General features: G+C 59.9%; 47 protein-coding genes, 1 tRNA gene and 3 pseudogenes (1 of these 51 running past the window's edge). 14 read left to right on the top strand and 37 right to left on the bottom strand.

Annotated features, from left to right (window positions below):
- The 6 genes from cysW to V5B39_RS08295 form a co-directional block, all read right to left on the bottom strand.
- Positions 1-544, bottom strand: the 5' portion of a protein-coding gene (gene cysW, locus V5B39_RS08320) for a sulfate ABC transporter permease subunit CysW (protein ID WP_332342429.1). The gene continues 326 nt to the left of window position 1, outside the view; only the first 544 of its 870 coding nucleotides appear in the window; its start codon is at positions 542-544; its stop codon lies beyond the left edge, outside the window.
- Positions 541-1395 carry a sulfate ABC transporter permease subunit CysT gene (gene cysT, locus V5B39_RS08315; RefSeq protein WP_434735671.1) on the bottom strand — a complete coding sequence of 285 codons (855 nt, stop codon included), beginning with the start codon at positions 1393-1395 and terminating at the stop codon, positions 541-543. The genes cysW and cysT overlap by 4 nt, the downstream gene beginning before the upstream one ends.
- A 34-nt stretch (positions 1396-1429) precedes the next feature.
- Positions 1430-2434 (bottom strand): sulfate ABC transporter substrate-binding protein, encoded by a 1005-nt coding sequence (locus tag V5B39_RS08310; RefSeq protein WP_332342427.1) that lies wholly within the window; start codon positions 2432-2434, stop codon positions 1430-1432.
- A gap of 153 nt (positions 2435-2587) precedes the next feature.
- The gene (pbpG, locus tag V5B39_RS08305; RefSeq protein WP_332342426.1) at positions 2588-3817 is read right to left on the bottom strand and encodes a D-alanyl-D-alanine endopeptidase; all 1230 of its coding nucleotides are present in this window, start codon (positions 3815-3817) and stop codon (positions 2588-2590) included.
- A 119-nt stretch (positions 3818-3936) separates the two neighbouring features.
- A complete protein-coding gene (locus V5B39_RS08300; protein ID WP_332342425.1) occupies positions 3937-5064 on the bottom strand; it encodes a patatin-like phospholipase family protein in 1128 nt (375 codons plus the stop codon).
- A gap of 114 nt (positions 5065-5178) precedes the next feature.
- Positions 5179-7479, bottom strand: a complete 2301-nt coding sequence (locus V5B39_RS08295; protein ID WP_332342424.1) for an NADP-dependent malic enzyme — start codon at positions 7477-7479, stop codon at positions 5179-5181.
- A 347-nt stretch (positions 7480-7826) separates the two neighbouring features.
- On the opposite strand from V5B39_RS08295, the gene V5B39_RS08290 reads away from it, so the two are divergent.
- Complete coding sequence (locus V5B39_RS08290) at positions 7827-9665, top strand: phosphoenolpyruvate carboxykinase (GTP) (RefSeq protein ID WP_332342423.1); 1839 nt, start codon at positions 7827-7829, stop codon at positions 9663-9665.
- A 100-nt stretch (positions 9666-9765) separates the two neighbouring features.
- A complete protein-coding gene (locus V5B39_RS08285; RefSeq protein ID WP_332342422.1) occupies positions 9766-10926 on the top strand; it encodes a pyridoxal phosphate-dependent aminotransferase in 1161 nt (386 codons plus the stop codon).
- A gap of 66 nt (positions 10927-10992) precedes the next feature.
- Here V5B39_RS08285 and ampD read toward each other — a convergent pair whose 3' ends face one another.
- The 9 genes from ampD to V5B39_RS08240 form a co-directional block, all read right to left on the bottom strand.
- Positions 10993-11577, bottom strand: coding sequence for a 1,6-anhydro-N-acetylmuramyl-L-alanine amidase AmpD (ampD, locus tag V5B39_RS08280; RefSeq protein ID WP_434735669.1), 585 nt, complete (start codon positions 11575-11577; stop codon positions 10993-10995).
- A complete protein-coding gene (locus tag V5B39_RS08275) occupies positions 11574-12944 on the bottom strand; it encodes a sigma-54-dependent transcriptional regulator (RefSeq protein ID WP_332342421.1) in 1371 nt (456 codons plus the stop codon). Before V5B39_RS08275 ends, ampD begins: the two co-directional genes overlap by 4 nt.
- Positions 12938-14524: a sensor histidine kinase gene (locus V5B39_RS08270; RefSeq protein ID WP_332342420.1), complete on the bottom strand. Its 1587-nt coding sequence runs from the start codon at positions 14522-14524 to the stop codon at positions 12938-12940. The genes V5B39_RS08275 and V5B39_RS08270 overlap by 7 nt, the downstream gene beginning before the upstream one ends.
- Positions 14525-14530: 6 nt before the next feature.
- The gene (locus V5B39_RS08265) at positions 14531-14764 is read right to left on the bottom strand and encodes a PP0621 family protein (protein WP_332342419.1); all 234 of its coding nucleotides are present in this window, start codon (positions 14762-14764) and stop codon (positions 14531-14533) included.
- A 154-nt stretch (positions 14765-14918) separates the two neighbouring features.
- Positions 14919-14995: transfer RNA gene (locus tag V5B39_RS08260), tRNA-Pro, on the bottom strand.
- An 18-nt stretch (positions 14996-15013) separates the two neighbouring features.
- Positions 15014-15982 (bottom strand): polyprenyl synthetase family protein, encoded by a 969-nt coding sequence (locus V5B39_RS08255; RefSeq protein WP_332342418.1) that lies wholly within the window; start codon positions 15980-15982, stop codon positions 15014-15016.
- Between the two features lie 55 nt (positions 15983-16037).
- Positions 16038-17216 (bottom strand): THUMP domain-containing class I SAM-dependent RNA methyltransferase, encoded by a 1179-nt coding sequence (locus V5B39_RS08250; RefSeq protein ID WP_332342417.1) that lies wholly within the window; start codon positions 17214-17216, stop codon positions 16038-16040.
- A 25-nt stretch (positions 17217-17241) separates the two neighbouring features.
- Positions 17242-17658 (bottom strand): CopD family protein, encoded by a 417-nt coding sequence (locus V5B39_RS08245; protein ID WP_332342416.1) that lies wholly within the window; start codon positions 17656-17658, stop codon positions 17242-17244.
- On the bottom strand, positions 17658-18557 hold the full coding sequence (locus V5B39_RS08240; protein ID WP_332342415.1) for an SDR family oxidoreductase: 900 nt from the start codon (positions 18555-18557) through the stop codon (positions 17658-17660). The genes V5B39_RS08245 and V5B39_RS08240 overlap by 1 nt, the downstream gene beginning before the upstream one ends.
- A gap of 39 nt (positions 18558-18596) precedes the next feature.
- Here V5B39_RS08240 and V5B39_RS08235 point away from each other — a divergent pair, with 39 nt between their 5' ends.
- Entirely contained in the window at positions 18597-19688 is a 1092-nt protein-coding gene (locus V5B39_RS08235; RefSeq protein ID WP_332342414.1) for a CDP-6-deoxy-delta-3,4-glucoseen reductase, read from the top strand.
- Positions 19689-19695: 7 nt separating this feature from the next.
- The gene (locus tag V5B39_RS08230; protein ID WP_332342413.1) at positions 19696-20853 is read left to right on the top strand and encodes an EAL and HDOD domain-containing protein; all 1158 of its coding nucleotides are present in this window, start codon (positions 19696-19698) and stop codon (positions 20851-20853) included.
- 27 nt (positions 20854-20880) lie between these two features.
- On the opposite strand, the gene V5B39_RS08225 is transcribed toward V5B39_RS08230, so the two are convergent.
- The 7 genes from V5B39_RS08225 to ilvD all read right to left on the bottom strand — a co-directional run bounded on the left by V5B39_RS08225 (position 20881) and on the right by ilvD (position 28307).
- Positions 20881-21585 (bottom strand): ABC transporter ATP-binding protein, encoded by a 705-nt coding sequence (locus tag V5B39_RS08225; protein ID WP_332342412.1) that lies wholly within the window; start codon positions 21583-21585, stop codon positions 20881-20883.
- A 15-nt stretch (positions 21586-21600) separates the two neighbouring features.
- Positions 21601-22383 carry an ABC transporter ATP-binding protein gene (locus V5B39_RS08220; RefSeq protein ID WP_332342411.1) on the bottom strand — a complete coding sequence of 261 codons (783 nt, stop codon included), beginning with the start codon at positions 22381-22383 and terminating at the stop codon, positions 21601-21603.
- A gap of 2 nt (positions 22384-22385) precedes the next feature.
- Positions 22386-23471 (bottom strand): ABC transporter permease subunit, encoded by a 1086-nt coding sequence (locus V5B39_RS08215; RefSeq protein WP_332342410.1) that lies wholly within the window; start codon positions 23469-23471, stop codon positions 22386-22388.
- On the bottom strand, positions 23468-24391 hold the full coding sequence (locus tag V5B39_RS08210) for a branched-chain amino acid ABC transporter permease (RefSeq protein WP_332342409.1): 924 nt from the start codon (positions 24389-24391) through the stop codon (positions 23468-23470). The genes V5B39_RS08215 and V5B39_RS08210 overlap by 4 nt, the downstream gene beginning before the upstream one ends.
- Before the next feature lie 173 nt (positions 24392-24564).
- Positions 24565-25785, bottom strand: a complete 1221-nt coding sequence (locus tag V5B39_RS08205) for a branched-chain amino acid ABC transporter substrate-binding protein (RefSeq protein WP_332342408.1) — start codon at positions 25783-25785, stop codon at positions 24565-24567.
- A 181-nt stretch (positions 25786-25966) separates the two neighbouring features.
- Positions 25967-26278 (bottom strand): c-type cytochrome, encoded by a 312-nt coding sequence (locus tag V5B39_RS08200; protein WP_332342407.1) that lies wholly within the window; start codon positions 26276-26278, stop codon positions 25967-25969.
- 172 nt (positions 26279-26450) lie between these two features.
- Entirely contained in the window at positions 26451-28307 is a 1857-nt protein-coding gene (gene ilvD / locus V5B39_RS08195; protein WP_332342406.1) for a dihydroxy-acid dehydratase, read from the bottom strand.
- Between the two features lie 83 nt (positions 28308-28390).
- Between ilvD and lgt the strand changes: the two genes are divergently transcribed.
- The 4 genes from lgt (at position 28391) to ppk2 (ending at position 32784) form a co-directional block, all read left to right on the top strand.
- Positions 28391-29188: a prolipoprotein diacylglyceryl transferase gene (gene lgt / locus V5B39_RS08190; protein WP_332342430.1), complete on the top strand. Its 798-nt coding sequence runs from the start codon at positions 28391-28393 to the stop codon at positions 29186-29188.
- Positions 29189-29226: 38 nt separating this feature from the next.
- Positions 29227-30612, top strand: a complete 1386-nt coding sequence (locus tag V5B39_RS08185) for a malonyl-CoA decarboxylase (protein WP_332342405.1) — start codon at positions 29227-29229, stop codon at positions 30610-30612.
- A gap of 72 nt (positions 30613-30684) precedes the next feature.
- Positions 30685-31158 (top strand): VOC family protein, encoded by a 474-nt coding sequence (locus V5B39_RS08180; protein WP_332342404.1) that lies wholly within the window; start codon positions 30685-30687, stop codon positions 31156-31158.
- Positions 31159-31989: 831 nt separating this feature from the next.
- Positions 31990-32784: a polyphosphate kinase 2 gene (gene ppk2 / locus V5B39_RS08175; RefSeq protein ID WP_434735670.1), complete on the top strand. Its 795-nt coding sequence runs from the start codon at positions 31990-31992 to the stop codon at positions 32782-32784.
- Between the two features lie 113 nt (positions 32785-32897).
- Here ppk2 and V5B39_RS08170 read toward each other — a convergent pair whose 3' ends face one another.
- Positions 32898-33341 carry a cache domain-containing protein gene (locus V5B39_RS08170; protein ID WP_332342403.1) on the bottom strand — a complete coding sequence of 148 codons (444 nt, stop codon included), beginning with the start codon at positions 33339-33341 and terminating at the stop codon, positions 32898-32900.
- 433 nt (positions 33342-33774) lie between these two features.
- Between V5B39_RS08170 and V5B39_RS08165 the strand changes: the two genes are divergently transcribed.
- Positions 33775-38298: an EAL domain-containing protein gene (locus V5B39_RS08165; RefSeq protein ID WP_332342402.1), complete on the top strand. Its 4524-nt coding sequence runs from the start codon at positions 33775-33777 to the stop codon at positions 38296-38298.
- Between the two features lie 115 nt (positions 38299-38413).
- Here the strand turns inward: V5B39_RS08165 and V5B39_RS08160 are convergent, their stop codons facing one another.
- The 10 genes from V5B39_RS08160 to ndk all read right to left on the bottom strand — a co-directional run bounded on the left by V5B39_RS08160 (position 38414) and on the right by ndk (position 48291).
- Positions 38414-38944 carry a low molecular weight protein-tyrosine-phosphatase gene (locus V5B39_RS08160; protein ID WP_332342401.1) on the bottom strand — a complete coding sequence of 177 codons (531 nt, stop codon included), beginning with the start codon at positions 38942-38944 and terminating at the stop codon, positions 38414-38416.
- 274 nt (positions 38945-39218) lie between these two features.
- Positions 39219-40655: a ribosome biogenesis GTPase Der gene (gene der / locus V5B39_RS08155; RefSeq protein ID WP_332342400.1), complete on the bottom strand. Its 1437-nt coding sequence runs from the start codon at positions 40653-40655 to the stop codon at positions 39219-39221.
- Positions 40652-41797 carry an outer membrane protein assembly factor BamB gene (bamB, locus tag V5B39_RS08150; protein ID WP_332342399.1) on the bottom strand — a complete coding sequence of 382 codons (1146 nt, stop codon included), beginning with the start codon at positions 41795-41797 and terminating at the stop codon, positions 40652-40654. The genes der and bamB overlap by 4 nt, the downstream gene beginning before the upstream one ends.
- The gene (locus tag V5B39_RS08145; protein WP_332342398.1) at positions 41797-42474 is read right to left on the bottom strand and encodes a YfgM family protein; all 678 of its coding nucleotides are present in this window, start codon (positions 42472-42474) and stop codon (positions 41797-41799) included. The genes bamB and V5B39_RS08145 overlap by 1 nt, the downstream gene beginning before the upstream one ends.
- An 11-nt stretch (positions 42475-42485) precedes the next feature.
- On the bottom strand, positions 42486-43769 hold the full coding sequence (gene hisS, locus V5B39_RS08140; RefSeq protein ID WP_332342397.1) for a histidine--tRNA ligase: 1284 nt from the start codon (positions 43767-43769) through the stop codon (positions 42486-42488).
- On the bottom strand, positions 43769-45013 hold the full coding sequence (ispG, locus tag V5B39_RS08135; RefSeq protein WP_332342396.1) for a flavodoxin-dependent (E)-4-hydroxy-3-methylbut-2-enyl-diphosphate synthase: 1245 nt from the start codon (positions 45011-45013) through the stop codon (positions 43769-43771). The genes hisS and ispG overlap by 1 nt, the downstream gene beginning before the upstream one ends.
- 25 nt (positions 45014-45038) lie before the next feature.
- Positions 45039-45914, bottom strand: coding sequence for a helix-turn-helix domain-containing protein (locus tag V5B39_RS08130; RefSeq protein WP_332342395.1), 876 nt, complete (start codon positions 45912-45914; stop codon positions 45039-45041).
- Between the two features lie 7 nt (positions 45915-45921).
- Entirely contained in the window at positions 45922-46728 is an 807-nt protein-coding gene (gene pilW / locus V5B39_RS08125) for a type IV pilus biogenesis/stability protein PilW (RefSeq protein WP_332342394.1), read from the bottom strand.
- Positions 46725-47843 (bottom strand): 23S rRNA (adenine(2503)-C(2))-methyltransferase RlmN, encoded by a 1119-nt coding sequence (gene rlmN, locus V5B39_RS08120; RefSeq protein ID WP_332342393.1) that lies wholly within the window; start codon positions 47841-47843, stop codon positions 46725-46727. The genes pilW and rlmN overlap by 4 nt, the downstream gene beginning before the upstream one ends.
- Before the next feature lie 19 nt (positions 47844-47862).
- Positions 47863-48291: a nucleoside-diphosphate kinase gene (gene ndk, locus V5B39_RS08115; RefSeq protein ID WP_332342392.1), complete on the bottom strand. Its 429-nt coding sequence runs from the start codon at positions 48289-48291 to the stop codon at positions 47863-47865.
- A 369-nt stretch (positions 48292-48660) separates the two neighbouring features.
- Between ndk and acuI the strand changes: the two genes are divergently transcribed.
- On the top strand, positions 48661-49644 hold the full coding sequence (gene acuI, locus V5B39_RS08110) for an acrylyl-CoA reductase (NADPH) (RefSeq protein WP_332342391.1): 984 nt from the start codon (positions 48661-48663) through the stop codon (positions 49642-49644).
- 108 nt (positions 49645-49752) lie between these two features.
- On the opposite strand, the gene V5B39_RS08105 is transcribed toward acuI, so the two are convergent.
- Together V5B39_RS08105 and V5B39_RS08100 are read right to left on the bottom strand one after the other, a co-directional pair.
- Positions 49753-50184: a hypothetical protein gene (locus V5B39_RS08105; protein ID WP_332342390.1), complete on the bottom strand. Its 432-nt coding sequence runs from the start codon at positions 50182-50184 to the stop codon at positions 49753-49755.
- A 180-nt stretch (positions 50185-50364) separates the two neighbouring features.
- The gene (locus tag V5B39_RS08100) at positions 50365-50643 is read right to left on the bottom strand and encodes a hypothetical protein (RefSeq protein ID WP_034950138.1); all 279 of its coding nucleotides are present in this window, start codon (positions 50641-50643) and stop codon (positions 50365-50367) included.
- Positions 50644-51099: 456 nt separating this feature from the next.
- Here V5B39_RS08100 and V5B39_RS08095 point away from each other — a divergent pair, with 456 nt between their 5' ends.
- Positions 51100-53868 (top strand): M16 family metallopeptidase, encoded by a 2769-nt coding sequence (locus tag V5B39_RS08095; RefSeq protein ID WP_332342389.1) that lies wholly within the window; start codon positions 51100-51102, stop codon positions 53866-53868.
- Between the two features lie 66 nt (positions 53869-53934).
- Here the strand turns inward: V5B39_RS08095 and mscL are convergent, their stop codons facing one another.
- Together mscL and V5B39_RS08085 are read right to left on the bottom strand one after the other, a co-directional pair.
- Entirely contained in the window at positions 53935-54369 is a 435-nt protein-coding gene (mscL, locus tag V5B39_RS08090; RefSeq protein ID WP_332342388.1) for a large conductance mechanosensitive channel protein MscL, read from the bottom strand.
- Positions 54370-54474: 105 nt separating this feature from the next.
- Positions 54475-55632 carry a pyridoxal phosphate-dependent aminotransferase gene (locus V5B39_RS08085; RefSeq protein WP_332342387.1) on the bottom strand — a complete coding sequence of 386 codons (1158 nt, stop codon included), beginning with the start codon at positions 55630-55632 and terminating at the stop codon, positions 54475-54477.
- A gap of 84 nt (positions 55633-55716) precedes the next feature.
- On the opposite strand from V5B39_RS08085, the pseudogene V5B39_RS22160 reads away from it, so the two are divergent.
- The 3 pseudogenes from V5B39_RS22160 to V5B39_RS22155 form a co-directional block, all read left to right on the top strand.
- Positions 55717-55953 (top strand): annotated as a pseudogene (locus tag V5B39_RS22160) (transposase); the annotation flags it as partial.
- Between the two features lie 25 nt (positions 55954-55978).
- Positions 55979-57055: pseudogene (locus V5B39_RS08080) on the top strand (peptidase domain-containing ABC transporter); the annotation flags it as partial.
- Between the two features lie 132 nt (positions 57056-57187).
- Positions 57188-57551 (top strand): annotated as a pseudogene (locus V5B39_RS22155) (IS66 family transposase); the annotation flags it as partial.
- Positions 57552-57671: the final 120 nt, after the last annotated feature.

Raw genomic sequence — 57671 nt, 5'->3', positions numbered from 1 at the left:
CACCGAGCGAGAGGGCAGCCTCCTCTTCTTCCTTCCCTTGCGATTGCATCAGCGGGATCAACTCGCGGGCGACGAACGGCGAGGTAATGAACAGGGTGACTATAATGATCCCTGGCAGCGCAAACACCACCTTGATCTCATGGGCCGCCAACCATGGCCCGAAAAGCCCCTGGGCGCCGAAGATCAGCAGAAAGACCAGACCCACGACCACCGGCGATACGGCAAACGGCAGATCGATCAAAGTAATCAGCAAGCTCTTGCCCCTGAAATCGAACCTGGCAATCGCCCACGCCGCAGCGACACCAAAAACGACGTTGAACGGTAGTACGAAGAGTGCCACAAGGAGTGTCAGGCCAATCGCAGAACGGGTTTCGGGATCGTTCAAGGCGCCGGCGTAGGCGCTCCAACCTGCAGCAAAAGCCTCTACAAAAACCGCCAGCAAAGGCAAGGCGAGAAAAAAGAAGAGGAATCCGAGCCCGACACCCAGCAGCAGGGCACGCAACCAGCGCGGCTCGGCGTTCACCCGCCGCAAGCGCTCGCTCACTGGCGCGCTCCCAAACTTGGCGAACACCCCGTGTGCCGATTCGCCACCCACCACTGCAAGGCGTTGACGGCGAGCAGCAACACAAAGGAAATGATCAGCATGACCATCGCCAAAGCGGTCGCGCCAACAACATCATACTGTTCGAGCTTGGAAATGATCAGCAAGGGTGTGATTTCCGAGATCAGGGGGATATTTCCGGCAATGAAAATGACCGATCCGTACTCTCCGACTGAACGTGAAAAGGCCAGCGTGAAGCCGGTGAGTAGCGCGGGGAAAATGGCTGGAAAGAGGACACGGATAAAGGTCTGCCAGCGCGAAGCGCCCAGTGATGCGGCCGCCTCCTCGACTTCCGGCTCGATATCCTCGATCACCGGTTGTAGCGTGCGAACGACAAAAGGCAGGCCGATAAAAGTCAGGGCAACGACGATGCCAAACGGCGTAAACGCCACCTTGACGCCTAGCGGCTCAAGGTATCGGCCAATCCAGCCATTGTCCGCATAAAGGGTAGCCAGGGTAATTCCGGCCACCGCCGTCGGCAATGCAAAAGGTAGATCGACCAAGGCATCAATGGCACGTTTGCCTGGAAACGAGTAACGCACGAGAATCCAGGCGACGATCAGACCAAAGAAGGCGTTGATCGTTGCAGCCAGCAAAGAGGCACCGAAGGTCACGCGATACGAGGCCAGTGCACGTTCGCCCGTGGCGATCGCCCAGAGCTCGGCCGGACCCAGGTGACTGGCCCGGAACGCCAGACCGGAAAGCGGCAGCAGGATCAGCAATGACAGGTAAGCCAGGGTACAAGCCAGCGACAGGCCGAAACCGGGCAGAATCTGTCGGCGAGCCGGCGTCAAACAGGACGATGACCAGGCAGCCACGGCAAGGCACCTACTTCTGCTGATAGATCTGGTCGAAAGTCCCGCCATCCCGGAAGTGCGTCGGATAGGCCCTGGCCCAGCCGCCGACAACCTCGTCGACGCTGAAAGTCTTGATCGGGGGAAACTGGGCGACGTACTTTTTCAGGATCTCCTGGTTTCGCGGCCGCAAATAGTTCTGAGCGGCGTTTTCCTGGCCCATCGGCGACCACAGGAAATCGAGATAAGCCTGCGCCGCCTTGCGCGTACCTTTCTTGTCGACCACCTTGTCAATGATGGCAACAGGAAATTCGGTGAGGATCGACAACGAAGGGTACACCACTTCGAACTCGCCCTTGCCGAACTCACGGGCAATCAGTTCGGCCTCACTCTCGAAGGAAATCAGCACATCACCGATCTTCCGCTGCATGAAAGTGGTGGTCGCATCGCGACCTCCGGCGGCGAACAAAGGGACGTTCTTCAGCAGCCGGCCAACGAAATCCTGCGCTGCCCGGTCGTTGGCACCGGCCTGACTGAGTGCGTAGCCCCACGCGGCAAGATAGGTGTAACGGCCATTGCCGGTGTTCTTGGGATGCGGCAGGATCACCTGGACTCCCGGTTTGACAAGATCGTTCCAGTCCTTCAAGCCTTTCGGGTTACCCTTGCGAACGATGAACACCATCGTCGACGTGTAGGGCGACGCGTTGTTTGGAAATTTCTTCGCGTAATCCCTGGCCACCAGCCCCTTCTCGGCAAGAAAGTCGACATCGGACGCCTGATTCATGGTCACCACATCGGCTTCCAGACCGTCGGCGACGGCCCGCACCTGCTTGCTTGATCCCGCGTGCGACTGTTTCAACTCGATCGGCTCACCGGAAAGCGTTTTCCAGTGTTTCTGGAACATCGGGTTGTAGTCCTTGTAAAAATCCCGGGCAACGTCGTACGAGACGTTAAGCAGGCTGCTGCCTTCGGCAAAAGCCCAAGTGACAGAGAAAGTTAACGTCAAGGCCAGGAACAACCGGCGAATCACTCGTAACATATCCGACTCCAGAAAAGTATTGCCACTATAGCCAAGGGTTTTAGAACCACAAAGCCTCAATGCTTATTTATTTATACCCAAGAGAGCTATGATGCCTCGAAACCGCCAAAAAAAAGCCACGGCGTACCGTGGCTTGTCATTTGGAAAACCGGGTCAAACGCGTGTCGGCAGCTTACCCGTTACTGATGCACTTTCCATCCAGCGCTTGATGCGATTGGCGTCGCCAATGCGGGTCTGCTTGCCGGCTGAGTCAAGCAGCACGATCACGACTGGCTTGTCCGCAACACGCGCCTGCATGACCAGACACTTGCCGGCTTCCTGAATGTAGCCAGTTTTCGACAACCCGATCTCCCAGGTCGGACTACTGACCAACTGATTGGTGTTGTGAAAATCAAGCTCGCGGCCCTTGACTTCGGTACGTACCCCGGGGGTTGTCGAAAACTCGCGAATCAAGGGATAGTGATGTGCCGCCGCAACCATTCGTGCCAAGTCGTGTGCCGTGGAGACATTGTTGCTATTGAGACCGGTGGGATCCTCAAAATGCGAACTGCTCATCCCGAGCGACGCCGCCTTACGATTCATCGCCGCGACAAAAGCCGGCAAGCCACCCGGGTAATGGCGTCCGAGGGCATTGGCTGCGCGGTTCTCGGAAGACATCAACGCCAGCAGCAGGGCCGTTTCACGGGTGATCACCGAACCTACTCCGAGGCGTGAACGGCTGCCGCGCAGATAGTCGACATCCTCATCGCTGATCGTGATCGGCGACTGAAGATTGGGCATGCTGTCAAGTACGACCATCGCCGTCATCAGTTTGGTGATCGACGCGACCGGCACAATGGCGTTGGCGTTCTTTTCGTACAGCGGCTCACCACTATCCTGGGCGATCACCAGCGCGGATCCCGACTGGACGGCCAAACGGCCCGGATCCTGCCAAAGATCGACATGACCGGCGAGAACTCTGGTCAGATTCTTTTTCTGAAACGAATGCGTCAATCCGCCGCTTGCCTCTGGCGAAGCGTATTTTCCGATCCGCGCGACGCGTGCGGACTTGGCTGTTACCCGAACTCCTGACTTGTCCTTATGAGCCAAAGGTGCAGCCATCCCGTGCCGGGTTGGCGATAATGCCTTGTCCTTGCCGGCGATTGGTTCGACCTTGCCCTTGCTCCTCGAGGAACGGGAAGAATTCGTCCTCGCCACCGACTCGACCTTGTCCTTTTGGGCAGCCGCTTTCCCTTTGCCTTTTTGTATGACTGGCAAGGCCTTGCTCTTCTGTGACTCAGTCTTGCCTTTGCCCTTCTCCAGTGCATGGGCCTCTTCGATCGGCAGCGTCACCGTTCCCACCATGGCGCCCAGCAGTAATGCTGCTCTTAATGTCATACGCATTGCAAACCTCCCACATGATTCGATTTCCTGACCATTCTACAACAGACTATTGTCTGATCACTATAGATCATAAAAAGAAAGGGATAGACAAATAAGATGACAAACTACATCAAGCGTATTCAGGATTCAAGAAAAGCCGTGACTTCTTCGCGACGCGCCATCGTGTCCTTGTAGCCGAGGTCGATCAACGCCCGTGTATAGGGTTGTTCGAAGAGAAGGTAGCTGGTCAAGGCCCCGCCGCGCCGATTCATCGCCCCCAGGCCGCGCAGCAACGTTCTCACCGTCAGGGGCAGCGCACTGGCATGGCGTGTGGCAAGGTAGTCAATACGCTCGGACGGAGTGATGGTCAGGGACTGCACCGACCGCAGCCCAATATCGCCGCTGGCCAGCAAATCCTCCGGGATTTTCGAGAGGGTCTGGTTGATTCGCTCCATCCGCTCCACGTCAACAGCCAGACTATCCAGAAAGATCGATGACAGCACATGCCCGGCAATCTGTGCCAGGGTCGGATAGCTCTGGGAACTCTGCCGCCCTGTCGTATCGTTTATTTGCGCGACGCCGATGATCAGGACCTTCTCTGCGCCGAGGTGGATCGCGGGCGAGATCGGGGCCAGTTGGCGCATCGACCCATCGCCAAAATACTCGCGATTGAGGTACACCGCGGGAAAGATGAAGGGGAGCGCACTCGATGCCATCAGATGTTCAACCGACAGATGTGCGCGACAGCCAACGCGCTGCGTGCGCCGCCACCTCTCCACCTCTGGATGCGCCTGAAAGAAACTGACGCCATGACCCGTCGTGTAGCCCGATGCAGTAATGCTGACAGCGTAGAGGGCGCCACTGGAGATGCAGCGATCGATGTTGCCGAAATTCAACCGCTGTTCGAGAAGCTTGCGCAACGGCTGGTTATCCAGCAACGAACGCGGACTGCGCTGAATCACCCAGCCCAGCAACAAGGCACTCAGCCAGCGGACCCCGGCAATCCCCATGCCAAGCGGATCAGACCGATAGATCTGTCCGGCGTGCATGTTGCGCCAGACATCCGCCAGCGCTTCAACGGCAGCGCTGAAGTTGTTGGCATAACACGCCAGGGTAGCCGCGTTGACGGCACCGGCAGAGGTGCCGCAAAGAATCGGAAACGGATTGATCGTCGGGTCGCCGAGCAATTCACGAATGGCCAGCAGGGCACCCACCTGATACGCGGCCCGCGCGCCTCCACCACCAAGAACCAGAGCCGTCTTTACCATCGTCAGCTTATCGATGTCCGTTTGCCGGATCAGAGGCCGTCGTAATCGTCACGGGTGCACTGGCAGCGATTCCGAAAGTTAGAGTCGCTGCCGGGCGCAGAGTAGGATGGGGACTCAGCGCTCATTCATCAGCTTGTCGACCACCGTCAGTGCGGTCATGTTGACAATCCGTCGAACCGTCGCCGTCGAAGTCAGGATATGCACCGGGTGTGCGGCTCCGAGCAGGATCGGTCCAATCGTCAGGTTGTCGCCGGATGCAATCTTCAGCAGGTTGAATGAAATATTGGCTGCATCGAGCGTCGGCATGATCAGCAGGTTGGCGGTTCCCTTGAGGCGCGCATCGCTGGGGAATACCCGCTGCCGGATGTGCTCGTCAAGCGCCGCATCCCCGTGCATTTCGCCTTCAAGCTCAAGGCGCGGCGCGCGTTCCTTCAATAGCTGAAGGGCGGCGCGCATCTTCAGCGCAGTGGGCGTGTTCGCCGAACCGAAGGACGAATGCGACAGCAGTGCAACACGCGGGGTCACGCCGAAGCGGCGAACCTCGTCGGCAGCCAATAGTGTCATATCCACCAACTGCTCCGCCGACGGATCGTAGCTGATGTAGGTATCGGCAATGAACAGCGTACGATCCGGCAAGACCAGGAGACTCATCGCGTAGAGGTTGCGGACCCCCGGCGCCAGGCCGATGACATTTTCCACATACTCGCGATGCACGTCATGGCGACCGAAAGTGCCGCAGATGAGGCCGTCGGCGTCGCCCATGCGCACCATCATCGCGCCGAACAGCGAAGCGCGACGCCGTACCTCGCGCCTGGCAAATTCGGCCGAAACGCCTTTGCGCTCCATCAAACGCCGGTATTCCCGCCAGTAGGTTTCGAAGTGTTCGTCGAAGAATTCGTTGTTGTCGGCGTAGACGACGTCGAAGTCAACTCCGGGAGACACGCGCAGGTTCAGCGCCTCAAGCTTACGAGTGATGTCTTTCAAGTCGCCGATCAGAATCGGTTTCGCGATCCCTTCGTCAACGATCACCTGCACGGCGCGCAGCACTCGATCATCTTCCCCTTCCGCAAAAACGATGCGTCTGGGGGCTTGCTTGGCCTGAGAAAAGACCGGTTTCATGATCAGGCCGAAGTGATAAACGAACTCGTCCAGACTTTCCCGGTAGGCTTCGAGATCCTTGATGGGCCTGCTTGCCACCCCGGATGCCATGGCCGCCTCGGCAACCGCCGGCGCAATCTTGCCAATCAGGCGCGGATCGAAGGGATTCGGAATCAGATATTCCGGTCCGAAGTTGGAATGCTTTTCGCCATACGCCTTGACCGCCACCTCCGATTGCTCGACGCGTGCGAGTTCGGAGATCGCCCTGACTGCGGCCAGCTTCATTGCTTCGGTAATGGTGGTCGCGCCGACATCGAGTGCACCGCGAAAAATGAAGGGAAAGCACAGCACGTTATTGACCTGGTTCGGGTAGTCCGAACGGCCGGTGGCAATGATTGCATCGTTGCGGATCGCCTGCACGTCTTCGGGCCGGATTTCCGGATTGGGATTCGCCAATGCCATGATCAGTGGTGCAGGTGCCATCCTCGCCACCATCTCCTGCTTGAGGACTCCGCCGGCCGACAGCCCAAGGAAAACGTCGGCGCCCTCGATGACCTCGGCCAATGTACGGGCATCGGTTCGCTTTGCATAACGCCCCTTGATGTCGTCCATCTCTTCGACGCGGCCCTCATAGACCAGGCCTTTGATGTCGGTTACCCAGATATTCTCGACCGGGATGCCCAGCATCACCAGCAAGTCCAGGCAGGCGAGTGCGGCGGCGCCGGCGCCCGAGGTGACCAGCTTGACCTGACGCAGATCCTTGCCCTGCAGGAACAAGCCATTGAGAATGGCCGCGCCAACGACGATCGCCGTGCCGTGCTGATCGTCGTGAAAGACCGGAATCTTCATCCTTTCGCGCAGTTTCTTCTCGACATGGAAGCACTCCGGCGCCTTGATGTCTTCGAGGTTGATGCCACCAAAAGTCGGCTCCAGGGAAGCGATGATTTCCACCAGGCGATCCGGATCGCGCTCCTCGATTTCCAGGTCGAAAACGTCGATATTGGCGAACTTTTTGAACAACACCGCCTTGCCTTCCATCACCGGTTTGGCGGCCAGCGGGCCGATTGCTCCGAGACCAAGCACCGCGGTGCCATTGGTGATGACGCCGACCAGGTTGGCACGCGAGGTCAGCGTGCTCGCTTCGCCCGGCAGAGCGGCAATCTCTTCGCAGGCCGCAGCCACCCCCGGAGAGTAGGCCATCGACAGGTCATACTGATTGGCCAGTTGCTTGGTCGGCTGTATCGATACCTTGCCTGGCTTGGGATGGCGATGGTAAAACAGGGCGGCAGTACGTAACTGATCTTTTTCTTGGTTCATCGTTCACTCTCCTGACGGGTATCAATGTACAGCAACATCGCATGGCTGACCGACACCCCACTTGCTTTCGTCAGATCGCTGATGCCTTCTCGGTGGACCAACATCTGTCAATGGAGCGTTGGTGCAGGTCGGACCTGTGGCATAATTACACAAACTCCGACCTCCTTGTAGCACCCGTGCCTCGCATGCTGTTATCCGCCCTGCACCCGGCTTATTTTTCACCCGCCGCGACCGACGCGCCGCACCCAAATGGGCCGGAAATCCATTCCGCCTTCCGGCCATTTTTCCCTGCCCGCGCCGCTCCACGGTAACTTCTGCTTCTCTACCTTCCTTCGAGAGTGATCACCATGAACCAAACTGTTTCCATCGATGCCCCTGATTACGTCAAACATGAACGCCTGAAGCAATGGGTTGCGGAGATTGCAGCCCTCACCGAGCCGGCCAATGTCGTCTGGGCCGACGGTTCCGAGGAAGAATACGACCGGCTTTGCGCTGAACTGGTCGCCGCCGGCACCTTCACCAAGCTCAAGAAGCGCAAGAACTCCTTCCTCGCATTTTCCGATCCATCCGACGTTGCTCGCGTCGAGGATCGTACCTACATCTGTTCCGAGAAGAAGGAAAACGCCGGTCCGACCAATAACTGGGAAGACCCGGCCAAGATGCGTGAAATCCTCAGCGGCCTGTTCAAGGGCTGCATGAAGGGTCGCACGATGTACGTGATCCCGTTCTCGATGGGTCCGATCGGATCGCCGATCGCCCAGATCGGCATTGAGATCACCGACAGCGCCTACGTGGTGGTCAACATGCGCATCATGACGCGTATGGGCAAGGCGGTGTTCCCCGTCCTCGGGACCGATGGCGAATTCGTTCCCTGCGTGCACTCGATCGGCGCTCCCAAGGAGCCCGGCCAGACCGATCCGCGCTGGCCGTGCAACCCGACCACCAAGTACATCGTACACTACCCTGAAACCCGCGAAATCTGGTCCTACGGATCGGGCTACGGCGGCAACGCACTGCTCGGCAAGAAGTGCCTGGCTCTGCGCATCGCGTCGAACATGGCCCGTGACGACGGCTGGATGGCAGAGCACATGCTGATCCTCGGCGTTGAATCGCCCAGCGGAGACAAACACTACGTCGCCGCCGCTTTCCCGTCGGCCTGCGGCAAGACCAACTTCGCCATGCTGGTCCCGCCGAAGAGCCTCGGCGACTGGAAGATCACCACCATCGGTGACGACATCGCCTGGATCAAGCCACGTGTCGGCAAGGATGGAAAAACCCGCCTGTACGCCATCAACCCGGAAGCCGGATTCTTCGGTGTGGCGCCAGGCACCAACGACAAGACCAACTTCAATGCCATGGCCTCACTTGCCGAAAACACCATCTTCACCAACGTCGCGCTGACCGACGACGGCGACGTCTGGTGGGAAGGCATGGGCCCGGCGCCGGCACACGCCATCGACTGGCAGGGCAACGACTGGACGCCGGAAATTGCCAAGGAGAAGGGCACCAAGGCCGCACACCCGAACTCCCGTTTCACGGCCCCTGCTTCCCAGTGCCCGTGCATCGACGAGAACTGGGAAGGCACCGAAGGGGTACCCATTTCAGCTTTCCTGTTTGGTGGCCGGCGCGCTTCGACAGTGCCACTGGTCTGCCAGACGCTGGATTGGGAGCACGGCGTCTACGCCGCCGCCACACTCGGTTCCGAAACGACTGCAGCCGCCTTCGGTCAGCAGGGCGTCGTTCGTCGTGATCCATTTGCCATGCTGCCGTTCTGCGGCTACCACATGGCCGACTACTACAGCCACTGGCTGAAGATGGGCAGCGCAGCCGACACACCCGTGCCGATCTTCATGGTCAACTGGTTCCGGATGAACGAAAAGGGCCAGTTTGCCTGGCCAGGCTTCGGGGACAACGCACGCGTCCTCAAGTGGATCATCGAACGCTGCGAAGGCAAGGCTGCCGCCAGGGAAACCATCCTCGGCTCGATGCCCAATTACGAAGACATCGACTGGTCCGGCGTTGAATTCTCCAGGGAAGAATTCGCCGGGGTCACCAGCCTTGACAAAGAGGCCTGGCTGAGCGAACTCGAGGGCGTCAAGGACTGGTTCGCGAAGATGGGCGACAAGATGCCCGCCCAGCTCGTGGACATCCGCGACAAGTTCGAGAAGGCATTCCAGGCAGCCTGAGCATCAGAGAACATCATGAGGCCGCCTCCGGGCGGCCTTTTTTTGGCCAATGTCCTGCCTTGTGGTTAAACTGCTGGCTTTCACCAAACCGATTCCAACCATGCCGACCTTTCCCGCCAGCCGCCTCGCCAACATCGCCCCCTTTCATGTCATGGAGTTGATGGCGCGAGCCAGGGCACTTGAAGCCGAAGGTCGCGACATCATCCACATGGAAGTCGGTGAACCCGACTTCCCAACACCGGAACCGGTTATCGCCGCAGCCCGGACAAGTCTTGCGAGCGGTCGTGTGTTCTATACGCCCGCACTTGGCCTGCCCGAGTTGCGCCATGCCATCGCCGACTTTTACCAGACACGTTATGGGATCAGCATCCCCGCTGCCCGCATAGCGGTCACTGCGGGAGCCTCTGCTGCCCTGCTGCTGACCCTCGCCTGTCTGGTTGAAGTGGGCAGTGAATGGCTGCTCAGCGATCCTGGTTATCCGTGCAACCGTCACTTCATCCGGAGTTTTGAAGGCGTTCCGATCGGCATCCCGGTCGGCCCGGCAAGCAACTTTCAACCCACCCTGGCAGACTTCGAAGCGCACTGGAACGAACGCTCAGCCGGGGTACTGCTCGCTTCGCCGGCCAACCCCACCGGCACCATGCTGGGCGGCGAACAACTGGCAGCGATCGCTGAATTCGTTCGCCAACACCAAGGGCAACTGATTGTCGATGAGATCTATCACGGCCTCACCTATGAGAATGACGCTCAGACCGCGCTGCAATTCGGCGACGACATCTTTGTCGTGCAGAGCTTTTCCAAGTATTTCAACATGACCGGCTGGCGACTCGGTTGGCTGGTCGTCCCCGAACGTTTCGCCCGCGACATCGAAAAGCTCGCGCAGAATCTCTACATCTCGCCATCGACACCGGCACAGCATGCAGCACTCGCGGCCTTTGCGCCGACGACGATCAGCATCCTCGAAGCACGGCGCGCAGAGTTTCGGCGGCGGCGCGACTTCCTGGCACCGGCGCTCGCAGACCTCGGTTTCCAGCTCACGGCCAGGCCGCAGGGTGCCTTCTATCTCTACGTCGACTGCAGCGCCCTGACCAGCAACAGCGAGCGCTTCGCGCGTGACCTGATCGAGTCGGCCGGTGTCGCGACGACCCCTGGCCTCGACTTCGGCACGCACGCACCGAACCAGCATATGCGCTTTGCTTACACGACCACGCTCGAACGTCTCGCCGAGGCAGTCGACAGAATCCGCCGCTTTCTGGGCTGAGCGCCGTGAGTTGACCTTGCACCGGTCTGGCCTCGACCGGTATTCTCGCTCGATGCGCCCCGACACTCAGCGCAAGGCCCCGGGAAAATCGCCGATGGCTGCGAGGCGCTGCCAGTCGAAGCAGGGGCCGGGGTCGGTCTTGCGGCCTGGCGAGATGTCGCTGTGCCCGGCAACCGCTGCAATCGGGTAATGAACACACAACAGCCGCAGCAGTTGCAGTAGACACACGTACTGTAGCTCCTCGAATGGCAACTCGTCACAGCCTTCCAGTTCAATCCCCAAGGAAAAATCATTGCACCGCGGTCGCCCCTGCCAGGAGGAAAGGCCAGCATGCCAAGCACGCTGCCGGCAGGAGACAAACTGGATCAGCTCGCCATCGCGACGAATGAGAAAATGCGCCGAGACGCGCAAATGGCTGATCTGCGCGAAGTAAGAATGGGCGGCGGCGTCGAGCCGATTGGTAAACAAGTGCACGATACCCTCACCACCGAACTGTGCCGGTGGCAGACTGATGGCATGGATAACGATCAGCGAAACGGCCTCACCCGGCGGACGTTCATCACAATGGGGCGATTCGATATGCCGCACGCCTTCAAGCCAGCCGTCAGGCCTGATTTCCGGATCTGTCGCCCAGCACAACAGGGAGCTCACTCCTCGATACCGAGCCGCTCGATCCGGTAGCGCAACGAACGGAAAGTGACCCCGAGCAGTCTGGCCGCTGCGGTACGGTTGAACGCCGTCTTGGCCAGGGCATCAAGAATCGCTTGCCTCTCGACACGGTTGATGTAGTCGTCGAGCGTTTCATCTTCGCGGCCCACGCTGCCGCTGGCCGCCTTTTCCGGTGCCAACTGCAGATCGTCGAGATTCACTGTAGCGTTGTTACACAGTGCGGTAGCCCGCTCGAGGATATTTTCGAGTTCTCGCACATTACCCGGAAAACTGTACGCTTTCAGCGCCGCCAGGGCGTGCGCTTCCAGTCGTGGCGGATGCGCTCCGCAGAGGCGTACCAGCAATGCTTCGACCAGGGGCTCGACATCCTCTTCACGTTCGCGCAAAGGCGGCATTCTGAGTTCGATGACGTTCACCCGATAATAGAGATCCTGGCGGAAGGTTCCGGCATCGACACAGTCACTGAGCAAACGGTGGGTCGCCGAAATGATGCGCACATCGACCGCTTCTTCGACTGTGCTGCCCACCTTGCGTATCTTCTTTTCCTGAATGGCCCGCAACAGTTTGACCTGCATCGGCAGTGGCAAATCAGCCAGTTCGTCAAGAAACAGCGTTCCACCATGAGCGGCCTGGAAGAATCCCTCGCGATCGCTGTCCGCCCCCGTAAATGCGCCCTTGCGATAACCGAAGAATTCGCTCTCCATCAGATGCTCGGGAATCGCTCCACAATTCACCGGCACGAAGGGAGAGGCACGACGGGCACTCTGATCGTGTATCAGGCGCGCAGCCAGTTCCTTGCCGGTCCCCGACTCCCCGGAAATATAGACCGGTGCCTGAGTGCGGGCCAATTTGTCGATCATCTCACGGACATGTTCGATCGCCGCCGAGGGTCCGATCAGTTGGGCGGCCAGGTCCACCGGTTCTTCCCCAAGCACACCCGCCCGACGACGCGGCAAACTGAGCGCTGATTTGATCAAGCTGCGCAATTGCTCCAACGCTACCGGTTTGGCCAGATAGTCAAAAGCACCTGCCTTGAGCGCGGCCACCGCGTTCTGGGTACTGCCAAAAGCCGTGATCACTGCGACGGGAGTCTCGCCGTAGCGCTCACCGATCAGCCGAACGATCTCCAGTCCCTCGCCGTCAGGAAGACGCATGTCGGTCAGACACAGTTGATAGCGCTGCTGCCCAAGCAACACCCGCGCCTCCGTCACACTCCCCGCACAGTCTGCCGAGAGCCCCATGCGCGCCAGCGTCAGATCAAGAAGCTCACGAATATCCGCCTCATCATCGACCACCAGCACTCTCGCCAACTCGCCACGCGGACGCCGTTCAGTTTTGCCAGCTAACACTCAACCGACCTCCCCAAGAGACAGAAATCGGCACCTGGCCCCGACTTCTGGAGTTCAAGTTGCGCCCCATTTGCTTCACACAACTCACGCGCGATGTAGAGACCCAGACCGGTACCGCGATGGTGCGTGGTAAAGAACGGTTCAAAGATCTGTTCACGACAAGTATCGTCAACGCCCTTCCCATCGTCAATTACATGGAGTTCCAATTGACCATCGGCGGGGGCATCACAAACCAGCAAACAAATACTATTCGCAGTACGCTGTGAATGCCGCAATGCATTGCCCATCAGATTCCACAATACCCGATCAAAATGCGAACGATCAAAACAAAGGGTGGCGACTCCTGACATCTCAAGACGAACCACCTCTGCCGACAAGTTTTCCTTGACCCGATATTCTTCGATGAATAAAGGCAGAACCTCGCGCAGGTCGATCCGTTCACGATAGCTGCGGTCGCGGCGACCAAGTTCGAGAATATCGTTGACGATACGCTCCAGACGCTGAGTATTGTCGAGAACGATGCGCAACAGGCGCTCATACAACTCTCCACGCCGCTCTTCACGGAGCAACTCGCCGGCATGACTGATCGCCGAGAGCGGGTTGCGAATCTCGTGCGCGATGTTGGCAGTCAGTCGCCCGAGAGCGGCTAGTTTGATCTGCCGTGCCTGTTCCTGCAAACGGCCGATATCCTCGAGAAAAACGAGCACATCGTTTTCAGTGCTCGCAGTGCCAACGAACCGCGCTCGCAATTGCATGCCACTGGCTGGCACGCTGACCAACGCATCCTCATCACCAGGGTCCCGACACCAGTCAACGAAACCCTGCATCAGTTCAGGCGAACACTCGCTGACCTCACTGCCGCCATGCAATGCCAGCAGTTGCCTGGCGCGAGGGTTGCTTTGCCTGACCTGGCCAGTGCGGCTGAGCACCAGCACGCCATCCTGCATCTCTTCGATCACACGCTGGCTGATCACCGTCTGGTTGTTCAGGTCAACGCCGCGCTGTCTTGCCAGCACCTCGTTGGCAATCACCCGACGGGCCAGCAGGCGGGCCGATACAGCGACCGCAAAGAACCCGGCACAGAAGATCCCGGTGTGGAAGAATCCGGCAGCATCGAAATCATTGTGCAGTGTTGCCCGGTAAGACTGTTCAAAGAGAACGGCCAGTGTGGCCATCGCCGCATAGAACAATACCAGGCGTCCCTGCCCAACCAAACCGGCACCGGCCAGTGTCACCAGCAGCATGGATCCGAGTCCGCTACCCAGCCCGCCGCCGACGTGAATCAGCCACGTTACCACCACCACATCAACCATGACGCTGGCGGTAAGTTGCATGCTGGCATGCTGGCGATGGCGATACGCCAGGATCACCGTCAGCGCAGTGCTCACCAGGTAGGCACTGGCCAGCAACAGGTGCAGCAAGCCCTGTTGCGGTGTAAGGACAAGCAGGGCGGACGGGTATAGCAGCGCGGAGAAAAAAAGCAGCGCGGCCACCGCGAAGCGATAGAGGTTAAAATAGCGGAGCGATTTCCAGTGCGTCTCGGAAAAGCCCTCGGCACCGACCTCCGGCGTACTCAACATGGCCGCTCAGGCGCCGTCGGACTGGGCTTCACGAAGGTGGGCAGCGCAGCAATAGTAACGGCCATTGGCCAGAATGCTCTCGCTGACGGGCTGATTGACTCCACAGTAAGAACACTCAACCATCTGTTCGGTTTCGAGTTTCTCGACCGGCAGTCGAGTACCGCGGTGTGCCGTCCACGACTTTCGGCAAGCCCACCAGACAAGCCACACCAGCCCGATTAGCAGTAGAAATTTCGTCATTGCCAGAGAAGTCCCGCAGAGCGCTCAAGCATAGCAGAACGATCGCGGGCAGAGCGTATCACTGACCGGATTTCGGCAATCTCCGGGAAAAGATACCGGGAATATGCAGGGGACGCGCTGTCGAACGGTTCGGGAAAGACCGACAGGCAACGGTTGGTCGGGGCGAGAGGATTCGAACCTCCGACTCCTGCGTCCCGAACGCAGTACTCTACCAGGCTGAGCTACGCCCCGACCGATGCGACGACAGTGCTAATAGCTTCTAGCTACTGCGAAGAGGCATAATTCTAACAAGGAATCCTTGTATTGAGAAGGGGGGACCTGTTCGAGCACAAGCGCAGCGCGCTCTGCCTCCGCCTTGGCCTTCTGTGTCGCGTATTCGAGCGCCCCCGTTGCGCGAATCGCCGCCAACACCTCGGGCAGTGCGTCGCGCCCACCACTCTCGATCGCCTGCCGTACGCAGGCCGCCTGTTCCGCGGTCCCGTTCTGAAGTACGAAAATCAGGGGCAGCGTTGGCTTACCTTCAGCCAGGTCGTCACCGAGATGCTTGCCGGTCTCCAGTTCAGCGCCCGAATAGTCAAGCACGTCGTCAATCAACTGAAACGCTGTCCCCAGATGGATGCCGTAGGTCGCCATCGCCTGCTCGATGGCGACCGTGGCGCCGCCGATGATCGCGCCCAGTTGTGCCGCTGCCTCGAACAGCTTTGCCGTCTTGTAGCGGATCACTTGCAGATAACTCGCCTCATCGACGTTGGCGTCGTGGCAGTTCATCAATTGCAACACTTCGCCCTCGGCAATGAGGTTGGTTGCATCCGACAACACCCGCATGATGCGCATGTCGTTGACTGTAACCATCATCTGGAAGGCTCGCGAATACAGAAAGTCACCCACCAGCACGCTGGCCGAGTTACCGAACATCGCGTTGGCGGTCTCACGGCCGCGCCGCAGGTCGGAAGCGTCGACCACATCGTCATGTAGCAAGGTGGCCGTATGAATGAACTCGATCACTGCGGACAGTTCGTGGTGATGCGTACCGCGATAACCCAGCGCACCAGCCGAAAGCAGTACCAGTGCCGGACGCAGTCTCTTGCCGCCACTCTGAACGATGTATTCGGCGACCTGCCGAACCAGTACCACGTCGGAATGGAGTCGCTGGCGGATCACCGCGTCAACCGCCTCCAGATCAGACCTGATCAGGTTGTATAACTGCTCCATTCTCACCGCACAGCACCCTGGCAAAAAAACCTTGTGATCTTAGGCGCCGGCCTGTTCGGCGTCAACTGCACGAACTGTCAAGAATCGAGGAATTCGCCGTGCTGCCACGGTTGCTGCCCGCCACCATCCGGAATTCATAAAGACGGCATTCCAGCGCCCCGTTGAACAGGGGTATCTTCCTGCTGGGGGTCAGACGGACCATTTTCGGCAGACGGGTGTCGGCGCTGATCAGGTAGCAGTTCCAGCCAGCGAAGCGGCGCTTTAGCGCACTGCCGAGCAAGGGGTAAAACTGCGCCAACTGGTCATGGTCGGAGACGCGTTCGCCGTAGGGCGGATTGCTGACCATCACGCCGTGCTCGGCTGGAGCCTTGATTTCAAGCAAGTCGCCGGTGTTTAAGGTGACCAGCGGCAGCAGTCCGGCGCGGTCGAGATTGGCCAGCGCGGCGCGCACGGCAACCGGCGAGAGATCGCTGCCAAAAATTCCCGCATCGGTAGCCGCCGCTTCCCCGGCACGCGCGGCTTCGAGCAGCCGCTGCCAGACCGCCCGGTCAAAATGGCGTAGCTGCTCGAAGGCAAAGGGACGCCTCGCACCAGGCGCCACACCGAGAGCGATTTGCGCGGCTTCGAGCAGAAAGGTGCCACTGCCGCACATCGGGTCGAGCAGAGCGACGCCTGGTTGCCAACCGCTGAGGCGTAGAATGCCGGCAGCGAGGTTTTCCTTGAGCGGTGCATCGACCGTCTTCTGGCGAAATCCGCGCTGGTAGAGTGGCGCGCCCGAGGTATCGAGGTAGAGGGTGCATTCGTCCTTGCTGATGAAACCGTATACCCGCAGGTCCGGCTGGCGCGTATCGACACTCGGGCGCTTGCCGGTTTCACGGCGAAAACGATCGCAGATCGCGTCCTTGATTCGCAGGGTCACGAATTCGAGGCTTTTCAATGAGCTCTTGATGGCGTTGACGTCCACCCGAAGGGTCTGCTCGGAAACGAACCACTTCGGCCAGGGAGTATCGAGCGCCAGGCGATAGATGTCCTCTTCGTTGCCATAAGGCGCCAGCGCTACTCGCCAGAGGATGCGCGTGGCAATCCGTGAGTACAGATTGGCACGGTAGCAGACCGGCCAGTCGGCGAGGAAATGCACGCCACCGAAGATCGGTCTGAGATCACGCGCACCCGCCACCCTGAGGTCTTCAAGCAGCAGTTGCTCCAAGCCGCGCGGGCAGCTTGCAAAAAACGTTTCCACGAGTGATTGTCTCCCGACAGGCGCACTAGAATGGCTTGACCACGGCCAGGTAGGTCACCGCCAGTAGCACCAGGACCGGCAGTTCATTGAACCAGCGATACCAAACGTGGCCATGGCGGTTGCGGCCAGCCCGAAAGTCGCGCAAGAGCCGATTGCAATACGCATGATAGGCCAGCAACGCCACCACCAAAGCCGTCTTGGCGTGCAACCAGCCACCCGAGAAACCGAAACCAACCCATAGCCAAAGGCCCAAGGCAACCGCCAGAGCGGCGATCGGAGTCATGAAACGGTAGAGCTTGCCGGCCATCAGCAGCAGGCGGTCACGCTCGGCAGCGCTGTCCGGCGCCACCATCGCCAGATTGACAAAGATCCGCGGCAGGTAGAACAGGCCGGCAAACCAGCTGACCACCATCCAGAGATGCAACACCTTGACAATCAGCATCAAAGCTTCCTTTCCGCACAGGCCGCGGCGACACCATCCTCGACACGGCTATAGCGCAGCCTGAAGTGCAGTTCCTTCTTGATCCGCTGGTTGCTCAGACGGCGCGATTCGCTCATGAAAGACAACTGCAGGGGCGACAGTTGCTGCTCGGCGTCGCGACGCGAAAGACGCGGCACACGCGGCAGATCGAAACGATCGGCAACGAGATCGAAATACTCGCCCATCCTGATTTCCGAATCATCGCTCGCATTGTAGGTGCGGTTGCTGCGCCCATAACGCAGCGCGGCACAGGTCAGCATCACCAGATCCTCGGCATGGATATGGTTGGTATAGACATCGTCGGCCGTGCACAGCGCCGGCGTCCTTTTTTGCAAACGCTCGATCGGCAGGCGATCCGAAGCATAGATGCCAGGAACACGCAGGATGCTGACAACGACGCCGCGCTGACCAAAAGCGCGTAACTGGCGCTCGGCGTCAACACGGCGGCAGGCGCGTGCCGTCTTCGGCCGTAAGCCGTGCGTCTCGTCAATCCGTTCCCCCTGGCAATCGCCATAGACACCACTGGTGCTTATATACACGATGCGCTGTGGTAGACTCCTGCCGCGGGCCAACGCAGCAAGCAATCCGCTGGTACGGGTATCGCGCTGTCCGCCGAAAGGACTTCGTCGGTTGGTATTCGGTGGCGGCGCCAGATGGACAATAACGTCAGCCAGGCCGGCGATGCGCTTCAGACTGGCCGGCTGATCGAGGTCGGCCAGGACGGGTCGGGCACCCCTTGTGCGCCAGAAGGCGCACTGCCCGGAATCGCGTAACAGCGCGAAAACGCGATAATGGCCCAGCAGATGGGGAAGCAAGCGGCTGGCAATGTCACCGCAACCAACGATCAAGAGTTTTTGCACTGCGTAATTTTACCGGATTAAGGCATCTGTGGAGAGTCCATGGGTTTTCAGGTCAGTGTTCAGCCAAGCCGGCATACCTTTCACGCCGAGCCCGACGAGACCATTCTCGAAGCCGCGCTACGTCAGGGATTGAGCTTCCCGTACGGCTGTCGGGATGGTGTTTGTGGCACCTGTCGAGGCAAGGTTCTGAGCGGCGAGCTGGCGCACGGCAAAGCCCCGTTCGAGGTACTCAGTGCGGCCGACCGCCAGGCCGGCTTCGCCCTCTTTTGCTGTGCCATGGCGAGAAGCGACCTGTGCCTGGAGAGCCGGGAAGTCAGCTCGACCGAGGATATTCCGATCAGAACCTTGCCAGCACGCGTGCACAAGCTCACGCGCGCCGCCCCGGACGTGATCATCATCGACCTCAAACTGCCTGCCAGTGAGCGCCTGCAGTTTCTCGCTGGCCAATACGTGGACATTTTGCTCAAGGAAGGCCGGCGCCGCTCGTTTTCGCTGGCTAACGCACCGCACGCAGACGACTTTCTTCAACTGCATGTTCGGCAGGTGCCAGGCGGCCAGTTCACCGGACATGTCTTTGGAACCATGAAGGAACGAGACCTACTGCGCCTGCGCGGGCCACACGGCAGTTTCTTCATGCGCGAAAACTCCCAAAAACCGATGCTGCTGGTTGCCGGCGGCACGGGTTTTGCACCAATCAAGGCGATTGTCGAACACGCCATCGCGGAAGCATGCACCAGGCCGATGCACGTCTATTGGGGGGGGCGCCGTCGCGCCGACCTTTACCTTCTGCCCCTTGCCAAACAGTGGTCTGTGCAGCATCCCCATATTGATTTCACGCCGGTCCTGTCCGACTCGCCGGTTACAGAATACTGGCCGGGTCGGCGCGGTCTGGTGCATGCAGTGGCCATGGCCGATCACCCCAGGCTTGCTGACTACCAGGTCTACGTCTGTGGTTCACCGGGTATGGTGACCGCCGCCAGGCAAGATTTTCTGATCCATGGCCAGTTGCCGGCAGAGGAATTCTTCGCGGACTCTTTCGACTTTGCTGCCGATACGCTGGCGGTGATGAGTGCGAATCGTGCGCTGCCTACGAGCCATCCTTCCGATACCGGGGTTGCCCCAGATGAATGAAGTATTCATGTCCCGCCAAGCACTGGTCAATCGCCAAAGCAGGATCATCGCCACCCGTCTGACGCTGCATCTGAGCAATGGTGTTGGCATGGGGGACGCGGTGGGCGCCCTCAGCGCGCTGGCAGAGGTCTGGCCACCGGGAGGAAAACCGCTGTTCATCAATTGCGGCAGCCACTGTAATGCCAGCATTCTCGACTGGATGACCCCGGAAAACGCGACCCTCGAATTCTCCGCGGCAATCTTGCTTAGCCCGCATGGACCGGACCTGATCGCGGCGCTGGAGACCTGGCAGCCGACGGTGTGCCTGCATTTTGATCCGCAAGCGGCGCAGGCCTTGACGATCGGCGTGCCGTACCGCTTCATCGGTTTCGACGCCCACTGCTTCACGCTGTCCCAACTCAAGCTACTCGCTGTCCGGACACGCTCGCTCGGCATCAGTATTGCTTTCAATGTCGATACCCACGAGGATTTCCGGGCCTGCATCGATGCCGGGATGACGGCCGCGGCCGGCTGGTTCTTCACCTCGCCAAGCGGCGTACCGGCCAAGAAGCTCAGTGCCGGACAGGCGAACATCGTACGGGTGCTCAATCTGGTCCGCAAGAATGCCGACATTCGGGAAATCGAAGACGCACTCAAGCTCGATGTCGCAATTTCGTACAAATTGCTGCGCTACATCAATTCAGCCGGTTTCGGCCTGTCCTGTGAAATCCAGTCGTTCCGGCACGCCGTCAACATGCTCGGCTACGACAAGCTCAACCGCTGGCTGTCACTGCTGTTATCGACAGCAAGCAAGGACCCGATGGCACCTGCGCTGATGTACACCGCCCTGCTCAGAGCGCGCCTGATGGAGTTGCTCGCCAGCGGTCTGGTCGACAAGTCGGAGTACGACAACCTCTTCATCACCGGCGCTTTCTCTTTGCTCGACGCCTTGCTCGGCGTCGGCATGGAGCACGTGCTCGAAGCGATGCGCCTGCCCGAACCAATCTGTGATGCCCTGCTCGGCAGAGGCGGTCGCTATCAACCCTTTCTCGATCTGGCGTTGGCCAGTGAGCGCGATGATGGCGCGGCAATCGCCGATCAGGCGGCCATGCTCGGACTGACTGCCACGCACTTCAACCGCGCCCAGATACAAGCGTTGGCCTTCGCCGATGCGATGGAGTTTTAGGTCCCGCACGGCAAACGCCCACCCGCGCTATTCGCCCAGATAGCTGGCGCGCACTTTCGGGTCGGTGAGCAGAGCCTTCGACTCGTTGGTCAGCGTGATCTCGCCGCTCTCCATGACATAGCCACGCTGACTGACTTCCAGTGCCAGCTTGGCATTCTGCTCGACGAGCAGAATGGTCATCCCTTCGCTGGCCACCGCACAAATCACCTCGAAGATTTTCTGCACCATGATTGGCGCCAACCCCATTGAGGGTTCGTCGAGCAGCAGCAGCCGCGGCTTGCTCATCATCGCCCGGCCAATCGCCAGCATCTGCTGTTCCCCCCCGGAGAGTGTCCCCGCCAGTTGCTGCGCTCGTTCCTTGAGACGGGGAAAGTGCCCGAGCACCTGTTCGAGGTCACTTTCGATCTCCGCCTTGTTGTTGCGCGCGTAGGCACCCATGCGCAGGTTCTCGAGGCTGCTCATGCGCGGGAAGACCCCTCTGCCCTCTGGCACCAGAGCGATCCCTTCACCGACCAGGCGGTGTGGCGGCAAGGCCAACAGTTCCTTGCCGCGATAGCGGACACTGCCACCGGCGGGATCGAGCAATCTTGACAGCGCTCTCAAGGTACTGCTCTTGCCGGCACCGTTAGCGCCGATCAGCGCTACCATCTCGCCCTCATTGACATGAAAGGTGATGCCGCGTACGGCCTGGATACCGCCATAGGAAACGCGCAAACCGTTAACTTCGAGCATGATTCATCGTTCCCTTCAGGCCACCGATCCACCGAGGTAGGCCTCGATCACGCGCGCGTCCTTCTGCACCACGGCAGGTACGTCCTCACAGATTTTCTCGCCATAATCGAGTACCGCCACCCGCCCACACAGCCCCATCACCAGTTTGACATCATGCTCGATCAACAGGACCGTCACGCCATCCCGGCAAATGCCTTCGACAAGCACGCGCAAAGCCTCAGTTTCGGTGCCGTTCATTCCGGCGGCCGGTTCGTCGAGTGCAAGCAGCTTGGGTTCGGTGGCAAGGGCGCGGGCAATCTCGAGGCGCCGCTGATCGCCGTAGGACAAATGCTTGGCATAGTCATGGGCCCGTTCATGAATTCCCACATAGTGCAACAGTTCTTCGGCGCGGCGGACAATCGCTGCCTCTTCTGCTCGCGTGGCCGGGTTGCGGCTGATCGCGCCAAAGACGCCCGCGCGCGTGCGCAAATGGCGCCCAACCATGACGTTCTCGATCGCCGTCATGTTGCCGAACAGGCGAATGTTCTGAAAGGTGCGGGCAATCCCGACCGCGGCGGCCTTGTGCGGTGCATCGGCTTCGAGCTTGACGCCGTCGAAGATGAAATGACCGCTCTCATTCTTGTAAAGACCGGTCAGGCAATTGAAGAAGGTGGTCTTGCCGGCGCCATTCGGTCCGATCAGGCCATAGATCTCGCCCCGGCGAATGGTCAGCGAAACGTCATGCAAGGCCTTGACGCCGCCGAAATGTTTGGCAACCTCGTGAGCTTCAAGAAGAAGCGGTTTCTCGCTAACGCTCATGGTCAATCCGCACTCTCGGCCAGTTCGCGGCGGCGTTGCGACGAGGGCCAGAGACCAGCCGGCCGGAAGCGCATCACGAGCACCAGAGCAAGACCGAAGACCAGCATCCGCAAGCTCTCCGGATCAATGATCATGCGCCCGAAGAGCCCTCGCTGTAGTGGCTCGATGCCGTAACGCAAAGCTTCGGGAAGACCGGTCAACAGCACTGCACCGAGAATCACGCCGGGGATATGGCCCATGCCGCCGAGAACGACCATCGCCAGAATGGTGATCGATTCCATCAGTGAAAAACTCTCGGGACTGACGAATCCTTGCATTGCCGAAAAAACGCCACCTGCGATACCTCCGAACGAGGCACCCATGGCGAAAGCCAGCAACTTGATGTTCCGGGTGTTGATCCCGCAGGCCTTGGCAGCCACCTCATCCTCGCGAATTGCCTGCCAGGCCCGGCCGATGCGGGAGTCCTGCAAGCGGATATTGACGACGATCACCAGAAGCGCCAGCGCGACCAGCAAAAAGTAGTACTTCTGCGGCCCGGAAAACGACACGCCAAGAAGGGTACTGGTCTGGGCAAACGAAAAATCGCCAATCCGGATCGGGTCGATCAGGGTAATTCCCTGCGCGCCGTTGGTGACGTTGATTGGTGCATTCAGGTTGTTCATGAAGATGCGAACGATCTCACCAAAACCGAGTGTCACAATGGCCAGATAGTCGCCCCGCAGCTTCAGGGTCGGCGCGCCAAGCAGAACCCCAAAGATGCACGCCAAGCCGGCACCCAGCGGCAGGATCACCCAGAATGGCAGGTGAATACCGAAATGCGGCGATGCCAGGAGGGCATAGGTATAGGCACCAACCGCGTAAAAAGCGACATAACCGAGATCGAGCAGCCCTGCATAGCCGACCACGATGTTCAGACCAAGCGCCAGGAAAATATAGAGAATCGAGAAGTTGGCAATTCGCACCCAAGCCTGGCCACCCAGTGCGGCAACGAAAGGCACCGCCACTAGGACGGCCGCAAGCAACAGGCAACCTAGCCAGGGGCGCTGACCGGGAATGAGGACAGAGCGCCGCTTGAGGGATCCGTTCATGCGCGATCTCCAGTACGTTCACCAAACAGGCCCGAAGGGCGAAACATCAGGACGATGATCAACACGATGAAGGCAAAGATGTCCTGGTAGTGGCTGCCGAGGAAATTGCCGGTCAGGTCACCGATGTAGCCGGCACCCAGGGCCTCGATGAGGCCCAGCAACAGGCCGCCGGCCATGGCGCCCGCGAGATTGCCGATGCCACCGAGAACGGCCGCCGTGAAGGCCTTCAGGCCGAGCATGAAACCCATCTGGTAATGCGCAATCTCGTAATACGAACCGACCATGCAACCCGCCACCGCGCCCAGTGCCGAGCCGATGATGAAGGCCATGGCGATCACGCGATTGATATCGACCCCCATCAGCGAGGCCACGTGCGGGTTCTGCGCCGTCGCCCGCATGGCCATGCCGATGCGCGTACGGTGCACCAGGTAGATCAACCCCAGCATCACCAATGCCGCAAGGGAAACGATCGCAACCTGTACGTTGGTGAAACTGGCACCGCCAACTTCATAAATCTGCTTGTTGATCATCGGTGGAAAAGTGATGTAGTTGCGACCCCAGATGATCATCGCCACATTCTGCAGAACGATCGACATGCCAATCGCGGTAATCAGCGGGGTCAGTCTCGGCGCATGCCGCAATGGGCGATAGGCTACCCGTTCGAGAGCCCAGCCGAGCACCATGCAGACCGCTACCGAAACCAGCAAACCCACGCCGAGAACCAGCAGTGGCGGCATGCCGGAACCGGCGAGAAAAACGATCACGGTGAAGGCGACCATCGTCCCGATCATCACCACCTCACCGTGGGCAAAGTTGATCAGGCCGATGATGCCGTACACCATCGTGTAGCCAAGAGCGACCAGCGCGTAGACGGCACCCAGAGTGAGGCCGTTGATCAACTGCTGGAGAAGAGTGTCCATGGTCAGGCTTTCCGCAACAAGGCGCTGGTGGCGAACCATCGTCTCCGACTCATGCCAGCAGGATCGTGCGTGGGAGGGTGCGGAAGCAAGGCGCGGTTGATGCTGAGCGGATGCGAATTCAGGAGAACAGGGGAATGGCCGCAGCCATTCCCTCGCTAGACTAGCGGAAGTGCTTATTTGCCGGCTGCCGTACCACCTTCGGATTTCAGCGTGGCGAGTTTGCCATCCTTGATCTCAAAAACCGTGATCGCGCCATTCTTGATGTCGCCCTTTTCGTCGAACTCAATCTTGCCGGTCACGCCATCATAAGCGGTCTTGCCCACTTCCGGCAGATACTTGACCGGGTCAACCGAGTTGGCACGCTTCATGGCGTCGACCAGGACCATCACTGCATCATAGCTGTACGGCGAGTAGATCTGGATCTGACCATACTTCTTGGTAAAGTCTTCGAGGAACTTCTGGCCATTCGGGAGCTTCTCGGGAGGCAGACCCGCTTGTGAGCAGATCACGCCCTCGGACGCCGCACCGGCAAGCTTGATCAGTTCGGGCGAACAGCCGCCGTCGCCGGTGGTGAACTTGGCCTTGATCCCGAGTTCCTTGATCTGCTTGAGCATCGGGCCACCGACCGCATCCATGCCACCGAGGAAGATCACATCGGGATTCTTGGCCTTGATCTTGGTCAGAATGGCCTTGAAGTCAGTCGCCTTGTCATTGGTAAACTCGCGGGCGACAACGGTCGCACCAGCCGCCTTGGCAGCTTTCTCGACCTCATCAGCCAGACCCTGACCATAAGCCGTACGGTCGTCGATGATCGCGAACTTTTTGGCGCCCATGTCCTTGGCTGCGTAGGTACCGATCACAGAACCCTGCTGGATGTCGTTGGCCATCACCCGGAAAGCGGTGTTGAAACCCTGCTGGGTATACTTCGGATTCGTTGCTGACGGTGAAATCTGTGGCAGTCCGGACTGGTTGTAGATGGCCGAGGCCGGAATGGTGGTACCCGAGTTCAGGTGACCGACGACGCCGGCCACCTTGGCATCGACCAGTTTCTGGGCTACGACAGTACCAGTTTTCGGATCTGCCTGATCATCCTCGCCAAGGAGTTCGAACTTGATGACCTTGCCATCGATCTCGATCTTTTTCGCATTGGCATCGTCAACGGCCAAGCGGGCGCCATTTTCGTTGTCCTTGCCAAGATGCGCGATGGGGCCGGTCAGCGGTGCGACGTGACCGATTTTCACGACCATTTCCGGCTTCGGTGCTGGCGCAGGGGCAGCAGCAGCCGGGGCCGGGGCCGGGGCAGCGGCCTTGGGCTCTTCCTTCTTTCCACAACCAATGATAGCCACCGAGGCGGCCAGAACGACGAGTACACCAGGTATACGTACATTGTTCATGATTTTGATCTCCAATAGGGTGTTCTGACTGGGCTAACGAACGCGCGATTGTCCAAGCACATCAGGGCCTTGTCAACCAGCATATAGATTCCCCTGCTTTCCCGACCGGCATATGCTGTTCCTGAAGTGCGTCTTCAAAACAAGAAACCGGCACGCAGCCGGTTTCTTGTTCAGTCAGTCCTCATTTCTGGCTGAGGATCCACTTCGCGAGTTTGGTCGCCTCATCGGGCGTAACAGACGGATTCGGCGGCATCGGTATCTCACCCCAGGCACCCTTGCCGCCCTTGATGATTTTCGCGGACAGCGCCGCTTCGTCCTTCGCTGTGTACTTCTTGGCCACATCCTTGTATGACGGGCCCACGACCTTCTTGTCGACCGCGTGACACGACAGACAGTTCTTCGACTTGGCCAAGGCTTCGGCGTCCTGAGCCTGGACAGCACCAGCAGACATTACGCCGGCAGCAGCCAGCAGACACACGTAGATCGCTTTCATGCTATTACTCCGTTCAGATGAGGGGGTTGCAACGCTCCGATAGTATTTCAGTTTGGCCAGCTTGGAAAGCCTCCTGATCGGTTTTGCCGATACCGCCAGCGTTACCCTTTGATCAACGCATCGACAACGGCGAGCGTTGACCTTGCCAGAACCCGGCATGGCGCATGCTCCCTCAGATCCGCTTCAACTGTCTCAGGTCGCGCACCGCGCCGGTGGCAGCCGAAGTGGCCATCAACGCATAGGCCTGCAAGGCCTGGGAAACGACCCGCTGACGCGCGGCTCGCGGCCGCCAGGCAGACGCCGCCTTGGCGTCCATCGCCGTACGACGCGTGGCCAGTTCGGAATCGGCAAGAACCAGATGGATGCGGCGTCCGGGAATGTCGATCTCGATCAGGTCGCCCTCCTCAATCAGACCGATCGCGCCGCCCTCAGCGGCTTCCGGTGAAACATGCCCGATCGACAGTCCCGAGGTCCCTCCCGAAAAGCGGCCGTCAGTGAGCAACGCGCAGACCTTGCCCAGTCCTTTCGACTTCAGATAAGACGTGGGGTAGAGCATTTCCTGCATCCCCGGCCCGCCTTTCGGCCCTTCGTAACGAATCACTACCACCTCGCCGGCCTTGATCTGGTCGCCGAGAATCGCTTGCACGGCATCGTCCTGGCTCTCGAACACCCGCGCCTTGCCGGTAAACACCCAGATGCTCTCATCCACACCGGCGGTTTTGACGATGCAGCCGTCACTTGCGATATTGCCGTAGAGCACGGCCAGGCCGCCGTCCTGCGAATAGGCGTTGGCCTGATTGCGAATGCAGCCGCGCGCACGATCGAGATCCAGATCCGGATACCTCCGGTTCTGCGAGAAAGCCTTCTGCGTCGGAATGCCGCCCGGTGCCGCCTGGTAGAACTCGAACACCTGCGGGTCTTCTGTACGGATCACATCCCAGCGGTCGATCGCCTCGCCGAGAGTTCTGGCATGCACGGTCGGCACGCCGCGATGCAGCAGGCCGGCACGGTCGAGCTCGCCGAGAATCGCGAAAATGCCGCCGGCCCGATGCACATCTTCCATATGATAATCGGGCGTCGCCGGAGCGACCTTGGCCAGACAGGGAACCCTGCGCGAGATGCGGTCAATGTCGTCCATCGTGAAGTTCACACCCCCCTCCTGCGCAGCCGCCAGAATGTGCAGCACGGTATTCGTCGAACCGCCCATCGACACGTCCAGCGTCATCGCGTTCTCGAAGGCTGCGAAACTGCCGATGGCACGCGGCAATACCGAGGCGTCGTCCTGCTCGTAATAGCGGCGGCAGAGGTCGACGATCTGGCGTCCCGCCTGCAGAAACAGCCCTCGGCGATCCGCATGGGTGGCCAGAAGACTCCCGTTGCCGGGCAGGGAAAAGCCGAGCGCCTCGGTCAGGCAGTTCATCGAATTGGCGGTAAACATTCCCGAACACGAACCACAGGTCGGGCACGCCGAGCGTTCGAAAGTGTTGACTTCCTCGTCCGAACAATGGCTGTCGCCACCCTTGACCATCGCATCGACGAGGTCGACCGCAATCACCTTGCCACCCCATTTCACCTTGCCGGCTTCCATCGGACCACCGGAAACGAAGATCGTCGGGATGTTCACCCGCATCGCCGCCATCAGCATGCCGGGGGTGATCTTGTCGCAATTCGAAATGCACACCATCGCGTCGGCACAGTGCGCATTGACCATGTATTCGACGGAATCGGCGATCAGATCACGCGAGGGTAATGAATAGAGCATGCCATCGTGCCCCATGGCGATCCCGTCGTCGATGGCAATGGTATTGAACTCCTTGGCCACGCCACCCGCAATCTCGATCTCGCGCGCGACTAGCTGGCCCAGATCCTTGAGATGCACGTGTCCGGGAACGAACTGCGTGAAGGAATTGACGACGGCGATGATCGGTTTGCCGAAATCGCCGTCCTGCATGCCAGTGGCACGCCAAAGCGCGCGCGCGCCAGCCATGTTGCGACCGTGCGTCGAGGTGCGGGAACGATAGTGTGGCATTGCCGATCTCCAATCCGGAACACGCCCCAAGATGGCGCGATATAATGCCCATTCTATCCGAAAGCCCCCAGAATGTTCGTTCCGTGTTAATCCATCCGCAGTTCAACCCGGTTGCGCTTTCACTCGGCCCGCTGAGCGTGCACTGGTACGGATTGATGTATCTCCTGGCCTTTCTCCAGTTCTGGTGGCTTGGCCGGCAGCGAATTCTCACCCATCCGCAACTTTCGCAAGCCGGCTGGACGGTACAACAGCTTGATGATCTGCTGTTCTACGGCGTCCTTGGCGTGATCGCTGGTGGCCGCTTAGGTCAGGTTCTGCTCTATGAGCCGGGCTACTATCTCACGCAGCCGCTGCAGATCTTCGCCGTTTGGCGGGGAGGAATGTCGTTTCACGGGGGATTTCTCGGTGTGCTGCTCGCGATGGGGCTGTACGCGCGCAAAACTGGCAGGAGCTGGCTCGAGATCACCGACTTCATTGCGCCGCTGGTGCCGCTCGGCCTGGCTGCCGGGCGCATCGGCAACTTTATCAACGGCGAGCTGTGGGGACGTGCGGCCGATCCATCCTTGCCGTGGGCAATGGTTTTCCCCTGGGTGGACGATTTGCCGCGCCACCCGTCACAGCTCTACCAGGCCGGACTCGAGGGACTTGCCCTGTTCGTTCTTCTGTGGACCTATTCAGGCCAGACGCGGGCACGTGGCGCCGTTTCCGGGGTTTTTCTCATGGGCTACGGGGTCCTGCGATGGATCGCCGAATATTTCCGGTCGCCGGATGAGGGAATCTTCGGGTTTTCATACACCGTCAGCATGGGGCAGTGGTTGTCGCTGCCGATGATTGTTGCCGGGATCATTTTTGTCGTCGTCGCGAATCGCCAGCGCAACTGAGTCGGCTCGTCGCTGGCCGCGAGACTGAGGAGAAAGCAATGGCAGAAGGTATGGTCGTGCGGGGGCTGCGCCGCGTGCGCACGCTGCTCGCTGATGGCGGCGCTGCGCGCAGCCTGGAGGGCAAACAACTGGTACGCATTCGTGATCTGCTTCATGAATGCGCCAGCGGCATCGGCGGAGAAGTCTCGGCAAGGCAGCGTGCCGGCCGTCTTGCAGAAACCTATTTGCGTCTCAACGACGAGGGACGCGCCAGCTTCCTGAGAATTGTCGCGACCGAATTCGGTCCCAACCCGGAGCTGGTCGCCAAGGCACACGCTGACTATCAGGCGGCAATTGGCAGCGACGCGCAGTGGACTGCCGAGTCTGCCCTGCGCAATGCCATGCGATCCGCTCGCCTGCGCATCCTGACGCAATTCAATACCCTCTCACACGGCGTCAAGTTCCTGGTCGACCTGCGTGCCGATCTGCTGCGCTTTGTCGAAAAGGATGCTGCTCTGCGTTCGCTTGATCGCGAACTCGAATCCCGACTGGGTGCCTGGTTTGACGTCGGCTTCCTGGAACTGCAGCGCATCACCTGGAGTTCACCGGCAGCACTGCTCGAAAAACTCATCGAGTATGAAGCGGTGCATCAGATCCGTTCCTGGAGCGATCTCAAGAACCGCCTCGATTCTGACCGTCGCTGCTACGCCTTCTTTCATCCACGCATGCCCATGGAGCCACTGATCTTCGTTGAGGTAGCGTTAACCGAACATCTCGCCGACAATGTGCAAACACTACTCGACGAGCATGCACCGGTACTCGATGCGCACAGGGCAAATACAGCGATCTTCTATTCGATTTCAAACACCCAGGTCGGCCTGCGTGGCGTTTCATTCGGTAATTTCCTGCTCAAGCGGGTTGTGGATGACCTGAAACGCGATTACCCACGTCTGGTCAACTTTGCCACCCTCTCTCCCCTGCCCTCCTTTCGGCACTGGGCCGAAAAGAACCCGGAGCCCTGGCCACAGGCTTTCAGCGCTGCCGACCTCGAACGGATCAAACGCCATTTGACACCGGAAATGCCGCAACCAGCCGATGCCAGCGACCTTGCGAAGCTGCTTGCCGACGCACGCTGGATGAATGACGCGCGCCTGGCACGCGCCCTGCAACATGGCCTCCTGCGCCTGGCTGCACGCTACCTGCTGACCACCAGCAAGGGGGGGCGACCTTACGACCCGGTCGCCCGCTTTCACCTGGGCAATGGCGCGCGCATCGAACGTCTCAATTATCTGGCCGACACCTCGGCACGCGGTCAGCAGCAATCCTACGGACTGATGGTGAATTATCTGTACGACCCTGATACTATCGAAGCGAACGTCGAAGCCTTTTCGCGCAGCGGCGAGATCGCTGCCGCTGCCGCCATACGTCGTTCAGCCCGCGATTGAGATTGCACACCACCACCCACCCACACCCCTTCTGACCCTTTAATCATCCTGCCAAGAGAAGAAAGAACAATCATGAATCCACGTCCCTTCAAAGTCCTCGGTATCCAGCAAATCGCCATCGGCGGCCCCGACAAGCTCAAACTTCGTCAACTCTGGGTTGACATGCTCGGCCTCGAAATCACCGGCAACTTTGTCAGCGAACGCGAAAACGTTGATGAAGACATTGTCGCCATGGGCAAGGGACCGTTCAAGGTCGAAGTCGATCTGATGCAACCGGTCGACCCCGACAAGAAGCCGGCCGTGCATGCCACGCCGCTGAATCACGTTGGTCTCTGGATTGACGACCTGCCGAAGGCCGTTGAATGGCTCACGGCCAACGGCGTTCGCTTCGCACCTGGTGGAATCCGCAAGGGTGCCGCTGGTTTCGATATCACCTTCCTGCATCCAAAGGCGAGTGCCGAGTTCCCGATCGCCGGTGAAGGCGTGCTGATCGAGATGGTACAGGCACCACCGGAAGTCGTCGAAGCCTTCGCCAAACTCGCCTGAAAATACCCGCGTATGCCGGCGCCGGCAACCCTCGACAACGGGCATCACTGACCGACCGGCCGATCACGCCGAATCTTCACTCACTGGACGGGCAGGCAGGCGCTGCCCGTCCGCCGCTTTGCTCCGGCAGCTCGGATGGCGACTGCATTGGTCGCCGCACGCCGGTTCCTGGTCAATACCGCGACGCCACCGGCCGGCGTCTGAATCATGATCCGTCAGCATGACGTCCGCATCCCCTTACAAGTCGTGCTCGCACAATGCCGCTACCAGACTGCCTGTTACTCGATAGATTGCACGTTTTGTGCACTGGATGGTTCATTTTTGCGAAGAAAAGAACGATAATTGCCGGCCCGGGAAACTCCCGCGCAACACGGAGTAGAACCATGCCAAAAATTCATGGCCACAGTGAAACTCGTCTCGTTCGTTCATCAAGCCCTGATCGGATCGGGCAAACCGTGGGCAGCCGGCGTCGTGGGACACCGTCCGTGTCAGGTCAGCATTCCTGACCGCAAAACGGTTCACCCCTCACCAGTTTTTCGCCACACCAAGGAGGTACCAATGAGTGAAGTCAAAGCCGTGCAAGAAGAAGTAGAAGTCGTATCGGAAGGCACCCAAGCCGAACAACTGGCTGCGGTGCAGGCAGCCCCGCCACCGGCTGCTGCAGCCAAAATCGCGGCGCAGAAAAAACCTGCCAAAGCAGAAGCAAAAAATGCTGCGCAGAAAACGGAGACTAAACCCGTGCAGGGCAAGGTTCAAAAAGCGCCGAGAGGGAAAGCTGTCGCACCCAAAGTGGAAGCGACCACGCCAAGCAAAGTCAATCTGAACGAAAACGTGCGCAGCACTCGCAAACCGGCAATCAAGACCAAGGATTACGAAGAAACGCTGTCGAAGTTGCAGATCGAACTCGTCAAACTGCAGGAATGGATCAAGTTCAAGAAGCTGAAAGTCGTCGTCCTGTTTGAAGGGCGTGATGCGGCCGGCAAGGGTGGCACCATCAAGCGCATCACCGAGAGCCTCAGTCCGCGCGTCACACGGGTGGCCGCGTTGCCTGCGCCCACTGACCGTGAGCAGACGCAATGGTATTTTCAGCGCTACGTCCAGCACCTTCCTGCCGGCGGCGAAATGGTCCTGTTCGATCGCAGTTGGTACAACCGTGCCGGTGTCGAACGGGTGATGGGTTTTTGTACCGAAGAGGAATACCGGGAGTTTCTGCGTACCTGCCCCGAATTCGAGCGTATGCTCGTTCGTAGCGGCATCATCCTGATCAAGTACTGGTTCTCGGTCAGCAACGAAGAGCAGGAACGCCGTTTCCAGAAGCGCATCTTTCATCCAGAAAAACACTGGAAGCTCAGTCCGATGGATCTCGAGTCGCGTGCGCGCTGGGTCGAATACTCCAAAGCGAAGGACGCCATGTTCGCGCATACCGACATCAAACAGGCACCCTGGTATGTCGTCGACGGCGACGACAAGAAGCGTGCCCGCTTGAACGTCATCACGCACCTGTTGAACATGATCGACTATGAGGACCTGACACCAGAGCCGATCGTCCTGCCACCCCGTCAGGACGAGGGGGGCTATGTTCGCCCGCCGCTTTCCGACCAGACCTTCATTCCAGAAGTTTACTGAGGCACCAGGACAAGAAAAACCCCGCTGTCGCGGGGTCTTGTCACTCTACAGGGTACCGGAACTCGGGGAACGCTACGCCATCGCAAGAGCACAGGCCCTCCTCAGAAGAATCTCTACTTGTAGTAGCCGACCGCACACACCTGGTCGTCGACCCTGGTCACGAAGGCCACCTTCGCCACCGGATCGGTCTGGCCAGGACGCGGCCACATGTATGACACCTCGGCAATGGACCCGTCTCTGGCCGCAGCGTAGACCTCCTCTCCCAGAGGTCTTCCGTACTTGTCCCTGAGATCCTTGAGGCTCTTCCCGAGGAGTGTCGGATGCGCGGTGAAATACCCATCCGGACCACCGCAGTAGGGATACAGGTCACGATCCTTGAAGCCACCTTCACCCTTGGTGAACATCACCAGCGCTTTGGTCTTGTCAGCCTTCACAGCCATAACAGCCTTTTCGAGCAGGGCTTTGGCTTCGGCTGGAGTTCCATATTCCGCTGCCACGGCGCTACCGACAGACCCGAAGAAGGCCAGTGCAGAAACTGCAAACAATTGCTGTAACATCCAAAATCTCCTTGTCAATCCTCAATCCATCCGCCAGCAAGAAAGAATTGCTGACCTGTCACCAGCGAGGAAGCCCCTCGGCAAGGATGGTAGCTCAAAATTGCTTCAGGATGCTTGACTTCATCAGCTTGTCGAGGGACACGGTCGCGCGTGGATCAGCCCCCCCATTTTCGGCGACCCAATCGATGAACCTGGCTGTGTTCGGTCCCCGTACCGGCTTTTTTCCCGTCGTCAGGGCGGAACCCCGGTAGACTGGTGAACCGGCAGGCAGCCAGCCAGCCATCGGTACTCTCCCGTGGTATGATCAAGCGCAGTCGACGACCCGATATCAATTGGACAACAGGCAATGAGCATCGGCAATGCAGAAGAACCCGTAAAAAGACGCTCAGTCTCCAAGAAGCCACTTGCAGCCGTGAAACCGGCTGGCGACGTAGTGCACCCCGTCCGGTCGGACGAGCGACCGTTCATCATCGGGATCGGCGCCTCGGCCGGTGGCCTGGAAGCGCTCAGTCTGCTTTTGCCGAGCCTGCCCAAGAATCTTGGGCTGACTTACGTCGTCGTACAACACCTGTCACCGACCTACCGCAGCATGATGGCACAGTTGCTCGGTCGTGAGACGACGATGCCGGTTCGGGACATCGAGGACGGAATGTTGCCGGAAGCCAATACGGTCTATATCACGCCGCCGAATCGCAATCTGACGCTGCAGGCGGGCCACTTCCGGCTCGTCGAACCGACCAAGGAATCGATGCCCAAACCATCGGTCAACCGTTTCTTCGCCTCCCTGGCCGAGGAGATCGGTGAATCGACGATCGGCATCATCCTGTCCGGCACAGGCTCTGACGGTGCCTCGGGAATCCACGCAATCAAGGCGGCTGGTGGTTTTACCTTTTCCCAGGATCCCGAAACCGCCAAGTATAGCGGCATGCCCCAGTCGGCGATCGATACCGGCAGTGTCGACTGGATCCTCCCGCCCGAGACGATGGGCGCCGAGATCAGTCTGATCGTCCTCAACCGTGGGCTGATTCCGGTGGCCACACAGGCAGCCAATGCGCCGGCAACGCTCAAGACGCTGCTCGGCAAGGTACGCAGCCGCACCAAGGTCGATTTCTCGCAGTACAAGGAGCCGACACTGTGGCGACGAATCGAACGGCGAATGGCAGCAAACCACGTCAGTACCCTGCAGGATTATCTGCGGGTGGTCGACGACACGCCGGTCGAACTCGACCGGCTGTGCAAGGACATCCTGATCTCGGTCACGGCCTTCTTTCGTGACGGTGACGCCTTTGCCCGGCTGGACAAGGTGATTGGCGATATTCTCGCCAACAAGCAACCCGGTGACGATATCCGCGTCTGGACTGCCGGTTGTGCTACCGGCGAGGAGGCCTATTCCCTGGCCATCCTGTTTTCTGAACGTCTCGGAGCTTCCTTCGATCAGTACCGTCTGCAGATCTTCGCTACCGACATCGATCTCGACGCGATGGCGCTGGCGCGGCGCGGCGTGTTTGCCGCCTCCAGCCTGGCGCACATGGATCGCAATCGCATCCGCTCCCATTTCACGCCGCACGGTGACCGTTACGAAATCAACAAGAACCTGCGCGACGTGGTCATCTTTGCTCGCCAGGATCTGGTGCAGGATCCGCCGTTTCTCCGACTCGATCTGATCAGTTGCCGTAATGTGCTGATTTATTTCCAGAGCGAGTTGCAAGCCCGTCTGCTATCGGTGTTTCATTACGCGCTCAATCCGGGCGCCTACCTGTTCCTCGGCAAATCGGAAGGAATCTCCCAGCAAGAAGCGCTGTTCGGCGTGGTCGACAAGGAAGGACGTCTTTACCGCCGACACGGGGTGGCTGCCCGACTGCCGCTGCTACGCACCGAGATGCCCCTCGCGGCGGCCGGTCTGAACCAGCATCAGAGGCCGGCCAAACCTACCTCCCCGCTGGGTTTCGAGAACATCCTGCTGGAAGCGGCTGGACGGTTTTTCATCCCCACCAGCATCCTGATCAACAGCAAGTTCGAAATTCGCCACATTCATGGTGACGCCAGCCGACTGCTCAACGTTTCACCCGGCAAACCAGCTTTTGACCTGATCTCGTTGATCCGTCGCGAGCTGCGCACCGAGGTCCAGGTTCTGATGCGGCAGGCACAGGTCAAGCAGGCCGTGGCGCACGGACGGCCACGGCACATCAAGGCGCTCGACCCGAATCGCGGCGTCCGCCTTTCCGTGCATCCGGTCCTGGCCCCCGGCAACGAAACGCTGTTCATGGTCTGTATCGAGTGGATTGCGGCGCCAGCCGGCAAAAGTCCCACCGAGGACAGCAATAATGTCACCGACAAGGAACTCGAAGACGAACTGGCCGCAACGCGCGAACATCTGCAGACGCTGGTCGAGGAACTCGAGACCTCCAACGAGGAAATGCAGGCGCTCAACGAGGAGATCCAGGCCTCGAACGAGGAAATGCAGGCCTCGAACGAGGAACTAGAGGCCTCGAACGAGGAACTGCAATCGACCAACGAAGAGCTGGCAACGGTCAACGAGGAATTGCAGATCAAGACCGCCGAGACGCAGGAACTCAACATCGAACTGGAATGTATCCAGAACAGCGTCGACTACCCCTTGCTGGTCCTCGATCAGAAATCCACCCTGCAGCGCTTCAACAGTGCTGCCGCACGCTTGTTCAGACTCGGCCCGCCACAAATCGGCCGACATCTGCGCGATCTGGCGCTACCGGACATGCCCGATCTGGTCACCGACAGTCAACAGGTGATCGACACACAAAACGCCCTCGACCGCCAGATCGTCAACGCCAACCGACACCACTACGCGCTGCACATCGCGCCGCTGTTGCGCGATGCGCAGCGCAGTAGCGGCGTGATCCTGCTGTTTGCCGACAACACGAACCTGTACGAAATCGAGCGTTCGGCGCGCGAAACACAGGTCAGGTTGCTGGCAGTGATGAACAACTCGGTCTCGTTGATGGCGGTCAAGGATGCCACCGGTCGCTACCAGTTTGCCAACCCGAAGTTTGAACAGACTTTTGGCTTCGCCACCGGGCGGGTCATCGGAAAAACCGATCTGCAGCTCTTTCCCGACGCCGTATCCGAAATCTTCCGCGAGAGCGAACTCACAGCCATACGTCTGCGCAGGGAAATCGAACGTGAAGAAACGCTGCCGCTGGCTAGTGGTGATCACCACTTCCTGGCCGTTCGCTTTCCGCTCTTCGACAACGACGGAGCCATCACCGGCCTCTGTTTCCAGGCCACCGACATCACCGCCCGCAAGCGTGCAGAGGAAAGTTTGCGGCTAGCGGCGATGGTCTTCGATCGTGCTTCAGAAGGCGTCATGGTGACCGATACCGAGCAACGCATCCTGACCGTCAATGACGCTTTCACAACCCTCACCGGGTTCACCCGCCAGGAGGTCGTCGGCAAGAAGCCCAGCCTTCTGCGATCCGAGAAGACGCCACCCGAGCTCTATGTCGACATGTGGGACCGGGTCAATCGCCTGGGCGTCTGGCAGGGCGAAATCTGGAATCGCCGGAAGAACGGCGAGGCTTTCCTGGAATGGTTGTCGATCAATACCGTCAAGGACAAGAACGGCAAGATAGTCAACTACGTCGGCATGTTCAGCGACATTACCAAGGTGCGCGAATCGCAGCAGCGCGTCGAGTATCTGGCAACCCACGATGAACTGACCGGATTGCCCAACCGGGCATTGTTCAATGACCGTCTCCATCTCGCTCTGGCACGGGCCGAACGATCACGCGAGAGTATCGGTGTGGTGTTCATCGACCTCGACAACTTCAAGATGGTCAACGACACCCTCGGTCATGCCACTGGCGACAAGTTGCTCAAGCAGGCCGCAATGCGTCTGCTCGACTGCGTGCGTGCCGAAGATACGGTGGCACGACTGGGCGGTGACGAGTTCGTGGTCCTGCTTGAAACCGCCGATCGTCACAAGGCAACACTAACCGCCGAGCGTTTGCTGAGCGCTTTGAGTACCAGTTATCAGTTCGACGAGCACGAATGCTTCATTAGTGCCAGCATCGGGCTGAGCATGTTTCCGGAGGATGCCGCCGACGCCAGCGCGTTGATGCGCAATGCCGACTCAGCGATGTATCGCGCCAAGGATCACGGCAAGAATGCTTTTCGCTTCTTCACCGCCGACCTGGCTCACCTGGCGACGCGGCGACTGGCTCTGGAAACGGGTTTGCGGCGTGCGATCGAAAACGGCGAGCTGTACATTCACTACCAACCGCAAGTCAACCTCGAGAGCCAACGGGTCATCGGTGCCGAGGCGCTGTTGCGCTGGCAATACAACGGTGAGGTCGTCGATCCGGTCGTGTTCATTCCGGTCGCCGAGCAAAGCAACCTGATCGTAGCGGTCGACGAATGGGTACTTGGAGAGGTTTGTCGCCAGATCGACAAGTGGAACAAGACCGGACTACCGGCAGTACGCATCAGCGTCAACATTTCTGCCCGGCATTTCCGCAAGGAAAGCATGGCGGCCGACCTGATGCAGATCATCAATGCGCATCGGGTCTCCCCACAACAACTATGCATCGAGATCACCGAAGGGGTGCTGATGGACTTCGAGCGTGCTCAGCGCATGCTGGCCGAACTGGTGGCTTTCGGTCTGGTGATCAGCATCGATGACTTTGGTACCGGCTTTTCGTCCTTGTCATACCTCAAGCGTTTCCCGATCCACGAACTCAAGATTGCGCGCAGTTTCGTCGACGGCATATCGAGCAACGCTGATGACCGTGCAATTGGTTCGGCGATCATTTCACTGGCGCGCCACCTCGGGATGAGCGTCGTCGCGGAGGGCGTTGAAATCGCCGATCAGCATGCCGAACTCGACGCTTCCGGCTGCCACAGTGGCCAGGGTTATCTTTATTCCCGCCCGCTGCCGCCAGACGACTTTGCCGAGTGGCTGCGCACGCACAACCTGCCCTGAGAGGCTGTGAAAAAATGCCCGAAGCTGGGCAACATGCCAAAAAATATTCAACAAAACAAGTTGTTACAGCACTTCTCATGACCGCTTTTCTATTTTTTCACAACCTCTGAGTCGATCAGTTCGTGCCGTCACCTGCAACCGACGGACTTTCCTCGACATCTGGATTGTCCTCCTCGATGAGGCGCTGCTCGAGACTTTCGATCAGCCCGCTGGCGGCATCCTCGATCATGTCGAGCACCAGGTCGAAGCCATGCCCAAGACCGTAGTAGGGATCGGGAACTTCATCGTCGTCGAAGTTCTTTGAATAGCTCATCAGCAGTCCCAAACGGTCATGTTTGTCCAGAGGACAGATGCGTTTCAGAACGGCAAGGTTGTTGTGGTCCATCGCGAGAATCAGGTCAAAGTACTCGAGATCCTGCGCCGTCACCCTACGCGCCCGCATGTCGGACAGCTTGTACTGACGAACCGCTGCGGCACGCTGCGTCCGCTGATCCGGTGCCTCACCCGCGTGATAGCCATGCGTCCCTGCCGAATCAACCTCGATCCTGTCTTCGAGGTTCCTCTGACGCAGAAGGTGGCGGAAAACGCCCTCGGCCGTCGGCGAGCGGCAAATGTTCCCCATGCAAACGAATAGAACCTTGATCACCGTCCATTTTTCCAGATACGTTTGTCCCTTTGCCTTCGTTCGACTGATCCTGCCCCGACAGCCACAAACCTATCGCGCCAATCACTGCCCCTTGCGTCAAACGACGGCCGCCCGCTACCTGACCACCCATCCGTTGGCAACGGCAAGATGCTGCCGAGGCCTTCATCATCCGTCGAAAAGGCCACCATTGCAACCTTGCGCGAGTATTTGGGGGAATTATGCACATGCCCTCGCTATGGCTTTTCGGCACTCGTGACCTTCTCGCTGCGGCCAATCAACGAGGCCTGGAGAGCAGCCGGGATCTGGTTTTCCCGCCGGAGACTGGCCGGCTTTCACTTCTGGCCGCAGGCTTCCCGGGCTTGAGCTTGCGCCGGTTCTGCTCGGGGAGCGGCTTCTCGGCAAAGGGGTTGATCGAGACCTTGAACTGGATCTGCAGCGGCGTTCCCTGCAACTTGAACACCTCCCGAAAGGTATGCTCGAGGTAACGACGATAGGATTCCGGAATCTTGTCGAGCGCATTGCCATGAACCACGATCAGCGGCGGATTCCTGCCACCCTGATGCGCGTAGCGCAGCTTTGGCCGGATCAGGCCACTGCGTGGTGGCGCCTGGCGAGCCACCGCGTCAATCAGCGTACGCGTCAGTTTGGGTGTCGGCAGATCGGCAATGGCTGCCCGGTAAGCGGCATCCACAGAGCGGAAAAGTGCTTCGAGACCCTGCCCCTTGAGTGCCGACACATAATGGAAACGGGCAAAATCGATGAACGACAAGCAGCTTTCGAGGGCTCCCTTGACCTGTTCGCGAACATAGGCATCGAGTCCATCCCATTTGTTCACAGCCACCACCAGCGCGCGCCCGGATTCGCGGATAAAGCCGCCGATGTGCGCATCCTGGTCGGAAATGTCCTGACGTGCGTCGACCACCAGAATCACCACCTGAGCGTTCTCGATCGCCTGTAGCGTCTTGATCACCGAAAACTTCTCGACGGCCTCGAAAACCTTGCCACGACGGCGCAGGCCAGCCGTGTCGATGAGCGTATAACGGCCGCCGCCGCGCTCGAAATCGACTTCGATGGCATCGCGAGTCGTTCCCGGCTGGTCGAAGGCGATGACCCGTTCTTCGCCGAGCAGCGCGTTAATCATGGTGCTCTTGCCGACATTCGGACGGCCGACGATGGCGACCTTGATCACTTCGCTGTCAAAGCTGCTTTCCGGCGGTTCCTCATACGGAGCGAGCGCCTCTTCGATCAGTGCCCTGACTCCCTCGCCGTGCGCCGCCGAGATCGCAAATGGTTCGCCGAGGCCGAGTTCGTGGAAATCGGCGACGACGAGTCCGTGGCTCATCCCTTCAGTTTTGTTGACGGCAACCAGCACCGAACGGTTGGACTTGCGCAGGCGGCTGGCAATTTCCTTGTCGAGGGCAGTGATGCCGCTGCGGCCATCGACGACAAAAATCACGACGTCGGCCTCAAAGATCGCCTGCTCTGTCTGGCGCGCCATCTGGTACATGATGCCTTCCCTGGCGAGCGGTTCGAAGCCGCCGGTATCGATCACCAGATGGGGTTTGTTGCCGAGTCTTCCGTGGCCATAATGACGGTCGCGTGTCAGACCGGGGAGATCGGCCACCAGTGCGTCGCGGGTTCGGGTCAGGCGATTGAAGAGCGTTGATTTGCCGACATTGGGACGCCCGACAAGAACCACACTCGGCTTCATTGCGTTTCGATCACGAACAGGCGCCCATTGACTGTCTGCGCGACCAGGTGGCTACCCAGTCGTTGCAGGGGCGCTCGCACCGCGCTGCCATCGGTCGTCTGGCGCGCCGCGAACGAGCCATCGTCGCGACTCAGAAAATGGACAACGCCCTTGACATCCGCCACGACGATCAGATTGCGCATCGGCAATGGCGCCGTAAGCTGTCGCAGGAAGAGCTTGTCCTGCTTCCAGAGGCTGGCACCACTGGCCTTGTCGAGCGCATGCACGGCACCCTTGTCGTCAGAAACATAAACGTAGCGGCTGTCGATCGCCACGCCGGCAGTGCTCGATATATCGCGCGACCAGATCAGGTTGCCATTTCCCAGGTCGAAACAGGCCACTCGCCCCTGGAAAGCAACCGCGCAAATCATGCGTCCATTGATCACCGGCACGCTGGTGACATCGGCAACACGGTCGAGTTCAGTGGTGCCTTTGGGCAAGACCACCGTTCCCTCCCACAGCGGTGCGCCGTTTTCTGCGCTCACCGCAATCAGTTTGCCTCCGGGAAAACCGGCAAAGACATACCTGTCGATCAGTACCGGGCCAGCCACCACACGCAACGATAGGGGTGTGCTGGGACGTTGATAGACCCATTTGCGCTTGCCGTCGAGCGGATCGTAGGCAGCTAGGCGATGATCGCCACTGCGCACGATCACCAGACCGGAGCTGACCATCGGCGGCGCAACGACCTCGCTGCTGGCGCGTGCCTTCCACAGCAGGCTGCCGTCCGCCGTGGCAAAAGCAAACAGCTCGCCCTTGGCAGTACCGACCACGACCATTCGCTGATCGGCGCCGACGCCCCCCGAGAGGGTCTTCCCGGCGTTGATTTTCCAGACCTGCTGGCCATCGTCGAGGCGAACGACCGTACCGTCCGAAGCCGCCGCGTAGACTGAGGAACCCACCACAGCCGGAACGAAGGTATGGTCGCCGGCCTTGCCGACATCTGCCGACCACAGCACGCGCACGGCATCCGTTGGCTGAATCGCCTGCAGTTCAGCCATCTTGGGCCCGCTAGATCCAGAAAACGGATTCAGGGCATCCAGCGTCGAACAGCCGACCAGAAGTAACGACAGCCCTGCCGCTGTGCGCAAGGGAAGCCTCATCAGCTTGACTCCCCAAGTGCATCCAGCTTCTGCTGCAGCGATTCACGATAGGCGGCATTGGCTTGCCGGTCCTGGAGGGTATTCTTGCCACCCGGGCCGGCCTCATCCAGTTTGGCCAACGCGGTCTGGTAGGCTGTACGCGCCTCGGCGGTCTTGCCCTGAGCGTCGAGGATGTCGCCACGCGTATCCAGGAAACGGACGACAAAGCCGGCACTCGATGGGCCATCGAGTTGCTTGAGCGCCTCATCGTAGGCCTGTTCGTCGAGCAGTACGCTGGCCAGACGCAAACGCGCCAGATCCCGAAGTTCGTTTTTGCCATGTTCGACCACCCAGAGCAACTGCAGCCTGGTGGTTTTCAGATCACCAGCGGAGTAAGTCACCTTGGCGGCGATCAGGGCAGCCAGGGGTGCATACGCCGTTCCCGGATATTTCTCGAGCAGTTCTCCACTCGCCGCCTTGATGCGCTGGGGGTCGTTATCGAGCACGGCTTTCTGCATGACACTGTATACCTGTGAGGCCTGTGCTGCCTGATTGCGCTGATACCAGTTCCAGCCTTGCCAGCCAACAACGCCAATTGAGGCAGCGGTCACGAGGCCGGTCAGCAGCGTCCCGTACTGCTGCCACCACGCCTTCATTTGGGCGATTTGTTCCTGCTCTTCGAGGTCGTAAGTTGCCATGACGAGTCTTCCTAATTCAAAATGGAACCGATGATTGCGTCGGCAAGGTCGTCAACGCGCACCCGCGTCTGTTCGTTCGGCTGCTCGCCAAGCGGGCGCATCGGCTTGAGAGTCACCTCGCCAGCGTTGGCCTCGTCATCGCCGATGATCACGGCAACCGCAGCACCCGATGCGTCGGCTTTCTTCATCTGCGTTTTGAAGCTGCCCCCACCGCAATGGAAAAGGACATCGAGGCCACGGTCGCGCAGGCCCTCGGCAACGCGCGCAGCGAGACGCGAAGCGGCAAGGCCCTGATGCACCACATAGACGTCGACGGCTGCCGCCCTGGCCTCGCCGCCAGATTCGCGAATCAGCGCCAGCAAACGCTCGACACCCATGGCAAAACCGCAGGCGGGTGCCGGCTTGCCACCTAGTTGCTGTACCAGACCGTCGTAACGACCGCCAGCACAGACGGTTCCTTGCGCACCGAGGCGATCAGTGAGCCACTCGTAAACCGTCAGGTTGTAGTAGTCGAGGCCGCGCACCAAACGCGGATTGATCTGAAACGGCAGACCGGCATCACGCAGTATCTGCTGGATGCCCTCGAAATGCGCCAGCGACTCGTCCCCCAGGTAATCGATCAGTCGTGGTGCACCGACGATGAGGTCGTGCAAGACCGGGTTCTTGCTGTCGAGGATGCGTAGCGGATTGCTGTACAGGCGCCGCCTGCCCTCTTCGTCGAGCGCTTCCTTATGCTGTTCAAAATAGCGGATCAACTCGGCACGATGGCAAGAACGTTCGGCAGCCTGGCCCAGGGTGTTGATCTGCAGCGTGATCCCTTCGAGACCGAGGTCATCCCAGAGGCGGGCCCCCATCAGGATCTGTTCGGCATCGATGTCCGGTCCGGGAAATCCCAGCGCTTCGACGCCGACCTGATGAAACTGGCGGTAGCGCCCTTTCTGCGGTCGTTCGTGCCGGAACATCTGACCCAGGTAATAAAGTCGTTGTGGCTGTTGCGCGATCAGGTTGTGCTGAATGACGGCACGCACGCAACCTGCGGTCCCTTCAGGACGCAGCGTCAGTGGCTCGCCATTGAGGCTATCCACAAAGGAGTACATCTCCTTCTCGACGATGTCGGTCACTTCGCCGATGGCGCGCTTGAAGAGTGGTGTCGGCTCGACGATCGGCAGGCGCAGCGGGCGGTAGCCATAACTCTTGAGCCACGAGCGGATGGTTTCCTCGAACTGGTCCCAGAATTCGGCCTCATCCGGCAGAATATCGTTCATCCCGCGTACTGACTGGATCTTCGCGATCATCACGAACCTGCGGACTTTCTCTGATAGCGGCGCGTCACATAAGCGTCGACGATGCGGGTGAATTCCTCGGCGATATGCTCGCCACGCAGCGTGACAGTCTTGACGCCGTCCTCGAACACCGGTGCTGCCGGCACCTCGCCGGTACCAGGCAGGCTGATGCCGATGTTCGCATGCTTGCTCTCACCCGGCCCATTGACCACGCAACCCATGACCGCCAGGGTCATGTTCTCGACACCATCATAGTCGGCCCGCCACTGCGGCATCTGCCGGCGAACATGCGCCTGAATCGACTGTGCGAGTTCCTGAAAGAAGGTACTGGTCGTCCGCCCGCAACCCGGACAGGCGACAACCATCGGTGTGAACGCCCTCAAACCCATGGTCTGCAGCAACTCCTGCGCGACGATCACCTCCTGGGTACGCTGTCCGCCGGGTTCAGGAGTCAGTGAGACACGGATGGTGTCGCCGATACCTTCCTGCAGCAGCACCGCCATCGCTGCCGTCGACGCGACGATGCCTTTGGAGCCCATGCCGGCTTCGGTCAGGCCAAGGTGCAGGGGATAGTCGCAGCGGCGCGACAACTCGCGATAGATGGCGATCAAATCCTGTACGCCGGAAACCTTGCACGAAAGGATGATGCACTCTCCCGGCAGGCCAATGGCTTGGGCGCGAGCAGCGGACTCGAGCGCCGACGCAACCATCGCTTCGCGCATCACTTCAACCGCATCGCGGGGATCGGGGCGAAGCGCATTCTCGTCCATGATGCGCGCCAGCAGATCCTGATCGAGACTTCCCCAGTTCACCCCGATGCGCACCGGTTTTTCGTACCGACAGGCAATTTCGATCATCTGCGCGAACTGTTCATCGCGCTTGCGACCGTGCCCGACATTGCCCGGATTGATGCGATATTTGGCCAGCGCCTCGGCGCAAGCGGGATGATCGGCGAGCAAGCGATGACCGTTATAGTGAAAATCGCCGATCAACGGTACGTCGACACCCATGCGATCGAGGTGGGCGCGGATCGCCGCCACGGCTGCCGCCGCTTCGGACGTATTGACGGTGATGCGCACCAGTTCCGACCCGGCGCGCGCCAGTTCGGCGCATTGAATCGCCGTCCTGACGACATCGACGGTATCGGTATTGGTCATCGACTGGACGACCACCGGCGACCCGCCACCCACCGTGACCTGGCCAACCCTGACCGGACGCGTAGGCCGACGTACTGCACCGGGCAATCGCTGGCTCACGATCGGCGCCCTGGACAATACCGGCTCATTCGATCGTCAGGCGGGCAACATCGCCCTTGATGCGCTGTGAAATATCGATCATCCGGCCCTGGTACTCGATCGTCACCTGTGTCGCGTTGCCCACCACCAGAGAGAACGGCGGCTGCCCTGTCACTTCCCGCTGGCCACCGGCCGGGCCCAACTCGGCAAAGACGATCTGGCCATGACCGTCGCGGACCTCGACCCAGGCGGGTTGCGAAAAACGCAGCCGCAAACCACCACGGCCATTGGTCGTTGTGTCCGAAAGCACCGTCGCATTCGGCGTCGGCACGATCGTCACCGATTCGCCGGTCGCGGCTGGCGGTGGAACCACCGGCTGTTGGACAGGGACCGGGTTGCGAGCGAGCAGCGCCGCCAGCTTTTCCTGCCAGAAATCCGCCGGAGCATAGAAATAGGCCAGCACGGCCAGTCCCAACAGCAACAGTCCCGCCAATACGGCAAGATAATCCCGGCGCTGGGGACGCCGGCCGTTGGTGTTCGGCAGGCTGGCAGTGGTTCCCGCCGACACCTCGAGCTGCGCTGTTTGTTGCAGTTGTGCGGCATCCAGCCCGTGCATCAGGGTATCGGCATCCACATTGAGCAAGCGCGCATAGTTACGAACGAAGCCACGAATCATGGTGTTACCGGGCAATGATGCCCAATCCTCGGCCTCGATCGCTGCCACCTGTCTGGGACCCAGCTTGAGCGACTGCGCCACCTCGGCCAGGCTCATGTTTCTGGCCTCGCGGGCGGTACGCAATTGTTGGCCGACGCTTCCGCTCACGGGCGCCAGCGTTTCGCCACTCGTCAGCTGCTCGAGGGACGGATCTGCCGCTGGCAGACCGGGCGCAGCCGGAGCTGAAAAACGGGATGATTCACTCATTCTGCACTCATTCGAAGTTGCCTCTCAGCAATTGCTGCGCCTCGGGCGAGAGCGGGAATCTGCGCCGCAACTGGCTGCCGTATTTGGCCTCAGCGACACGCTCACCGAGTCGGCGCTCAATCCGCACGCCCAGCCACAGAGCCTCGGCGCTTGGCTCGGTCCTGCGCAACAGACCCGAGAGCTGCTGCTTGGCCAGATCCAGATGACCGCGTTCATAATTGATGCTGGCCAGTTGCAGCAGGGCCTGCGGGTTATTCGGCGCGATCAGCAGGCTCTGCTGAACATAATTCTCGGCAGTCACCAGCTCGCCGAGCTTCGCGTAACAGGCGCCCGCGTTCAGATAGGCCTTCTCGGGCGTCTCATAGAGCGGGTTCTTGATCGCTTGCTGAAAGAACGTGATCGCTTCCTTCTCCCGCCCCACCTGGCAGAGGAACCAGCCATAATTATTGTTGATCTCGGGGTCGTTGGCGTCCAGATTCAAGGCTCGCCGAAAGTCCTGGTCGGCAGCCTGCATCTCACGCACCCGGAAGCCCGCCAGTCCGCGCGTCGCATAGGCCTTGGCGTAGTCGGGGTCGATGTCGATGGCGATTGTCAGCTCTTCAAGAGCCACCGCCAGATTGCCATCCTGGAGATACAGCGAACCCAGTTCGGTATGCAGTTTGGCGCGCGTGCGGGCGTCGCGAGGTTTGGTCGGGGTACGCGAATCGGCCGCCTCATCGACTTCCTTCTGCTTCGTCGTCGGCAAGACGCCTGTCGACGAGCAGGCAGCGACGCACAGACAGGCAAGGAGCGCCCAGCACGCCGTCCTCCTCAAGTGCAGACCTCCTGACGATCGAGGTGGAGAGCAAAGCTTCGCCGACCCGTCCGCTGCGTTCTGTCGAGAACCTGTCCGGCCAGTTGACCACAGGCCGCAGCGATGTCATCGCCACGTGTCTTGCGCGTGGTGGTCACCACTCCGGCGTCGCTCAGCAGCTCGGCAAAACGCCGGATGCGCGTCGCTGGCGAACGCCGATAGGGCGAGCCCGGAAAGGGATTGAAGGGAATCAGGTTGAATTTGCACGGCACGTCGCGCGTCAGGGTCAGCAACTCGCGCGCCTGCGTATCGCTGTCATTGATCCCGTCGAGCATCACATACTCGAAGGTCACGAAGTCACGTGGCGCTTTCTCGAGATAGCGCAGGCAGGCGGCCAGCAACTCACGCAGGGGGTATTTCCGGTTGATCGGCACCAGTTCATCGCGCAAGCGATCATTGGGTGCGTGCAGAGAGACCGCCAGCGCGACCGCACACTCATCGCGCAAGCGATCCATCGCCGGCACCAGACCCGAGGTGGATACCGTGACCCGGCGGCGCGACAGGCCATAGGCATGGTCGTCAAGCATCAGGCGCAGTGCTGTCACCGTATTGTCGAGGTTGGCCAGTGGCTCGCCCATGCCCATCAGTACGACATTGCTGATCACCCGTTCGGATGGCCACCCCTGCTCCTGACCTGCACCCAGCGCACGCCTGACCTGCCATAACTGACCGACGATCTCGGCCACTGTCAGATTGCGGTTGAATCCCTGTTTGCCGGTCGAGCAGAACGAACAATCGAGCGCACAACCGGCCTGCGTTGAAATGCACAGCGTTCCCCGCTCAAGCTCGGGGATGAAGACGGATTCGATGACGTTACCGCCACTGACATCGAACAGGAATTTGCGCGTACCGTCGTCCGAGATTCGATCAGCGAGCAGCCCTGGCGGCACGACCACCGCCAGGGTCTTGAGTTTCTCGCGCAGACTCTTGGCAATGTCGGTCATGGCGTCGAAATCACGCTGCCCGAAACGATGCAGCCAGCGCAGCACCTGTCTGGCGCGAAACGGTTTTTCACCGTTATCGGCCAGAAAGGCCGTCAGTCTGGCGGCATCGAGGTCGAGCAGATTGACCGTCATCTGGGTAAATGGTTTCGATCTAGCGGCCGGAATAAACGTTCATCGCCGGGAAGAAGAAGGCGATTTCCACCTTCGCGGTTTCCTCTCCGTCCGAACCATGCACTGCATTGGCGTCGATCGACTCGGCGAAATCAGCGCGGATCGTTCCTGGATCGGCCTTTTTCGGATCGGTTGCGCCCATCAGTTCGCGGTTCTTGGCGATGGCGTTTTCGCCCTCAAGAACCTGAATCATCACCGGGCCGGAAATCATGAAGGAAACCAGATCATTGAAGAAAGGGCGCTCCTTATGAACGGCGTAGAAGGCGCCGGCTTCCTGCGGCGACAACCAGGCCAGTTTGGCAGCAATGACCCGCAGGCCATTCGTCTCAAAACGGGAGTAAATCTTGCCGATCACATTCTTGGCAACGGCGTCGGGTTTGATGATGGAAAGGGTACGTTCGATGGCCATGCGTCATTCTCCAAAGGCGGGTAAATCAACAAAAACAACGGCAAATCATGTTCCTAGACACATAACCTTAAATTATACCAAGAGTCGGACAGGAATGCCGTGCTCTGCGCAAAATCGCAAAATTCGCCAAGAAAGGATGCACAGAAGTTGCGTTGACAGCCTATGCCGGTGCTCCCTGCATAGGCTGTCCACAGGCGTACAGGAGTCCGATCACCGGATCGTGGCAAACCGGGAGGTCGGCAGGTTGCGCGTCGTTGATCGTCAGAGAATCGATTTTGATCTTTCTTTCGGCAAGGCACTCCTGACCGGCAATTTTTTGCTACTTTGTCGTGGCTTGGCCCATTCAACTTGACGAAGGAGAGAATCACGATGTTCAAGGGAATCCTGATCACCAAGGAAAACGCCACTTACCAGGCCGAAGTCCGGCAGATCGACGATGCCGTATTGCCGGCAGGCGATGTCACCGTGCGTGTTGAGTGGAGTACGCTCAATTACAAGGATGGTCTGGCCATCACTGGCAAGGCGCCGGTCGTTCGCCGCTTCCCGATGGTGCCGGGAATCGACTTTGCCGGCACGGTTACGACAAGCAGCAACCCGGCCTGGCCGGTGGGCGAACGTGTGCTCCTCAACGGCTGGGGGGTCGGTGAGACGCATTGTGGCGGACTGGCCGAGCTGGCACGCGTCCAGGGCGACTGGCTGGTGGCGCTGCCGGGTAGTTTCACGGCGCGCCAGGCCATGGCCATCGGCACCGCCGGTTACACGGCCATGCTCTGCGTGCTGGCTCTGGAAAAACACGGCATTCGGCCAGAGGACGGCGAAATTCTCGTCACCGGGGCCAACGGCGGCGTCGGTAGCGTGGCCATCGCACTGCTCGCCAAGCTCGGCTACCAGGTGACGGCATCGACTGGCCGAAGCGCCGAAGCCGCACATTTGAAAGGGCTCGGTGCGGCAGCGGTCATCGATCGCCAGGAGCTGGCCACACCGGGCAAACCAATTGGCAAGGAACGCTGGGCTGGCGTCATCGACACGGTCGGCAGCCATACTCTCGCCAATGCCTGTGCGACCACCCGCTATCGTGGCGCAGTGGCCGCCTGTGGCCTGGCCGGCGGGATGGACTTTCCGGCAACGGTGGCGCCTTTCATCCTGCGCGGCGTCACCCTCTACGGCATCGACAGCGTCATGGCGCCGCTGGCGGTACGCAAGGAGGCCTGGGCACGCCTTGGCAAGGATCTCGAAATCGCCCGGCTCGACGCGATCACACGAGAAATCGGTCTCTCTGAGGCCATCGCCGTCGCCCGTGAATTGCTCGACGGCAAGGTACGTGGACGGGTTGTCGTCGACGTCAGCCGATAAGCGGCATGAACCGGAGACTGAAGGGTCTGGCTCCGTGTCGCTCTTCCGGGAATCCCCGAACGTGCCGTCACGTCAGGCGACGCAGATCAGCGCATGCACCCCTGGCGCCTAGCGTGCGGGAACCAACTGCCAGCCTTCGGGACAGTGGCGAACGTTCGGGTAATACTGCCCAACTGATCCGCAGTAGTTCCAGAAAGCACTTGGCGGCTCGACATAGACCGGCTGCGCTGGGGTGACATAGACCGGCTCCGCTGGCGCCACATACGCCGAACGCGGGGCGTAGTAGTTAGAGGCCGCCACCCCGGCGGCGATGCCGGCAATGGCCAGCACGGCGGCCGGTGCAACCCAACCGTATCGACGCGAATGGCCATGATGATCATGCTGTGGCGGCGAATAGTGGCTGCGGTGATCACCGCGATAGCCACCGCGGTAATCGCCCCGATAGCCACCGCGGTAGTCGCCGGGGTCGGCCAAAGCAGGATTTGAACAACCCAGCACGAGGCCGAGTGCGATGCAGAGGGAGGTCGTTGTCGTCTTCATGGAACGAGTAACGCCTGGAAGCGCCAGGCGATGACGAGGCCTTGGGACGATTTGTAAGGAATTGTGACAAGAATCGATTCGGAGTAACGGCAGAATGCTTCCAGTGTCTCCCGATATCGTCGTTACTTCCTCTCCATCTGGCGCAGTTCGGTGCAGCGATCCTTGCTGCCGCAAACGAAATCAGGCCGACTTCTCGTTCTCAAGCGCCTTGGCGGTGATCTCTTCGTACAGACTGGCCATTCTTGCCGCCAGATCCTGATATTCAGGGTGCCGGTCGAGGAAAGGTTTGGCTTCTTCGGAATCGGCAAACACACGCTCCAGAAAGGCGATGTCCATATCATCAAGGCGCTCACCCGCGTCCACCTTGGCTTTCAGATCGAGTGCTCTGGGCAAGCGCTCTTTTTCCAGACGCTCCAGCACCACTGTCACCACACCGATGTCATCCTGTTCCTGAGTCATTGCCCGCTCCTTGTTGGTTTGTTTTCACCTCAACTCACCGTGCGACTCGCCGGCGACCTCTCGCGCAGGCACGACGCTGCGACTTATGCAAGGATAATGCCAGTTTCAGTGGGGAAAAGGCAATAGCAACAGGCAACAGCCGCACACAATAGTCATCCGCACTCGACCGGGAAACAGAGAGTCCTGCTTCAGCCACAGCCATTGCTGGCAGGCAGATCACATCCCGTTACACAACAGGGACAGAGGAACTACAGATTACCGGGCCCGCATTCGCTATTCTTCGTTTCGTCACTGTCATGCCTCTCCCCTCCCCCCCCCCCCCCGCGTGACAGTGATCGTTGTACCCGGCCCGCCCAGCCCTCCCTCTGAGCGGGCCGTTTTCGTTCTGGCCAGCCAAGCTATAATCACTTCCCGCCAGGCCGCAGGCGGCAATCTGCGTATCTCTTGGAGTGATCGATGAATCAATGGATGAGAATTCTGGCCTGCCTGCTGTCGTGGCTGACGCTGAGCATGCTGCCGCCAACCGTTGAAGCCAGACCATCTGCTTCGATACCCCTGCCGTCCGGCGTCGAAAAGCTGACCACGGTCGAAGGTATCAGCGAATATCGCCTGGTCAATGGCCTGCGCTGCATCCTCTTTCCAGATGCGACCAAACCCACGACCACCGTCAACGTCACCTATCTGGTCGGCTCGCACCAGGAGAACTATGGCGAGACCGGCATGGCGCATCTGCTCGAACATCTGATCTTCAAGGGATCGAAGAATTTCGTCGATCCGGCCCGGCAATTCAAGGCGCGTGGCTTCGAGATCAATGGCAGCACCTGGCTCGATCGGACGAATTACTATCTCACCTTCCCGGCCAGCGAAGACAACCTCAAGTGGGCCCTCGCCTGGAGTGCCGACGCGATGGTCAACTCGTTCATCGCCAGGAAAGACCTCGACAGCGAAATGAGCGTCGTGCGCAATGAATTCGAGATGGGCGAAAACAATCCGTCCAGCGTGATGTTGAAGCGCATGCAGTCGATGCTCTTTGACTGGCACAATTACGGGAACAGCACGATCGGCGCACGCAGTGACATCGAAAACGTCAAAATAGAAAACCTGCAGGCCTTCTACCGCAAATATTACCAGCCCGACAACGCCGTTCTGACGGTAGCCGGCAAGTTCGACGAGCGTCAGGCCCTCGGTATGATTGCCGCCAGCTTTGGCAAGCTGCCGAAACCGACACGCGTACTGCCAAAACCATGGACGGTCGAACCGACCGCCGATGGCGAGCGCCAATTCACGATTCGCCGCAAGGGCGAGGTCCAGCTCGTGGCCCTCGCCTATCGCACACCTTCCAGCCTGCATCCCGACTCCGACGCCATCGGCATGGCCACCGAAGTGCTCGGCGACACGCCCAATGGTCGCCTCTACCGGGCGCTGGTGCAGACCGGACTGGCAACAGAAGTGTTTGCCTACGGCATCGATGCTCGCGAACCTGGCTTTGTCGTCTTCGGCGCACTGGTCAACAAGCGCGAAGCGATCGATCGTGTCCGCGACAAAATGATCGAAGTGGTCGAGGGCGACTTCGCCAAGGAAGCCGTGACCACTGCCGAACTCGATCGTGCGGTCGAACAGTCACGCACCGCCTACGAACGGGCTCTGGCCAATCCCGAGACCTTCGCGGTGATGCTCTCGGAGTACATTGCGCTCGGCGATTGGCGGCTCTTCTTTTATGGCCGCGATCAACTCGACCGGATCAGGACGACGCAGCTCGATGCAGCTGCCGCCAGGTATTTCGTTCGCGACAACCGCGTCCTCGGAACCTTCATCCCGGACGATTCGCCGCAGCGCGCCGTGGTTCCCCAGGCACCGAGCGCCGCCGAGCTGTTGGCCAATTTCAAGCCGCAGAAAAACGGCGACGCCGGAGAAGCTTTCGATCCTTCATACGAGAACCTCGATCGACGCACCCGGCGGCAGACCTTCGGCGACCTGAAGCTTGCGCTGTTGTCGAAAAAAAACCGGGGGCAAACCGTGAACGTGGCGATGAGTTTCCGCTGGGGTGACGAAAACTCGCTGCAGAACCGCAACATCGCCGGCACGCTGGCGATTGCCATGCTCACCCGCGGCACCAGCCGCCTGAGCCGCCAGCAGATTGCCGACCAGCTCACCCGTCTGAAAGTCCAGGGCCGCCTGACGAACTTTGAGACGACCCGCGACAAGCTGCCTGAAGCGCTGGAACTGGTCGCGCAACTACTCCAGGACCCCAGTTTCCCGCCAGACGAGTTCGAGGAACTCCGCCGGGAAACACTGACCACACTGCAATCCCAGATCGACAACCCGGAAACGCTATCGAGCGATGCCCTGAACGCGCATTTCAATACCTATCCGCCAGGTGATCCCCGTTACCATAGCCCACTGCAGGAACGCATCGAACAGTTGCGCCAGGTAAGCCTGGATGAGGTCATCCGCTATCAGCGCGATCTCATCGGGACCGCCCGCGGCGAGATCGCCATCGTTGGCGATTTCGATGAACCCGTGGTCAATGACAAACTGCTGCGGCTGTTCCCGGTGCACCTCTCGAAATCGCCTTATCAGCGTCTCGATCGGGAATACCGCCATGTGCCGCCGCAACGGATCGTGATCGATACGCCCGACAAGGAAAACGCTTTCCTGCGCGCCCGCCTCGACATTCGGCTGCGCGACGATGATCCCGATGCTGCGGCCCTTTATGTGGCGAATGATATTTTCGGCGGCCACTCCGGCCTGTCGAGCCGCCTCGCCGATCGCCTGCGCCAGAAGGAAGGCCTCAGCTACAGCGTCGGATCGAGCCTGTCGATGGGCAGCCGCCAGCCACTGTCGACCTGGGCCGTTGCGGTGATGGTGGCTCCACAGAACGCGGCCCGCGCCGAACAGGCCTTTCTCGAAGAACTACAGCGAGCACGCCGCGACGGTTTCACCACCGCAGAAGTCGCCGCGGCCAGGAAGGGCATCATCCAGGCGCGGGCGGTTGCCCGTTCGCAGGACAATGCGATCGCTTCTCGCTGGCAATCCTTTCTCGATCTCAGCCGCAACTGGCAATTCTCGAAAGACTTCGAAGCCAGGCTGATGGCCGTCACCCCGGCAGAAGTCAACGCCGCCTTCCGCAAATACATCGACCCCGAGCAACTGACGCTGGTCATCGCCGGCGATACCCGCAAAGGGCTTTTGCCCACTGACGGAACCGCCGCAGTGACGAGGTGAACAAGGAAAGGGGGAGCGCAGCACAGGCGACGTCACCCCTTCACCCATCCTGTCGACAGCAGCCTCCTACTTCTTGAGGCTGTCGCGAATCTCGCGCAGCAACAGCACTTCTTCGGCCGGCTCAGGCGGTGGCGCAGGTGCCGCAGGCGGCTCGCTCCGCTTCAGACGATTCATCTGCTTGATCATCACGAAGATGATGAAGGCCAGGATGATGAAATTCACCAGGATGGTGAGAAAGCTGCCGTAAGCGAACACCGGAACCTGTGCCTTCTTGAGTGCATCCAGGGTTCTCGCGGTACCCTCCGGGATGGTGCCGAGCACCAGGAACATGCCCGAGAAGTCGAGCTTGCCGCCCATGATCCAGGCAACGAAAGGCATGATCAGATCAGCCACCACCGAATCGACGATCTTGCCAAAAGCCCCGCCAATGATCACGCCGACGGCGAGATCCATGACGTTGCCCTTCATGGCAAACTCTTTGAACTCCTGCACCATGCTCATGGCGTCTCCTTCAAGTTGGTTCTGGAGGGTTCTGGAAATTCCGGGCCCGCTTCCTAGACTCGGCGCGCGATTATAGGGGGAATGGCCAGCGCGTGTGAACAGTCCTTACAGCGCGCGCAGCCTTTCTCCGGCGGCGGCCAGGGTGGCTTCCTGCTTGGCGAAGCAGAAACGCACGACACGCTCGTCGCGACCGTCGTGATGAAAAGCCGACACCGGGATCGCTGCCACTCCCGCCTCGCAGGTCAGCCAGCGGGCAAACTCGCGATCCGGCAGGTCGCTGATCGCGCCATAACGCGCCAGTTGAAAATAGCTGCCGCGGCAAGGCAGCAGTTCGAAGCGCGAGCCCTGCAACTGGCCGCGAAAAAACTCGCGTTTGCCTGCGTAGAACGCCGCCAGGCCGAGATGGCGCGAAGCGTCGCGCATGTATTCGGCGATTCCGAGCTGGCAGGGCGTATTGACCGTGAACACGTTGAACTGATGCACCTTGCGGAATTCGGCCATCAGCGCAGCCGCCCCAAGAACGTAACCGACCTTCCAGCCGGTGATGTGATAGGTCTTGCCGAACGACGAAACGACGATCCCGCGCGCCGCCAGTTCCGGATGCGCAGCAACGCTTTGATGCTGCACGCCATCGAAAACGATGTGTTCGTAGACCTCGTCGGAAAGCACCACGATGTCGGTATCGCGGGTCAGCGCCGCCAACTGATCGAGGTCGTCGGCGGCCAGCAGGCTGCCGGTCGGATTGTGCGGCGAATTGATGAGGATCATGCGCGTCCGCGCACCGATCAGCGAACGAACCTGCTGCCAGTCCGGCCGGTAATCCGGGAAACCGAGCGCAGCATACACCGCCTTGCCGCCAACCGTTTCGATTGCCGGCACATAGCTGTCATAGACCGGTTCGAAGACGATGACCTCGTCACCCGCACGCACAAAGGCCGCGATCGCGGTGAAGATCGCCTGCGTCGCGCCGGCGGTGACGGTGATTTCGCTATCGGCATCGTAGCTCGCCCCATACAGCGCAGCCACCTTGTCGGCGATCGCCGAGCGCAACTCGGGAACGCCGGCCATCGGCGGATATTGATTGCGTCCTTCGCGCATCGCGCGCGCGGTCGCGTCGAACAACGAGGAGTCGGCCTGGAAATCGGGAAAGCCCTGCGAGAGATTGATCGCGCCACAGTCGGCGGCGAGTTTCGACATCACGGTAAAGATGGTGGTCCCGACCTGGGGCAGCTTCGAGTCGATGACCACGGATGACTGGCGCATGGTGATCCGCGTCGGGCGCGGTGAAGAGTGAGGAAGCGGGTAGTGTAATGTGAAAGTCGCCAATCAAGTACAGGCCGCCGCCGTCTGCTGCGCACCTGCACTCGCCCGTCCTTCGCGCGGGAGGGTTTGTGTGAAATCGATGCCGACCATCTGGTCTACGAAAGCATCAAGCCGGGTCCCGGCGGCAGCGTCAGCTTGATGCTGACGCCACTCGCAAGGTTCGAGCGTCTGGCAGCGCTGATTCCGCCGCCACTCCGGCATCGGCATCGGTACGACGGGGTGCTGGCACCCAACGCGCCGCTACGCGCACTGGTCACCGCGCCGACCGGATGCTCGCTTACCCCTGGTCAAATCCCTGCAGATGGAACCGGACATCGACAAAAAGTACGGCGACTATCTCGCCCAGTACCTCGCCGCCGGCTTCTCCACCAAACAGGTGGGCAACACCTACAATGTCATCGCCAACGGGCTGGAACAGGTGATGACACTCGCCATCCTCATCGTGGGCGCCCTGCTGGTCATGCAGAACGAAGGCTTCACCATCGGCATGCTGGTCGCCTTCCAGATGTTCGCCGGCCGAATGAGCCAGCCGCTCTTCAGGATCGTGGGCCTGTGGCAGGAATTCCAGCAGGCCAATGTCGCGGTGAAGCGCCTCGGCGACATCCTCGACATGCCGGAGGAACCGTACACGCTCACCCCGCACCGCGAACAGGCTGGAGTCAACAAGAGCTCGTGCCTCCTCACCATCGACCATCTCACCTTCCGCTACTCCGGGCATCACCCCTGGCTCTACCAGCAACTCGAACTCGCCTTCAAGCCCGGCCACCTGACCGTGGTCACGGGCCCCTCGGGTTGCGGCAAGAGCACGCTCGCCAAACTCATGCTCGGCTTCTACCAACCCACCGAAGGCCATATCGCGCTGGACGGCAAGGACATCCGGCATCTGGCCGCCAACGAACTCCGGGCCACCTTCGGCGTCGTGCCGCAGGAGACGGTGCTCTTCTCCGGCACGCTCTACGACAACCTGGTCATGGCTCACCCGCATGCCCGCTTCGAGGACGTCATCCTCGCCTGCAAGGCCGCCGAGATCCACGACGTGATCGAGCAACTGCCGAACGGCTATCAGACGCAGATCGGGGAACGAGGGACCGGGCTGTCGGGCGGGCAGCAGCAACGCATCGCCATTGCGAGAGCGCTGCTCAAGCGGCCGAAGATCCTGATCTTCGACGAAGCCGTGTCCAACCTCGACCAGCAGACGGCGGAGCACTTCGCGAAGACGATCAACCGGCTGAAAGGGATGGTGACGATGATCTTCATCACGCATCAAATTCCGAGAGGGTTGGCGGTGGATGAGGTGTTCAGCTTCAGCGCCGAACGGCAACAGGCGACGCGGATGGGGGTTGTGGAGGAGGAGAGGAAGTGAGGCGAAGAGACCCAGAGGCAGACGCGGCGTCGCAGGCTGACACGGCCTGCGACGAAGTCGGCCTTGCGCGGCTGGCCGAGGGCCTGATCGGGCGGACGTTCAGCGTCACCCGTCATGCGCTGCTCGAAGTTCGTGCCGCAAGAGAAGGAAGGCCTCATGAAGACACTGATGGCCACCCTCTACGCGGCGCGCGGATCGATCCGCCGCCGGAAGGGCTCCCGGCCTGCGACGCGAACGCGATCGAGCGACCACGACCCCTGTGCGAAGTCCATCAGAGGGAGGAGCACTCGGTGCCGTGTCGTAGTGACGTGCGCGAATTCCTCTACGATTGGCACGTGATCCGGCGTCCAGTCGCCGAGCCCCACCTGCCGCTTTCCAACAACGCCGCGGAACAGGCGTTGCGACACGGGGTGATTTCGCGCACCATCAGCCACGGCACACGTTCTGAAGAGAGGTGTCCCGTGCCTTCGCTTTCCTCGCCAGCCTCATCGAAACCGGTGAATGTCAAGGTAGTTGTCGCCTGAGTTCATGTTGCCAAACGCATACTTTCTGCGCTAGCGGTGGCCGCGGAGACGATTTCGTCACGCTCCGGGTTGAGTGTCACGGCGCCGATCGG

The organism is Accumulibacter sp., from assembly GCF_036625275.1.
GTDB lineage: Bacteria > Pseudomonadota > Gammaproteobacteria > Burkholderiales > Rhodocyclaceae > Accumulibacter.
The sequence above is the reverse complement of the archived record's forward strand: the minus strand, read 5'-3'. Positions and strand labels throughout refer to the sequence as shown.

What these genes read in the sequence shown, in the direction of transcription:
- V5B39_RS08310 (WP_332342427.1), bottom strand. Translation starts at nt 2,434, where the DNA reads ATGTTACGAGTGATTCGCCGGTTGTTCCTGGCCTTGACGTTAACTTTC.
- pbpG (WP_332342426.1), bottom strand. Translation starts at nt 3,817, where the DNA reads ATGCGTATGACATTAAGAGCAGCATTACTGCTGGGCGCCATGGTGGGA.
- V5B39_RS08300 (WP_332342425.1), bottom strand. Translation starts at nt 5,064, where the DNA reads ATGGTAAAGACGGCTCTGGTTCTTGGTGGTGGAGGCGCGCGGGCCGCG.
- V5B39_RS08295 (WP_332342424.1), bottom strand. Translation starts at nt 7,479, where the DNA reads ATGAACCAAGAAAAAGATCAGTTACGTACTGCCGCCCTGTTTTACCAT.
- V5B39_RS08290 (WP_332342423.1), top strand. Translation starts at nt 7,827, where the DNA reads ATGAACCAAACTGTTTCCATCGATGCCCCTGATTACGTCAAACATGAA.
- V5B39_RS08285 (WP_332342422.1), top strand. Translation starts at nt 9,766, where the DNA reads ATGCCGACCTTTCCCGCCAGCCGCCTCGCCAACATCGCCCCCTTTCAT.
- V5B39_RS08270 (WP_332342420.1), bottom strand. Translation starts at nt 14,524, where the DNA reads ATGTTGAGTACGCCGGAGGTCGGTGCCGAGGGCTTTTCCGAGACGCAC.
- V5B39_RS08265 (WP_332342419.1), bottom strand. Translation starts at nt 14,764, where the DNA reads ATGACGAAATTTCTACTGCTAATCGGGCTGGTGTGGCTTGTCTGGTGG.
- V5B39_RS08245 (WP_332342416.1), bottom strand. Translation starts at nt 17,658, where the DNA reads ATGCTGATTGTCAAGGTGTTGCATCTCTGGATGGTGGTCAGCTGGTTT.
- V5B39_RS08235 (WP_332342414.1), top strand. Translation starts at nt 18,597, where the DNA reads ATGGGTTTTCAGGTCAGTGTTCAGCCAAGCCGGCATACCTTTCACGCC.
- V5B39_RS08230 (WP_332342413.1), top strand. Translation starts at nt 19,696, where the DNA reads ATGTCCCGCCAAGCACTGGTCAATCGCCAAAGCAGGATCATCGCCACC.
- V5B39_RS08225 (WP_332342412.1), bottom strand. Translation starts at nt 21,585, where the DNA reads ATGCTCGAAGTTAACGGTTTGCGCGTTTCCTATGGCGGTATCCAGGCC.
- V5B39_RS08220 (WP_332342411.1), bottom strand. Translation starts at nt 22,383, where the DNA reads ATGAGCGTTAGCGAGAAACCGCTTCTTCTTGAAGCTCACGAGGTTGCC.
- V5B39_RS08215 (WP_332342410.1), bottom strand. Translation starts at nt 23,471, where the DNA reads ATGAACGGATCCCTCAAGCGGCGCTCTGTCCTCATTCCCGGTCAGCGC.
- V5B39_RS08210 (WP_332342409.1), bottom strand. Translation starts at nt 24,391, where the DNA reads ATGGACACTCTTCTCCAGCAGTTGATCAACGGCCTCACTCTGGGTGCC.
- V5B39_RS08205 (WP_332342408.1), bottom strand. Translation starts at nt 25,785, where the DNA reads ATGAACAATGTACGTATACCTGGTGTACTCGTCGTTCTGGCCGCCTCG.
- V5B39_RS08200 (WP_332342407.1), bottom strand. Translation starts at nt 26,278, where the DNA reads ATGAAAGCGATCTACGTGTGTCTGCTGGCTGCTGCCGGCGTAATGTCT.
- ilvD (WP_332342406.1), bottom strand. Translation starts at nt 28,307, where the DNA reads ATGCCACACTATCGTTCCCGCACCTCGACGCACGGTCGCAACATGGCT.
- V5B39_RS08185 (WP_332342405.1), top strand. Translation starts at nt 29,227, where the DNA reads ATGGCAGAAGGTATGGTCGTGCGGGGGCTGCGCCGCGTGCGCACGCTG.
- V5B39_RS08180 (WP_332342404.1), top strand. Translation starts at nt 30,685, where the DNA reads ATGAATCCACGTCCCTTCAAAGTCCTCGGTATCCAGCAAATCGCCATC.
- V5B39_RS08170 (WP_332342403.1), bottom strand. Translation starts at nt 33,341, where the DNA reads ATGTTACAGCAATTGTTTGCAGTTTCTGCACTGGCCTTCTTCGGGTCT.
- der (WP_332342400.1), bottom strand. Translation starts at nt 40,655, where the DNA reads ATGAAGCCGAGTGTGGTTCTTGTCGGGCGTCCCAATGTCGGCAAATCA.
- bamB (WP_332342399.1), bottom strand. Translation starts at nt 41,797, where the DNA reads ATGAGGCTTCCCTTGCGCACAGCGGCAGGGCTGTCGTTACTTCTGGTC.
- V5B39_RS08145 (WP_332342398.1), bottom strand. Translation starts at nt 42,474, where the DNA reads ATGGCAACTTACGACCTCGAAGAGCAGGAACAAATCGCCCAAATGAAG.
- hisS (WP_332342397.1), bottom strand. Translation starts at nt 43,769, where the DNA reads ATGATCGCGAAGATCCAGTCAGTACGCGGGATGAACGATATTCTGCCG.
- V5B39_RS08130 (WP_332342395.1), bottom strand. Translation starts at nt 45,914, where the DNA reads ATGAGTGAATCATCCCGTTTTTCAGCTCCGGCTGCGCCCGGTCTGCCA.
- rlmN (WP_332342393.1), bottom strand. Translation starts at nt 47,843, where the DNA reads ATGACGGTCAATCTGCTCGACCTCGATGCCGCCAGACTGACGGCCTTT.
- ndk (WP_332342392.1), bottom strand. Translation starts at nt 48,291, where the DNA reads ATGGCCATCGAACGTACCCTTTCCATCATCAAACCCGACGCCGTTGCC.
- acuI (WP_332342391.1), top strand. Translation starts at nt 48,661, where the DNA reads ATGTTCAAGGGAATCCTGATCACCAAGGAAAACGCCACTTACCAGGCC.
- V5B39_RS08105 (WP_332342390.1), bottom strand. Translation starts at nt 50,184, where the DNA reads ATGAAGACGACAACGACCTCCCTCTGCATCGCACTCGGCCTCGTGCTG.
- V5B39_RS08100 (WP_034950138.1), bottom strand. Translation starts at nt 50,643, where the DNA reads ATGACTCAGGAACAGGATGACATCGGTGTGGTGACAGTGGTGCTGGAG.
- V5B39_RS08095 (WP_332342389.1), top strand. Translation starts at nt 51,100, where the DNA reads ATGAATCAATGGATGAGAATTCTGGCCTGCCTGCTGTCGTGGCTGACG.
- mscL (WP_332342388.1), bottom strand. Translation starts at nt 54,369, where the DNA reads ATGAGCATGGTGCAGGAGTTCAAAGAGTTTGCCATGAAGGGCAACGTC.
- V5B39_RS08085 (WP_332342387.1), bottom strand. Translation starts at nt 55,632, where the DNA reads ATGCGCCAGTCATCCGTGGTCATCGACTCGAAGCTGCCCCAGGTCGGG.